Here is a 57,353-nt window from a genome sequence, read left to right as displayed (position 1 = left end):
GCTGAGGCTCTTTTCTTCTCTTCTTCACTGCGGAGTGTACAGCATCCTTTGCGCGTCTGAAAAAGACGCGCGAAGCTGCAATTTGCCAAGCCGGCCGCAGCATTATATGCGTGAGGCTGTGCCGCCTTCGATGATCCCGGGGGCCGGCGTTCCGCTCTTTCGGGTGTAAAATGGCGCGTGCCTTTCTTTTCGTTCTGGATTCCTTCGGCGTCGGCGGTGCGCCGGATGCGGCGGCCTATGGAGACGTGGGCGCCGATACACTCGGCCATATCGCCGAATTCTGCGCAGCCGGAGCCGGAGACCGCGCCGGATTGCGCAGCGGGCCGCTTTCCCTGCCGCATATGTCGGAACTCGGGCTGATGCAAATCGCACGGTCCGCCTCCGGCCAGTTTCCGGCCGGCATGCCCATCCCGGAGAAAGTCTACGGTATTTACGGCGCCGCCACCGAAATCTCCCGCGGCAAGGATACACCGTCGGGCCATTGGGAGATCGCCGGAACACCTGTCAGTTTCGATTGGGGATATTTTCCGACGGAGGGCGATGCCTTTCCGGCGGAGCTTATCGAAGCATTGTGCAGAGAGGCCGGCTTACCCGGCATCCTCGGCAACTGCCATGCCTCGGGAACGGAGATCATCGCCCGGCTCGGCGAAGAACATATCCGCACCGGCAAACCGATCTGCTATACCTCCTCGGATTCGGTCTTCCAGGTCGCCGCGCATGAAGTGCATTTCGGCCTCGATCGCCTGCTCGCATTCTGCCGCACGGCGCGCGCTCTTCTCGATCCCTATAATATCGGCCGCGTCATCGCCCGGCCCTTTATCGGCCAATCGGCTTCGACCTTCCAGCGCACGGGAAACCGGCGCGATTTTTCCGTGCTGCCGCCGGAGCCGACGCTGCTCGACCGGCTCGTCGAACATGGCCGGCATGTGCATGCTGTGGGAAAGATCGGCGATATCTTCGCGCATCAAGGCGTTTCCAGGGTCATCAAGGCGAATGGCAACGAGGCGCTGATGGATGCGACGCTTTCGGCGATCGACGAGGCGGAGGACGGCGATCTCGTCTTCACCAATTTCGTCGATTTCGACATGATTTACGGCCATCGCCGCGACGTGCCGGGTTATGCCGCCGCCCTGGAAGCCTTCGATGCGCGCCTGCCCGAGGTCCACAAGAAGCTGAAGCCCGGCGATCTGGTCGTGCTCACCGCCGACCATGGCTGTGATCCCACTTGGCGCGGCACGGACCACACGCGCGAACGCGTGCCGGTCATTGCCTATGGCCCCGGCATCAGGTCGCGTTCGATCGGCGTGCGCCGCACCTATGCCGATATCGGCGAGAGCATCGCGCGGCATCTCGGCATTCCGGCCGGACCGCACGGAAGGAGTTTTCTGTGACATCGCATTTGAAGAAGGTCGAACTGCACTGCCATCTGGAAGGTGCGGCACCGCCTGCCCTGACCGAGGCGCAGGCGCTGAAATACGGCATCGATATCAGCGCTCAGCTTCGCGACGGCGCCTATGTCTGGCATGATTTCGCAAGTTTTCTCGAATGCTACGACAAGATTTCGGAGGTCTATAAGACCGAGGAGGACTATGCGCTTCTGACCGAAACCTATCTCGACGAACTCGCCGGCATCAATACGATCTACAGCGAGCTCATCGTCTCGCCTGACCACGGCAAGCGCATCGGCCTCGGCGCCGATGCCTATATATCAGGTGTCTGCGAAGGCATCCGGCGCGCCAAGGAAAAAAGCGGTATCGAGGCCCGGCTGATCGTCACCGGCGAACGGCATTTCGGCCCGGAAAGCGTGATCGGCGCGGCCGAATATGCTGTTAAGGCCGGCAACCCTTTGATCACCGGCTTCAACCTTGCCGGCGAGGAGCGCATGGGGCGGGTGGCCGATTATGCCCGCGCCTTCGATATTGCCCGCGATGCCGGGCTCGGCATTACCATCCATGCCGGCGAAGTCTGCGGCGCCTTCAGCGTCACCGACGCGCTCGATGCGGTGCGCCCTTCGCGCATCGGCCATGGCGTGCGGGCCATCGAGGATCTCGATCTGGTAAAGCGGCTTGCCGACCTCGGCACCGTGCTCGAGGTTTGCCCGGGCTCCAATATCGCGCTTGGGGTCTTTCCCGATTTCGCTTCCCATCCGCTGCGCCGGTTGAAAGAGGCCGGCGTGCGGGTGACGATCAGTTCGGACGATCCGCCCTTCTTCCATACCTCGCTCAAGCGGGAATACGAACTTGCCGCCGCGACTTTCGGTTTCAGCGATGCGCAAATCGATACCATGACGCGCACGGCGATCGAGGCCGCCTTCGTTGATGAGGACACGCGAAAGGCTCTACTTGCGCGGCTCTGAGGCCAGAGCCTGGGGATGATCGGCGCAAATTTGCCGCCACTCTTGCAGTCGGGCCGATTTCCGTGAAAGAAACATTCGATAGAAAGAATGAAAGGCTTCCCCATGGACGGCGTCACTGTCATCGATCATCCGCTTGTTCAGCACAAGCTCACCATCATGCGGCGCAAGGAGACATCGACGGGAAGTTTCCGGCGGCTGCTGCGCGAAATCTCGACGCTGCTCTGTTATGAGGTGACCCGCGATCTCGAATTGACGATGTCAACGATCGAGACGCCGCTTCAGACCATGGAGTCGCCGATCCTCGAAGGCAAGAAGCTGGTCTTCGCCTCGATCTTGCGCGCCGGCAACGGGCTGCTCGAAGGCATGCTCGATCTCGTACCGTCCGCCCGCGTCTCGCATATCGGCGTCTACCGTGACCACGAAACACTGCAGCCGGTCGAATATTACTTCAAGGCGCCGGAGGATGTGGCCGAGCGCCTGATCATCGTCGTCGATCCGATGCTTGCAACCGGCAACTCCTCGATCGCGGCGATCGACAAGCTCAAGGAACGCGGCGCCCATAATATCCGCTTCCTCTGCCTGCTTGCCGCCCCCGAAGGCATCCGCAACTTCCGCGCGGCACATCCCGATGTCCCGGTTTTTACCGCGTCGATCGATAGCCATCTCAATGAGAAGGGCTACATCATGCCAGGCCTCGGCGATGCCGGCGACCGCATGTACGGCACCAAATAGTTTCAGCTTTCTTTTACCAAATCGAAAGACTTTAAGGCCCGGAGGTTCAATCCGGGCCTTTTTGCTGGCGATATTAGCAACTTATCAGCACTTGAGGCTTAGCAAACTGGAAGGATGAGGCCTCGCATGAAGCGAGGTTTATACAGGAAGGATTTCTGTTTCATGCTCGTGCGTACCGTCATATTCGCCAGCATCGCCGCGGTGCTGGCCACACAGGTGCCTTCCTTCTTCGGAAGCGCCAGCCAGCAACCTGCTGACGCTCTCTCCGCCAATTATGTTTCGACTGACAGCGACAAGCCCGCGTTAACAGCGCCGGTCTCCGGCAGCAATACGATCCGCCTGCAGGCGGACGCGCAGGGCCACTATACCGGCAGCTTCAAGATCAACGGCAAACCGGTGCAGGGCCTGATCGATACCGGCGCCACCTATGTCGCACTGAACGAGACGCTTGCCCGTCGGCTCGGCTACACGGCCAACCAGCTCGATTTCCGCTATGGGGTGAATACCGCAAACGGCCAGACGAAGGCCGCGCATGTGATGCTCGACCGCGTGGAAATCGGCGGTATTCGGGTGCGGGATGTCGAAGCTTTCGTCCTGAGAGATGAAGCGCTAACGACGACGTTGGTCGGCATGAGCTTCCTCCAGAAGCTCGCCTCCTATTCCGTCGCCGACGGCTCGCTCAGCCTCAAGCAGTAATCACGTCAGACAAGGCCGGCAATGACCGGTGTCAGCTGCGGCTTATCCTCAGCGATCAGATAGTGCGCGGCGAGCGCCGCGACTGCCCGCTCTGCCGCAGCTTCATCGGCGGCATGAACGAGGGCGATCGGATCGCCTGCATTGACCCGGGAGCCGAGCGGCAGGAGTTCGGAGAAGCCGACGCGATGGTCGATGCGGTCGGCGGGATGACGTCTTCCGCCGCCGAGATCGATGACGCTGACGCCAATGCCGCGCGCATCGCAGGCGGCAAGCCAGCCGGACCGAGGGGCCGGGACAGGTTTTTCCACAGGCGCTTTGGCCAGATATTTGTCGGGGTTTTCAAGAAGGTCGGCCGGTCCCCCGAGCATCGACACCATACGCGCGAAGACCTCGGCCGCCTTTCCCGATGACAGGGCCTGACGCGCCAGCCTCTCGCCTTCGTCAGACGAGGCGGCAATGCCCGATTTCACCAGCATCTCGGCGGCGAAGGCAAGAACGACGGTATCGAGCCGCGTGTCCTCTTTCCGGCCTGCCAGGAATTTCAGGCAGTTGCGCATCTCGACGGCATTGCCGGCGCTATCGGCGAGCGGCTCATTCATGTCGGTGATCAGGGCGGAGGTCTTCACGCCCGCGCCATTGGCCACTTCGACCAAAGAACGCGCCAGGATCTCCGCCTGGCGGCGGTCGGCCATGAAGGCGCCGTTGCCCACCTTGACGTCGAGCACCAGCGTCTGAAGACCGGCCGCAAGTTTCTTCGAGAGGATCGATGCGGTAATGAGAGGGATGGAATCGACGGTGGCGGTTACATCCCGCACGGCATAGAGCCTGCCGTCGGCGGGCGCCAAGGCTCCGGTCTGGCCGATGATGGCGCATCCCGCCTCCTTCACCACTTTGCGGAAGAGGTGCGCATCCGGGGTGATCGTATAGCCCGGAATGGATTCGAGCTTGTCCAGCGTGCCGCCGGTATGGCCGAGGCCGCGCCCTGAAATCATCGGAACGGCAAGGCCGCAGGCGGCGGCGATCGGCGCCAGCATCAGCGAAACATTGTCGCCGACGCCTCCGGTCGAATGTTTGTCGGCGATCGGGCGGTCGATATCGGCCCATTCCAGCCTGTCGCCGGAGTCAGCCATCGCCAGTGTCAAGGCCACTGTCTCAGCTCGCGACATGCCCCTGTACCAGACGGCCATGGCGAATGCGCCGATCTGGCCTTCCGACAGTCGACCTGCAGCCAGCGCCTCGATGAAGGACGCGATATCGGCGGCGGCGAGTTCCTCGCCGTCGCGCTTGCGCCGGATGATCTCCTGAGGGATCATTTCAATAGCTCGAGGCCGCAGCCGGTGCCGACTGCGCTCCACTCAGGACCGCCAGAATATCGTCGAGCAGACCCGAGGCGCCGAAGCGGAAGGTCGAGGGCATCGCCCAGTCCGGCGCCATGATGGTTTCAGCAAGGCTCAGATAAAGGGCGGCATCGGCCACCGAGCCGATGCCGCCGGCCGGTTTGAAGCCGACCCTGCGGCCGCTCTCGCGGATCGCGCGGATCATGATGTCGGCAGCTTCGAGCGTCGCGTTGACAGCGACCTTGCCGGTGGAAGTCTTGATGAAATCCGCGCCGGCTTCGATGGCGAGCTCGGAGGCTCGACGGATCAACGCCGCATCCTTCAATTCACCCGTCTCGATGATGACCTTCAGAAGGACTGGGCCACACTCGGCACGCACCGCCTTGACCATGTCGGTTACCGCCTTCTCATCGCCGGCAAGCAGCTTGCGATAAGGAATAACCAGATCGATGTCGTCGGCGCCATCGGCGATCGCCTCGCGCGTTTCGGCGGCCACATCGGCCACCTCCATATCGCCGGAGGGGAAGTTGACGACGGTCGCGATGCGTACGGCATGGCCGATGCCGAGAATATTGCGGGCATGGGCGACGAAGCGCGGCCAGATGCAGATCGCGGCACTGTAGCCGTAGGGCGTCTGCGCGCGGGCGCAGAGCGTATCGATCTGCGCCTCGGTGCAATCGTCCTTCAAATTGGTGAGATCGAGAAGGGAAAGGGCAACGGCCGCCGTTTCCCGGATGGAATGGCTATTCATTTTCATTTCCTCTAGAGCATGATGCCGAAAAGTGTGAGCGGTTTTCCGACGACATCATGCTCTAACTATATAATTGAGAACAGGATTCAGATTTTAGGCCGACCCGGCCTAAAATCATCCTGTTCCAGCAGCAATCATGTCTTTCAATACGGCGGCAAGACGGGCGCCGCCAATGGGCGCCATGTCCTTGGTTTCCTCATGGCTGAGCTCATTGCCGGTCATGCCTGCCCCATAGTTGGTGATAACGGAAGCGGCTGCAACCCTCAGACCCAGCATTCTTGCAATGATGACCTCGGGCACCGTCGACATGCCGACGGCATCGGCACCGAGGATGCGCGCCATGCGGATTTCGGCCGGCGTTTCGAAGCTTGGACCGGAAAACCACATATAGACGCCTTGCGCCAGCTCGATCTTGAGCTTTGCCGCCGCCCTGTGCATCGCCGCGGCAAGGCCCGCATCATAGGCATTGGTCATGCCGACGAAGCGATGTTCGCTTTCCTCGCCGATCAGCGGGTTCATGCCGGAATAGTTGATATGATCGGTGATCTGCATCACCGAACCGGGCGGCATGTCGTCGCGCAGCGATCCGGCGGAATTGGTCAGGATCAGCGCCTCGACGCCGAGCGCCTTCAAGACCTCGATCGGCAGGCGCATGGCGCTGGCAACGCCCTTCTCGTAATAATGCACCCGGCCGGAGAGCATCACCACGGGCACACCGCCGAGACGGCCGGCAACGACTTCGCCGGCATGGCCGGAGACGGCGCTGACGGGAAAGCCCGGCAGATCCTTGTAGGGAACACGAACGGCGCTCTCCAGCTCTCCGACGAGCGAGCCGAGACCGGAGCCGAGCACGATGCCGTGACGCGGCTTGATGCCGCCGAGCAACGCGGCGAGCAGGCTGACCGTCGCCTTCATCCGAGGTCCGTCTCGAAGCTGAAGGGAAGAAGCTCTTCCATCGTCATGGTCTTCTTCACGCCCGCCTCGTCGCAGAGGTAGATCTTCGTGTCCTTGGAGGCGAATTCGGAGATCTTCTGGCGGCAGCCGCCGCAGGGCGGGCAGAGCGGCAGTTTCTCCGCAATGACAGCCATTTCGACAATCTTCTTCGCCCCGCCCATGATCATGGCGCTAATCGCAGTCGGCTCGGCGCACCATCCTTGCGGAAAGGAGAGGTTCTCGATGTTGGCGCCGGTATAGACCTTGCCGTCTTCGGCGCGGATCGCCGCGCCGACCGGGAATTTCGAATAGGGCGCATGGGCGAAGGCCATGGCGCCGCGGGCGGCTTCGAACAGATCGTGGGACATGGTCAACGCTCCTTCGTATAGGGCACGCCACCGGCCTTCGGCGGGATCGCGACGCCGATGAAGCCGGCAAGCAGGACGCAGGTCAGGATATAGGGCAGCGCCTGAAAGACCTGTACCGGCACTTCGCCGATCAGCGGCACTTGCTTGCCTTGCATGAAATTGGCCAACGCATCGAGGAAGCCGAACAGCAGGCAGGCGAACATCACAGGCACCGGCTTCCACTTGGCAAAGACGAGGGCGGCGAGCGCGATATAGCCTTTGCCGGCCGACATGTCCTTGATGAAGGCGGCGGACTGGGCGATCGCCAGATAAGTGCCGGAAAAGCCGCAGAGGATACCGGCGCACATGACGGCGCGGTAGCGCAGCCAGGCGACCGAGATGCCGGCGGTATCGACCGCGCCCGGATTTTCGCCGACGGCGCGCATCCTAAGGCCGAAGCGCGTGCGGTACAGCACCCACCACGAGAAGGGCACGGCAAGAAAGGCGAGATAGGTGAGGATATTGTTGCCGGATATGACGTTGGCATAGATCGGGCCGATGATCGGTATGTCGTGGGCGGCATCGGCGCCGGGCAGGATGATCGGCGCGAAACGTGCCTCCGGCGATAGCTGCGGCGTGCGCCCACCCTGGCCGAACCATGCCTGGCCGAGCACGATGGTGATGCCGGCGATGAAGAAGTTGATCGCCACACCGGAGACGATCTGGTTGCCGCGGTTGGTGATCGAGGCGAAGCCATGCACCAGGCTCAGCGCCACCGAGCAGACGATTCCGGCGCCGAGCCCAAGCCAAGCAGAATCGGTGAGATAAGCAATGCAGGCTGCGGCAAAGGCTGAGCCCAGCATCTTGCCCTCAAGGCCAATATCGAAGATACCGGCGCGTTCCGAAAACAGACCGGCGAGGGCGGTGAAGATCAGCGGGATCGACAGGCGGATCGTGGAGGCCAGAATGCTGATGAAGATTTCATAATAATCCATCGCCCGCTCCTTAAGCTCGTTTGAACTGTTGATAGAGGCGCACAATCGCCGGCCGGAACATGTATTCGAGCGCGCCGGCAAACAGGATCACCAGACCCTGAATGACGAGGATCATTTCACGGGTGATATTAGGCATTTCGAAAGAGATCCAGTCGCCACCCTGATAAAGGATGCCGAAGAGAATTGCCGCGAAGATGATGCCAAGCGGATGATTGCGGCCCATCAGCGAGACGGCGATACCGACGAAGCCCGCGCCGCTGACAAACCCCACCTGCAGGCGGGCGGAGGCACCCATGACAGGATTCAGCGCCATCATGCCGGCGAGCGCTCCAGAAAGCATCATGGCGATCATTACGATCCGTACGTACGGAATACCGGCATAGGAAGCGGCGGTCGGGCTGACGCCCAGCGTGCGCATCTCGAAGCCGAGCTTGGTGCGCCAGATAAGAAGCCAGACGACATAGCACATAACCAGCGCAATGATGAAAGAGACGTTCAGCGGAGCAGCACCCAGCTTTGTCCCGAATATCTCCATCAGCCATGTCAGCTTCGGCAACTGCCCGCCCTCGAGGAATGTCCGGGTTTCCGGTGCCATTTTGCCAGGCACGATCAGTACGTGGACGAGCAGGTAATTCATCAGCGAGGCGATGATGTAGTTGAACATGATCGTCGTGATGACGATATGGCTGCCGCGCTTCGCCTGAAGCCATGCCGGAATGAAGGCGGCAATTGCGCCGAAGAGCGCAGCGCCGACCACTGCAACTGGCATCGTCACATACCATGGCACGTATTTATCGAGTGAGAGCGCTATCAAAGCGCAGCCGAGGCCGCCAACATAAGCCTGGCCTTCAGAGCCGATGTTGAAGAGACCGGCATGAATTGCCACCGCGACGGAAAGGCCGGTGAAGATGAAGCTCGTCGCGTAGAACAGCGTCAAGCCGATGAATTCGCCATTACCGAGCGAACCCTCGATGAGCAGCGACAATGCATCCAGCGGGCTTTCGCCGATCAGCCAGACGACGAAGCCCGATATCAGGAAAGCGACGACAAGGTTCAAAAGCGGGATCAGGCCGTAGTTGATCCAGTTTGGCAGCGGAACGGAAGCAGTGCTCATAAAGGCCTCACGCGGCAATGCCGGCCATCATCAGGCCGAGGGTCTGTTCACCGGCATCGGGCGTCTTCTCGCCGACGACATGGCCGGCGAACATGACAAGGATACGGTCTGAAAGGGCACGGATCTCATCGAGTTCGACGGAGACGAGCAGGATTGCCTTGCCCGCGTCGCGCATTTCGATGATCCGGCGGTGGATGAATTCGATGGCGCCGATATCGACGCCGCGGGTCGGCTGACCGATGATCAACATCTTCGGATCGCGTTCGATCTCGCGGGCGACGACGATCTTCTGCTGGTTGCCGCCGGAGAAATTCGCGGTCTTCAGCCGCGGATTCGGCGGGCGGATGTCGTATTTCTCGATCTTTTCCATCGCATCCTTGCGGATCGCCTCGAGATCGAGCAGCGGGCCGCGGCTGTATCCCGGACGACGATGATAGCCGAGCACGGAATTTTCATATTCCTCGAATTTCAGGACCAGGCCCATGTGATGGCGGTCTTCGGGAATATGGGCGAGACCGAGTTCGCGCAGCCAGGCGGGATCGGCCTTGTCGATCGTCTGACCGTCGAGAAGGATTTCGCCGGAAACCGGCTTACGGATACCGGCAATCGCCTCTAGCAACTCGGACTGACCATTGCCGGCAACACCGGCAATGCCGACGATCTCGCCGGCGCGCACGTCGAAGGAGACGTTGTCGACCATTGTGACGCCGCGATTGTCTTTGACGGTCAGGTTGCGGACGGAGAGCACGGCGGCACCCGGGTTTGCCTCGCCTTTCTGCACGCGCAGCAGAACGCGGCGGCCGACCATCAGCTCGGCAAGTTCCTCCACCGTCGTTTCCGCCGTCTTGCGGGTGGCGACCATCTCTCCGCGGCGCATGACAGAGACCGTATCGGTGATCGCCATGATCTCGCGCAGCTTGTGGGTGATGAGGATGATCGTCTTGCCCTGGTCGCGCAGCACCTTGAGAATGCGGAAAAGATGATCGGCCTCTGCCGGCGTCAACACGCCGGTGGGTTCGTCGAGGATCAGGATCTCGGCGCCGCGATACATGGCCTTGAGGATTTCGACACGCTGCTGCAGGCCGACCGGAAGCTCTTCGATGAGCGTATCGGGATCGACCTCGAGGCCATATTCCGTTTCCAGTCGTTTGAGCTCGGCGCGGGCCGATGCGACGCCTCTTGCCAGCAGCATGCCGCCTTCGGCGCCGAGCATGATGTTCTCGAGCACCGTGAAATTATCGACCAGCATGAAATGCTGGTGCACCATCCCGATGCCGGCGGCGATCGCCGCCTGGCTGTCACGGATGGCGACCGGACTGCCGTTCACGCGGATCTCGCCGCTATCGGCATGGTAAAAACCGTAGATGATCGACATCAACGTCGATTTGCCGGCGCCGTTTTCGCCGATGATGCCGTGGATCGTCCCCTTGGCAACGGTGAGATTGATGTCCTTGTTGGCATGGACGGCACCGAATTTCTTATCGATGCCGACAAGCTCGATAGCGGGCTTATCTGTCACTGCAGGCTCCAAATAAGAAAAGGGCGTATGGCGAAAATCCCCTCCGCCATACGCCCGATCTCAATCGTCGATCACTTTCGGGCGCGGATCACTTCGGGCAAGCGTTGTCCGAGGTGTAATCGTGAACCTTGATGGTTCCTGCGATGATATCGGCCTTGGCCTTGTCGACAGCGGCCTGCATTTCCGGCGTGATCAGCGACTTGTTGTTGTCGTCGATCGCAGCGCCAACGCCATCTTCCTTGACGCCGAGCGCCTGGACGCCGCTGGTGAACTTGTCGTTCTTGGTGTCGGTGTAGGCGTTATAGACGGCGAGATCGACACGCTTGACCATCGAGGTCAGGACCGAGCCCGGGTGCAGATGGTTCTGGTTGGAGTCGACGCCGATCGAGAGCTTCTTGTTGTCGGCCGCCGTCTGCAGAACGCCGAGGCCGGTGGCACCGGCTGCCGCGTAAATGACGTCGGCGCCCTGGTCGATCTGGTTCTTGGTGAGCTCGCCGCCGCGAACCGGGTCGTTCCAGGCAGCACCGGTGGTGCCGGTCATGTTCTGGAAGACTTCGACATTGGCCTTGGCAGCGCGCGCGCCCTGCTCGTAGCCGCATTCGAACTTGCGGATCAGCGGAATGTCCATGCCGCCGACGAAGCCGACCTTGCCGGTCTTGGAGGCCATGCCGGCGAGAACGCCGACGAGGTAGGAGCCCTCTTCTTCCTTGTAGACGACGGAGCGGACGTTCGGCTTGTCGACGACGGAGTCGACGATGATGAACTTGGTATCAGGGAATTCGGCTGCGACCTTCTCGATGGCCGAGGTCCAGGCGAAGGAAACGGCAACCACCGGATTGAAACCACGGCTTGCGAAGTTGCGGATGGCCTGTTCGCCCTGGGTGTCGCCGGTGGGCTCGAAATCGCGATAGGCGATGCCGGTCTCGGCCTTGAATTTCTCCGCACCGTTATAGGCCGCTTCGTTGAACGACTTATCGAACTTCCCGCCAGTGCCGTAAACCAGCGCCGGCTTGACATCGGCAGCAAGCGCTGTCGTCGACATGGCAGCCACGGCGAGGAGAGTGAGAAGGGATTTTTTCATTGTGCAGCCCTGTTGTTGCTATTTGTTAGGGGTCCTCCCGCAAGCCCTTTTCGGACATGTCTGCGGAACCACCGACCTCCCCCCGGAGGCCTGGCTGGGCGCATCCTTGCATGGCTCACGGAAAAATTCACCAGAAATTTTTCGACTGGTAAAGATTTGCAGCGATTGCCGAAAATCGTCTCTGCGGGGCTGATTTTTGGACATTCCTTCCGCCAGAATGCGGATTTTCTAGCCAATCCGGCAGCAAATATCGAGATCGCAGAGGCCCGACAATCAATAGAATCTCCCGCCGGATCGTGCCGATACAACTCCCTCTTATGCGGTGAAGCGACCGGCCACCGGCGGCTTCTTATAGCCGATCATCCAGAGAAGCAGCGCGATCACCAGGAAAACAGCAAAGGCCGGCTGGAGCATCAGCCACTGGAAGATGAAGGCGTAGAAGCGAGGATGGACATAATAGGAAAGGGAGGACTGCAGCGAGATCAATGTCGCCGGGCTCACATCCTGCCAGGCATCAGAGATCGGCGTCATCACCACGGCGGAGGCCGCAACCGACTGTATTGAATCGATGGTCCCGGCAATAACGGCCGCCGCAAGCGCGACAAGACTCGCCAGACGCAACAGGAAACGCATCAATTCCTCCGACGCTTCGATATGCCGGACAATTCCGGCGAACCCGCGCCATTCTCCACCTTGAGAATTACATAATCATGGATGCAGTGAAGCACAATGGGATGGGCCGAGCGGAGTTTTATCGGAAGAAGTCAAAAAACTGTTAGATTTGGGTTGATCGGCAAAAATTCATCGGTATATATCGCGCCGTTCCGACGATTTGCTCCTATCCGGGCGCGAACGCCAAAAAAAGGACAGGTGGCCGAGTGGTTTAAGGCGCACGCCTGGAACGCGTGTGTACGTGAAAGCGTACCGTGGGTTCGAATCCCACCCTGTCCGCCATTTCAGTTGATTCTCGCCACAGCGAGATAACAACGCAAACCCCGCCGATTTGCCGCACGGTTGCGGTCACACCAAATTCCGCGCTGCCACTATTTAGCAGTGGCAAGCAGATATAAGCTTGCCTGCATGTCCCGTTCCGAACGCCTCTTCGACCTTCTTCAGGCGCTGCGCCGCCACCGCCGGCCGGTGAGCGGCAAGTTGCTGGCCGACGAAATCGGCGTCAGCATCCGCACGCTCTATCGGGATATCGCCAGTCTTCAAGCGCAGGGCGCGACCATCGAGGGCGAACCGGGCGTCGGCTATATCCTGAAGCCGGGTTTCCTTCTGCCGCCGCTGATGTTTCCGCCAGAGGAGATCGAAGCACTCGTGCTGGGCTCCCGATGGGTTGCGGATCGGGCAGACGATCGCTTGAGCGATGCGGCGCGAAGCGCTCTGGCACGGATCGCTGCCGTGCTGCCATCCGAACTGCGCGACGAACTGGACGCTTCGGCCCTCTTGATCGGACCGGGTGTCAAAATCCCCGTCGACGCGTTCGATCCGGCGCTCTTGCGCAAGGCGATCCGCACCGAACGAAAACTGTCCCTGTGCTATCGCGATGGAACAGGCACAGGATCGGAGCGCGTGGTCTGGCCCTTCGCACTCGCCTTCTTCGATCAGGTACGCGTGCTTCTCGGCTGGTGCGAACTGCGCCAGGACTTTCGCTCTTTCCGCACGGACCGGATCGCCGACGTGCAGGTGCTCGACACGCGCTATCCCAAGCGTCGACAGGCCTTGCTCAAACAGTGGCGGGACATGCAGGGAATTTCCCGCGGAAACGCATGATACTGCCAGAAACTGGCAGTGTCTCGTCATAGGGTCATACCTGTCCAACAAATGACAGGAGCCTCTCATGACCGATACCAACAACATTCTTCTCTATGTGACGAACCCCGCCACCAGCGCGCAATTTTATGCAGGGCTTTTCGGGAGCGAGCCGGTAGAGGTGAGCCCGACCTTCGTTCTGTTCGTTCTTCCATCCGGTCTCGCCTTGGGGCTGTGGGGCAAGACCGGCGTGGAGCCTGCCCCCACGACCTCCGGCGGCGGCTGCGAGATCGGCTTCAAGGTGAAGGGCCGCAATGCCGTCGATGCCACGCATGCGGAATGGCAAGCGAAGGGGGCCGCCATCGCCCTGCCGCCGACCGAACTCGACTTCGGCCGGAGCTTCGTCGCGGTCGACCCCGATGGACATCGTCTGCGTGTCTACGCGCTGACCGAGGAGATGTGAGCATGGCGGACGCCTGGATCGCCGTTGCCTCGGCGGAGCATGTCCGGATCGGTCGCCGAGCGGGCTTTATGCAAGTTTGTCACGGAAAGGCTGCACCACTCAGGCGGATCAGGCCGGGCGACCGGGTGATTTATTATTCACCGACCGTGACCTTTGGCGGCAAGGACCGTCTGCAAGCCTTCACCGCGATCGGCGTGGCGCGCGATAGATCACCCTACCAGGTGGAAATGGAAACGGGGTTCAAGCCTTGGCGGCGGGAGGTCGATTGGCAGCCCGCCGAGGAAACTCCGATCCGGCCTTTGCTGGAGCGGCTCTCGTTTACCCAGTCTGGCACCAATTGGGGGTATCAACTCCGCTTCGGCCTGTTCGGCATCGACGACAGGGATGCTGACGTGATTGCAGAGACGATGATGTAAACGGGGACAGCGTCCCGATGTCGTCAATCGGCTTGAGGCCCTCCCTCCCGTGGAGGGCCAAGGTCATGGCGACGCCTGCCAACGCACCGCAAGATTCCTGAATTTTTACCATGCCGCTTCACCGCGTCTTTGCACGTTTGGGTTTAGGTTCTGCCCAACGAAAAAAACAGAGGTAAAACAGGTGGAAGAACTTTCGGTAAAGTCGAGGATCATCAAATCCGTCTATTTCAGCCAGGAAGACGGGCGGCTCAGGATTTGTTTCAAGAACGGCGAGGAACGTCTGTTCGATGGCGTCCCCTCCTCGGAGGCGCTTGCAATGACGGCAGCACCGTCTCCGGGCCATTACTATCTCGACCGGATCAGAACGCGGTTTCGCAGATTGGCTGCATAATTCCGAGGGGATGCCCGCCAGCCTTCGGGTCGTGTTGGATTGAGACGAGGCCGGTGGATATTAATCCTCGGCTAACTCTTCCGCTCATCACAGTTGGATCGACCCCGGCGGAAAGCGGCAATTTGTCGATGCTGCCGGTTTTCAGAAGATTCGGCCAGCCGGGAGGCTCGGGGGCGGACCCCAGCCAGGAAGCCGAGCCTCCCCGTTACGCTGCTTTCGTTGATAGCGATTGAACGGCCGCAGGCCGATTGCGGCGGTATCATCCCTCAAGTAGCGAATTGGGGCTAATCCTGTGAAAAACCGGAACAGTCACATCCGGACTCGACAATGCTTAATTAGCATGATTGCATAAACCCATGGAACGGAGGCCGGGGTGATGATGTTCGAGAATCTGCTTGAGATGCAGGAGCGTGGCGTGCGGGACCGTGCGCGTGGCCGCAGTCTGGCCGACAATCCGATGTCGAAGGCGGATGTCCTGCCGATCACCGATTTCCAGGAATGGTACTCGATGTTTGACGCCTGGCGCTTCGGCTGGTCGATCGAGGACGCAATGGCTGGGCATGCCGATGCGCCGCGGGATGGCGCCGCCTTGCCCCGGACTTACACCAGAACGGTCTGATCGACCCTGTCTTCGGCGCCGAAGAATTTCAGATAGCGTTCGACCTCTGCCGGCTCTCCGGTTGCCTTCTGCGGGTTGTCGGAGAGTTTTACCGCCGGTCGGCCGTTGGCGTCGCTGACCTTGCAGACGACGGAGATCGGGTTGAGGCCCGATATTTCGGTCGGCGCGCAGCCGGCAAAATCGTTCGTCAGGTTCGTGCCCCAGCCGAAGCTCATGCGCACGCGGCCTTCGAAATGCCGATAGGTGTCGATGATGGCCTCGACATCGAGGCCGTCGGAAAAGATCAACAGCTTCTGGCGCGGATCGCGGCCCATCTTCTTCCACCAATCGATGATCTTCTCGCCGCCTTCGATCGGCGGGGCGCTGTCCGGGCGAAAGCCGGTCCAGTCGGCGACCCATTCGGGCGCGTCGCGCAGAAAGGCCGCGGTACCGAAGGCATCCGGCAGGACGATCAGAAGATTGCCGCCATAGAGCTTGTTCCAGTCGCGCAGGATCTTGTAGGGCGCGTTGCGCAACTGCTCGTCGGTTTCAGCAAGGGCTGCGGCCACCATCGGCAGTTCGTGGGCATTGGTGCCGACGGCCTCGAGATCGGAATCCATCGCCAGCAATACATTGCTGGTGCCGGTAAAGGCCGGGCCGATGCCTTCCTTGAGCGCCTCGACGCACCAACGCTGCCAGAGGAAGCTATGACGGCGGCGGGTACCGAAATCGGAGATGCGCAAGCCCGGCAATTCCTTCAGCCGCTCGACCTTCGACCACATCTTCGCCTTGGCCCGGGCATAAAGGACGTCGAGGGTGAAGGGTCCAAGAGCCTTCATCGCCGAGCGCGAACGCAACTCATTGACGATGGCAAGCGCGGGGATCTCCCACATGGTGGTTTCTTTCCAGGACCCATGGAAATCCAGGACATATTGCCCGTCCTTCTTCGACAGCTCGTATTCGGGGAGCTGGAAATTGGAAAGCCAGGCCAGGAATTCCGGCTCGAAGATCTGCGCGCGACCATAGAAACTGTTACCCGCAAGCCAGATCATCTCCTTCTTCGAGAGCCTCAGGGTCCGGGCATGGTCGAGCTGCTCGCGCAATTCGCCTTCGTCGATCTCCTCGGCCAGGCGAACGCGCTTTGTGCGGTTGATGAGCGTGAAGGAAGCGTTCACGTCGGGATAGAGCTTCCAGATCATTTGCAGCATCAGGAGCTTATAGAAGTCGGTATCGATCAGGCTGCGGATGATCGGGTCGAGTTTCCAAGCGTGATTGTAGACTCGTCTCGCGATATCAGTCTTGGCCATGATTCCTGCCCCCGTCCACTCCGGTCAGGCGCTGCCAAGTTCTCAGGGGCTACTAAGCTCCGGCCGGGCGCACGAAACCGGCTCGTGCGCCTTCTTATCGAAAAATCGGCAGAGAAAGTCCAGACAAAACAATAAACATCCCGCCGCTCAACGGCGGCGGGATGCGAGAGGTCATCTGTCGACCGTTATTGAGGCGGCGCGGCAGGTTGAGCTGGCGTCGCGGGTGCGACATTCGGAGCGGCCGGCGTCGTGTTCTGCGTTTCCGTGGGAACTGCATTGCCGTCTTGCGCGGTGGGTGCAGGGGCCGGAGCAGGCTGCTGCGACTGGAGCTGCTGGCCGGGCTGTTGCGGCGCCACCTCGTTTGCCTCGCGCTTGCCCCAGATCTCGACGGGTATCCAGACCACGAAAGCCAGCACCAGAGCGGCAAGCAGCACCAGGAGGATGCGATACCCCGCCCGCCCCTGTCTGGCCTTCACCGGTGAGATCTGTTCTTCCTTATGAAGCTTGCCATCGGACTTTTCCCAGCGTGTTTCCGTCTGATGCGCCATCATCGTCTCCTTCCGCTGTCCTGGCGGCCGATCCGACCGCAAAAACTCCGCAGAGGAAACGGGCGGCCGCCGGGAAGGTTCCGGGCAGGCTCAATAGCCGACGGCGCGGTCGACCACGAATTGCAGCGGCTCGCCGCGCTCGAAACGGGCAATCTGCGCCTCGACGTGACGGAACAGTGCATTTTCTTCCGAGACAGCCGCATCGTGCGGCGTGATGAAGACGTTCTGCAGTTCCCACAAAGGATTATCCGCTGCAAGTGGCTCCGCTTCGAAAACATCGAGGGAAGCGCCGCCGAGGGTGCCGTCACGGATCGCGGAAACGATATCGGCCTCGACCTGGCTCTTGCCGCGGCCGGCATTGATGAAGACCGGTCGCCCGAGCGCGCCATTGTGGCGGAGCTTTTTGAATAGCCTGCTATCATAAAAACCCGTCGTCTCCGGCGTCAGAGGCAGCAGGCCGATAAGGATATCGGTTCTTGCCAGGAAGCTGTCGAGTTCGCTCGCATCGAAGGTTTCGACGCCGTCGATCTCTTTGCGGGTGCGCGACCAGCCGATGACGTTGAAACCCATCACTTTCAGCTTGGCGACCGCATCCTGACCGAGAATGCCGAGGCCCATGACGCCGACTGTGACCTCCGCCGCCTCCGGTGCATCGAGCTTTGCCCATTGGCGCTGCCGCTGGCTGTTATCATGGGCGTATTGCGCGCGCAGATGCATTAAGCATTGCATGACCACCCATTCGCTCATGCGGGTCGTCAGGCTGCGATCGACGAAGCGGACGATCGGGATCTCGGGCAGGCCGGCCATGCCGATGATATGGTCGACGCCGGCGCCGCCGGAAAAGATCGCCTTAAGGTTCGGCGCCCGCTGGAAGAGATCGGCATCCGGTTTCCAGAGAAGCGCATATTCGGCATCACCAAGATCACGCGCCCGGTTTGCGGGATCGGCGAGATTGATGCTGCCGCGATCGGCAAAGGCCGTCTTCAGCACGCGGGCGACGCCTTCGGGATTGAACTTGATATCGACGAGAATGGGAGGACGTGCGGACATGATCTTCTTTATTGCTGCACGGCGGGCGTCGGCACCGCCTCGATGTTGAACGCGGCGGCCATGAGCGCCCTGGTGTAATCGTGCTTCGGCGCGCGGAAGATATCCGCCGACGGTCCCTGCTCGACCACCTTGCCGAAACGCATGACGATGACGTCATTGGCGAGCGCCTTCACCACCTTCAGGTCGTGGCTGATGAAGAGATAGGCGAGATCGTGCTTCTTCTGCAAATCGCGCAGCAGATCGACCACCTGGGCCTGCACGCTCATGTCGAGCGCGGAGGTCGGCTCGTCGAGCATGACGAAGCGCGGCTTCAGCACCATGGCGCGGGCAATGGCGATGCGCTGGCGCTGGCCGCCGGAGAATTCATGCGGATAGCGCCAGCGGGTCAGGGGATCGAGGCCCACCTCCTCCAGCGCCCAGCAGACGCGCTGGTCGCGTTCCTCGGCGCTCAGGGAGCGCTCATGCACCTTCAGCCCTTCGGCGATGATATCGCCGACCGACATGCGGGGGCTGAGCGAGCCGTAGGGATCCTGGAAGACGATTTGCAGTTGGTTGCGCAGCGGCCGCATCTCGCTGAACGAATAGCCGGCTATATCCCTGCCGACAAAGGCGATGCGACCTTGCGAGGAGATCAGCCGGGTGAGCGCCAGGCCGAGCGTGGTCTTGCCGGAACCGGATTCGCCGACAACGCCGAGCGTCTGCCCGGCGCGCAACGAAAGATCGATGCCGTCGACCGCCTTCACGTGATCGACGACGCGCCGCATCAGCCCCGCCTTGATCGGGAACCAGACGCGGATATCCGACCCCTCCATCACGATCGGTTTCGCCGGATCGGCAAGCGGCGGCTCGCCGCGCGGTTCGGAGGCGAGAAGGTGCCGGGTATATTCGTGCTTCGGGTTGGCGAAGACGTCCTCGACGGTTCCGGTTTCGACGATCTTGCCCTTGGTCATGACACAGACGCGATCGGCGAATTTGCGCACGATGCCGAGATCATGGGTGATGAACAGCAGCGACATGCCGTGCGCGGCCTTCAATTGCCGGAGCAATTCAAGGATCTGCGCCTGTACGGTGACATCGAGTGCTGTCGTCGGCTCGTCGGCGATCAGCAATTCCGGTCGGTTGGCGAGCGCCATGGCGATCATGACGCGCTGGCGCTGGCCACCGGAGAGTTCGTGCGGATAGGCTTTCAGCCGCTTCTCGGGCTCGCGGATGCCGACCTGGTTCAACAATTCCAACACGCGCTGGCGCGCCGGCTGGCCGGTCAGCCCCTGGTGCAGGGCCAGGATCTCGGCGATCTGCTTCTCGATCGAGTGAAGCGGATTGAGGGAGGTCATCGGCTCCTGGAAGATCATGGTGATGTCGTTGCCGCGCACTTCCCGCAGCGCCCGCTCGGACGCCTTCAGAAGGTCCTTGCCCTTGAACAGGATCTCGCCGGAGGGGTGGCTTGCAGAGGGATAAGGCAAAAGCCGCAGGATTGAGTTGGCCGAAACCGACTTGCCGGAGCCGGATTCACCGACCAGCGCCACCACCTCGCCCTTGGCAATATCGAAGGAGATGCGATCGACGGCGAGCGAGGTCTCGCCGCCCTGGTGAAAGGCAACCGAGAGATCGCGGACGGAGAGGAGCGGTTCTGTCATGTCACTCATTGAAACGTCTTCCTCGGATCGAAGGCATCGCGCACGGCTTCGCCCACGAAAATCAGCAGGGACAGCATGATCGACATGGCGAAGAAGGCCGTCAGCCCCAGCCAGGGCGCCTGCAGGTTGGTCTTGCCCTGGGCGATCATCTCGCCGAGCGAAGGGGAACCTGGCGGCATGCCGAAGCCGAGGAAATCGAGCGAGGTCAGCGTCGTGATCGAGCCGGACAGGATGAAGGGCAGAAAGGTCAGCGTCGCGACCATGGCGTTCGGCAGCAGGTGGCGCCACATGATGGTGCGGTTGTTGACCCCGAGCGCGCGGGCGGCGCGGACATATTCGAAATTGCGGGCGCGCAGGAATTCGGCGCGCACGATGCCGACGAAGCCGACCCAGGAAAAGAGCAGCATGATGCCGAGCAGCACGAAGAAGCCGGGCGGCAGAATGGCGGCGATGATGAGCAGGATATAAAGCACCGGCATCGACGACCAGATCTCGATGAAGCGCTGCAGCAGCAGGTCGGTCCAGCCGCCGAAATAGCCCTGAACGGCGCCCGCCGTCACTCCGATGATCGCCGAGCAGATGGTCAGCGCCAGGCCGAAAAGCACGGATATGCGGAAGCCATAGATGACGCGCGCCAGCACGTCGCGGGCCTGATCATCGGTGCCGAGCCAGTTGAGATTGCCGAGGGTGCAGCCGGGATCGTTCACCCCTTGCGGATAACCGGAGCAGCGCTCCTCCTTCGTCATCAGCCAGAAGGGGGCAGTGGGTGCTGAATGCGGAATGTTGGAATTGACCGAGCGGTAGGAATAACGGATCGGCGGCCAGATCATCCAGCCATTGGCATTGATCTCGTCCGATATCACCGAGGAACGGTAGTCGGTTTCGGCGAGGAAGCCACCGAACTTCTCTTCCGGATAATCGATCAGCACCGGAAACAGGATCTCGCCCTTGTAGGAGGCGACGATCGGCCGGTCGTTGGCAATAAATTCGGCAAACAGGCTGAGGACGAAGAGCAGCAGGAACAGCCACAGCGACCAGTAACCGCGGCCATTCGCCCGGAAATTCTGCCAGCGGCGGATGTTGGTCGGCGAGAGCAGGCCCTTACGCGGCGGCTTGACGGGAGTCGTGAGAGCAGGCTTTGCGGCGGCGTCCATCAGACATCCCTCCGCTCGAAATCGATGCGCGGATCGATCCAGGTATAGATCAGGTCGGATACCAGGCTGACAAAGAGACCGAGCAGCGAGAAGATGTAGAGCGTGGCGAAAACGATCGGGTAATCCCGGTTGACGACCGAGAGATAGCCGAGGCGGCCGAGGCCATCCAGCGAGAAGATGTTCTCGATCAACAGCGACCCGGTGAAGAAAGCGGAAATGAAGGCGCCGGGGAAACCGGCGATGATGATCAGCATGGCGTTGCGGAAGACATGGCCGTAGAGCACCTGCCGCTCATTCAGGCCCTTGGCGCGGGCTGTGACCACATATTGCTTCTTGATCTCCTCGATGAAGGAGTTCTTGGTGAGCAGTGTCGTGGTGGCGAAGGCTGCAAGAGAAAGCGAAATCAGCGGCAAGGTCAGGTGCCAGAAATAATCGAGCGGCTTCTGCCACCAGGCCAGCTGGTCGAAATTGTCGGAGATGAGACCGCGCAACGGAAACCAGTCGTAGAAGGAGCCGCCGGCGAAAAGTACGATCAGCAGGATGCCGAAGAGGAAGCTCGGCACGGCGTAACCGACGACGATGACGCCCGAGGTCCAGACGTCGAAGGTCGATCCGTCCTTGACCGCCTTGCGGATGCCGAGCGGAATGGAGATGGCGTAGGAGAAAATCAGGATCCAGATGCCGAGCGAGATCGATACCGGCAGCTTTTCCTTGATGAGATCGAGCACCGAGGTGTTGCGGAAGAAGCTTTCGCCGAAATCAAAGCGGCTATAATTCCACATCATCTCGCCAAAACGCGTCAGCGGCGGCTTGTCGAAGCCAAACTGCTTTTCGAGCTTGGCGATCAGCTCCGGATCGAGCCCCTGGGCGCCGCGATATTTGGAGCCTTCGTCACTGCCACCACCCCCTAAGAGGTCGCCGCCGCCGGACAGGCGCTGGTCGGCGCTATCGGCCTGGCCGGTCAATTGGGCGATCACCTGCTCGACGGGGCCGCCGGGCGCGAATTGAATGACGATGAAGGAAATCGCCATGATGCCGACGATGGTCGGAATCATCAGAAGCAGGCGGCGAATGACATAAGCGCCCATCAGCCTTCAGCCTCCGGAAATGTTCTTCTTGTCTGCCTGCCGTCCAGTCCAATGCCGCTCAATCCGCCAGCCTTCCCTTGCCGGCCCTGCCGGCTTGTCGTGATTCGCTCGTGCCATTTGGAGCCCAGGCCCCCTGCAATGCAAGCCCGCTCATTTTGCCGAGGTGGACCACCATGCTTCGGGGAAGCCCAGGCTATAGGCCGGAAACTCCGCCGGATGCGTGATCGTGTTCCAATAGGCAATGTTGTAAGTATCGCGGTAGAACAGCGGAATGACGTAGTGGTTTGCGAGCAATACCCGATCCATCGCCTTGATCGCTGCAACCTGTTCATCTCGGTTAGGCGCGAAGATGATCATGCGAATGAGCTCGTCAACGGCTGGGTTGGCAATACCGGCATAGTTCCGTGAACCCTGCTGGTTGACCGAACCGGACCCCCAATAATCAGCTTGTTCGTTGCCCGGATTCATGGTTTCCGCCCAGACATTCCAGATCATATCGTAGTCGAAGCTGCGTTCGCGGTTGACGCTTTGCGAGGCATCGACTGTCCGCACGCGCGCATCGATGCCGATTTTCTTGAGATTATTGGCATAGGGCACCGCCCAGCGCTCCAGTATGGGGCTCGACAGCAGGATCTCGAAACTCATCGGCTGGCCGGTCTTGGTATTGACCATGCGATTGCCCTTGAGGTCCCAGCCGGCTTCCTTCAACAGGGCAATCGCCTTGCGGAGGTTGTCGCGGCTTTTTTGCGGGTCGCCGCCGACAGGATTGGTATAGGGCGTCGTGAAGACTTCGGGCGGAACTTTGTCCTTCATGCCCTGCAGTATTTCCAGCTCACGCCCCTGCGGCAGGCCGGAAGAAGCGAGCTCAGTGTTCCAGAAGTAGCTGTCGATGCGCTTGTAGCTGTTGAAGGCAACCGTGCGATTCAATTCCTCGAAGTCCAAACCGTAGTTCAGTGCCTCGCGGACCCGCTCGTCCTTAAAGAGGTCGCGCCGCATATTGGGCACGAGAGCCTGCATGATACCGGTGGCGCGCAACGGATTTGTAACTTCTTCCTTCTTGATGCGTCCTTCCTTCACCGCAGGGAAATCATATCCCGTCGCCCAGCGGGCGGCCGTTGTCTCCTGCCAGTAGTCACTATTACCGGCGCGAAAGGCTTCGAACTCAACGTCCCTGTCGCCGAAATAGGTGTAGGTGACATTGCGAAAATTGTTCTGGCCGACATTCAAGTTGAGGTTCTTGCCCCAATAATCGTCCCGCAGTTCATAACGGATCGTCGCGCCGGGCGCGAAGGATGCAATCTTATACGGTCCCGACCCCATCACGGGCTCAAGCGTCGTCTTCGAGATATCGCGGGGCTTACCGTCTGGTCCCTGCCCCTCCCACCAATGTTTCGGCACGACCACCAATTGACCGAGAATATTCGGAAGCTCGCGGTTATTCTTCTCGTCGAAGGTGAAGGTGACGTCACGATCGCCGGTCTTTTCGGCCTTCACTACATGGCGATAATAGTTCGCGTTGAGCGGATTGAGTTCCTTGGCCTTATCCAGACTGAAGATGACATCCTCAGGCGTTACCGGTTGACCATCCGCCCATTTCGCTTCCTGGCGCAGTCGAAAGGTCGCGCTTGAGACGTCATCCGGATAGGACAGCCCTTCAGCAAGCAGGCCGTAAGAGACAAGGAGCTCGTCATCGGCCGGCTTCATCAATGTATCGTAGACGAGCGCCAAGCCCGCCGCCGCCTGGCCTTTGGCAAGCAGCGGGTTGAAGGTATCGAAGGCGCCGCTGGCGGAGAGGCGCAGATCTCCGCCCTTTGGGGCATCAGGATTGACATAGTCGAAATGAGCGAAACCCGGCTTGTACTTCATCTCGCTGATGACCGAGCTTCCGATCTGAAACGGCTTCTCCTCAGCCAGTGCCGTCAGCGGCACCAAAGCACCCGCAAGCGACAGAAACAGACATATTTTCGACCATACAACCGGCATTCACACTTTCCCCTGATTTTTGATGGATTCGACAATACGAGAAATACTGGCGAAAAACAGGAGAGAGTAGGGTTTTTGCCAGGCTCGCAAAGTTTTGACCGTCGGCTTATGCCCAGATGTTGCCAATGCTTGAGCCGCTAGGCGATCCGTCACCGGCTGCCCCAATGCCCGCCGGCCAAATCATCGATTCACCAAAATCGCTTTTCACGATAGATTCGAACGCAAATCACTTCGGCAGCGGTTCAAGGAAATAGCATGGCTTTCGGCTTCGCTCAGGCTTTCAGGACATTCGGCAAACTGACGCTCGCGGGCGCAATCGGCGCGAGCCTCGCCGCCGGCGACGTCGGCGCCGAGCAGAAGACGCCGAGCCCGGGCAGCGCCAAGGGGCAGTTCGGCGCCGTCAGCCTGCCGACGCAGGGATCGGCGCAGCCGATCGGTTTTTACGCAAAGGGCTGCATGACCGGCGCGGTGGCGCTGCCGACCGATGGGCCGACCTGGGAGGCGATGCGGCTTTCGCGCAATCGCCGCTGGGGCAATCCGGCGATGATCGCGCTGCTCGAACGTCTTTCGAAGGACGGGGCCAAATATGCCGGCTGGCCTGGCATTCTCGTCGGCGACATCGCGCAGCCGCGCGGCGGGCCGATGTTCAATGGTCACGCCTCGCATCAGATCGGCCTCGACGCCGACGTCTGGTTCACGCCGATGCCCGCGCGCCGCATGACGGCTGAGGAGCGTGAGGATCTGCCCTTCACCACCATGTTGCAGAAGGACAAATTCCTGACCGTCGATCCCAAGGTCTGGACGCAATCGCGGGCACGGCTGTTGATGCTGGCGGCAAGTTATCCCGAGGTGGAGCGCATTTTCGTCAATCCGGCGATCAAGAAGAAGATGTGCGACACCTGGACGGGCGACCGCACCAATCTCGGCAAGCTCCGGCCGGAATACGGTCATGACTCGCACTTTCACATCCGCATCAAGTGCCCGCCGGGTGCCGCGGGATGCACGCCGCAGGCCCCGGTTGCCGCCGGCGACGGTTGCGACAAGTCACTCGCCTGGTGGTTCACGCCGGCGCCCTGGGCACCGCCGAAACCGCCCAAACCCGGCGCCAAGCCGCCGAAGCCGCCGCGGGAGATGATGGTCTCCGACCTGCCGAAGGCCTGCGCCGCCGTGCTCGATGCCGCTCCCGTCGCCTCGATGCAGGCCGCCACCTATGGCGGGGCTTCCGCCGCAAGCGCGTTCACCGCCGCTCCGGCCGCGGAGCCTGCCGCCGATGCCGAGGGGGCGCTGCCCAATCTCGGCCCGGTTCCGAACGACAAGCCGGCGATACAGTGACCGAGGCCTCGGATTGCGCTGTCTTTCAAATCGCAAATTCTTGGTATAGAAGCGGTCAAATCGATTGAATTGTTGGGGCGGAGATTGGGTTCATGGCCAGCGGCAAATGCCTTGCATTGATTGCGCATGACCAGAAAAAAGACGATATGGCGGAATTCGCCCGCGCCAACAGGGACATTCTCTCCCGCTGGAAGATCGTCGCCACCGGCACAACAGGCGGGCGCGTGCTCGACGCCGCCCCCGATCTCGACGTCACCAGGCTGAAAAGCGGGCCGCTCGGCGGCGACCAGCAGATCGGTGCGCTGATCTCGACCGGCGAGGTCGACGCCCTGATTTTCTTCGTCGACCCGCTGACCCCGATGCCGCATGATGTCGACGTGAAGGCGCTGATGCGGCTGGCGATCGTTTACGACATTCCGATGGCGCTCAACCACGCGACCGCTATAAAGCTCCTTCCCACACTCGAAGCCTGATCAGCACGGAACCGGCCATGCCAAAACCCAACCACAGCTCCGCTCCGCTGCCCTTCCCGATCCTGATCGGCGATATCGGCGGCACCAATGCCCGCTTTTCCATCCTGTCCGATGCCTATGCCGAGCCGAAGCAGTTTCCGAACGTGCGCACGGCGGATTTCGAAACGATCGACGAAGCGATCCAAAAGGGCGTGCTCGACAAAACAGCGGTGCAGCCGCGCTCGGCGATCCTTGCCGTCGCCGGTCCGATCAACGACGACGAGATCCCGCTCACCAATTGCGATTGGGTGGTGCGGCCGAAGACGATGATCGAAGGCCTGGGCATCGAGGACGTGCTCGTCGTCAATGATTTCGAGGCGCAGGCGCTGGCGATCGCCGCCCTTTCGGATGAAAACCGCGAACGCATCGGCAACGCCACCGGCGACATGATCGCTTCCCGCGTCGTGCTCGGACCCGGCACCGGCCTCGGAGTGGGCGGGCTCGTGCATGCCCAGCACAGCTGGATTCCGGTTCCCGGCGAAGGCGGCCATATCGATCTCGGGCCGCGCAGCAAGCGCGACTATGACATCTTCCCGCATATCGAGACGATCGAAGGCCGCGTCTCGGCCGAGCAGATCCTCTGCGGTCGCGGCCTCGTCAACCTTTACCATGCCATCTGCGTCGTCGACGGCATCCAGCCGACGATGAAGGATCCGGCCGACATCACCTCGCATGCGCTTGCCGGCAGCGACAAGGCGGCCGTCGAAACCGTCTCGCTGTTTGCCACCTATCTCGGCCGTGTTGCCGGCGACATGGCGATGGTGTTCATGGCGCGCGGCGGCGTCTATCTCTCCGGCGGCATCTCGCAGAAGATCATTCCGGCGCTGAAGAAGCCGGAATTCCGTTTGGCCTTCGAGGACAAGGCGCCGCATACCGCACTGCTTCGCACCATCCCGACCTACGTCGTGACGCATCCGTTGGCAGCCCTTGCAGGGCTTTCCTCTTATGCGCGCATGCCGGGGAATTTCGGCGTATCGACGGAAGGTCGGCGCTGGCGGCGCTAAGCCTAGCCAAACCGGCCCCAACTCTTTATAGAGCCCGCAAAAGCGCGCGTCGCCCTTGCGGCGCGCTTGGTCCGAGACAGGAAACTCTATTTTTGGAAGCCGCGGAAAGCAAAAAGCAGAGCGTCAGCAGCGACACCGTAACCGGCATCCTGAAGCGCATCATCGCTGAAAACGGCCGCGATCATCTCTGGGGCTATGTCTTCGCGATCGTCTGCCTCGTGATAGTGGCGCTTTCGACGGCGTTCACGGCCTGGATCATGCGGTCGATCATCGACGAGGCTTTCGCCAACCGGCGTGCCGACGTCGTCTGGATCATCTGTCTTTCGATCTTCATCGCCTTCGTGCTGCGCGGTTTTGCAGGCTACGGTCAAGCAGTGGCGCTTTCCCGGGTCGGCAACGACATCGTCGCCCGATATCAGCGCCGCCTCTATGCGCATCTCATGACGCTTTCCGTCGGCTTCTTCAACGAGGCGCGCTCGGCCCAGATCGCCGCGCAGGTGAGCCAGAACGTCAGCGGCATCCGCGACGTGCTCAACCTGACGATCACCTCGACGGTGCGCGATCTCCTGACCTTCATTTCACTGCTCGGCGTGATGATCCTTCAGGATCCGCTGCTCAGCCTTGCCGTATTCATCATGGCCCCACCGCTGCTCTATGCGCTACGTTACGTTTCCAAGCGGCTGCGCTCGGCAACCCGCGAGGCCGTGCATCTGAACAGCCACGTGCTCGGCGCCATGCAGGAGACGATCCAGGGCATTGCCATCGTGAAAGCCTTCACGATGGAAGAGGAGCTTGAGCGCAAGGTCAACAGGCTCATCAAGGCGGCCGAAAGCCGCGCGAACCGGATTGCCCGGCTTTCCGAACGGACTTCTCCGCTGACGGAGAGTTTCGCGGGCTTTGCCGTCGCCAGCGTGCTCGCTTATGCCGCCTACCGTTCGATCTATTACAATGTGCCGCCGGGCGCCTTCTTCTCCTTCGTCACCGCGCTGCTGCTTGCCTATGATCCGGCCCGCCGCCTTGCCCGCCTGCAGGTGCAGATGGAGCGCGCCGTCGTCAATGCCCGGATGATCTACGAACTGCTCGACATGGAGCCCCGCCAGCGCGACCTGCCGGATGCTCAGCCGCTGACGGTGACGCAGGCGCGGATCGAATTCCGCAACGTTTCCTTCGGCTACGGCAATGAGAGCGTCTTGAGCGGTGTCAACTTCGTCGCCGAGGGCGGGGCGACTACGGCGCTGGTCGGCCCCTCGGGTGCGGGCAAATCCACGGTCATCAGCCTCATTCCGCGCTTCTACGATCCGCGCGAAGGCGAAATCCTGATCGACGGGCAGGATATCGCCCACATCACCAAGAAGTCGCTGCGCCAGCAGCTCGCCTATGTCTCGCAGCAGCCCTATTTGTTCGAAGGCACGATCCGCGACAATATCCGCTACGGCCGGCCGGAGGCGACCGATGCCGAAGTGGAAGAGGCGGCCCGGCTTGCCTATGCGCATGATTTCATCTCAGCGCAGCCGCAGGGTTACGAGACACCAGTCGGCGAAAACGGCGTGACACTTTCGGGTGGTCAGCGCCAGCGGCTGTCGATCGCGCGCGCCTTGGTGCGCAACGCGCCGATCCTGCTGCTCGACGAGGCGACCTCCGCCCTCGACACCGAATCCGAAGCCGCCGTGCAGAAGGCGCTCGACGAGGCGATGACCGGACGCACGGTCGTCGTCATCGCCCACCGGCTTTCAACAGTGGTGCGTGCCGACAAGATCGTCGTCATGCAGCAGGGCCGGGTCGTCGAGGAAGGCAATCACGAGACGCTTGCGAAGGTGAGCGACGGTCTTTACGCTCGCCTCAACAATCTGCAGAGGCACTCGGCCTCCGATTCAAACTGACCGGATACAAGAGACCGACATGAGCGATGCTGCGATGAAACTGGTGGTGGTCGGCGCAGCAGGGCGCATGGGGCAGACGCTGATCCGGCTCATCCATTCCATCGAGGGCGCAACGCTGCATGCCGCGGTCGAACGCGCCGGCTCGCCCTTTATCGGCAAGGATGCCGGCGAGATCGCAGGGCTTGGCCCGACCGGGATCGTTATCGGCGACGATCCGCTGCAGGCTTTCCTGCATGCCGAAGGCGTGCTCGACTTCACCTCGCCTGCCGCAACGGCGGAATTCTCGGGCCTTGCGGCGCAGGCCCGCATCGTCCATGTCATCGGCACGACCGGCTGCTCGGCCGACGACGACGCCAGGATCGCCGCGGCAGCCCGCCATGCCCGCATTGTCAAGTCGGGCAATATGAGCCTCGGCGTCAATCTGCTCAGCGTGCTGACCCAGCAGGCAGCGCGGGCGCTTGAGCCGTCCGACTGGGATATCGAGATCCTTGAAATGCACCACAAACATAAAGTGGATGCGCCTTCCGGCACAGCGCTTCTCCTCGGCGAGGCCGCGGCCAAAGGGCGCGGCATCGATCTTGCCACGAAATCGGTGCGGGTGCGCGACGGCCATACCGGCGCCCGCGAAGCCGGCACGATCGGCTTTGCGACGCTGCGCGGCGGCTCCGTCATCGGCGAACATTCCGTGCTTTTCGCCGGCGAAGGCGAAATCGTCACCCTGTCGCATAGTGCTGCCGACCGCTCGATCTTCGCGCGCGGCGCCATCAAGGCAGCGCTTTGGGCACGCGACAAGAAGCCGGGTCTCTATTCCATGCTCGACGTGCTCGGGCTTTCTTCCCAATAAGGATATTACGGAGGCATATTCATGAGCGGTACCCTCGTCCTCGTTCGCCACGGCCAAAGCGACTGGAACCTGAAGAATCTCTTCACCGGCTGGAAGGATCCCGATCTGACGGAACTCGGCATCCAGGAAGCCAATGCTGGCGGCGCCGCACTTGCCGACTACGGGATCAAATTCGACGTCGCCTATACCTCGGCGCTCGTGCGCGCCCAGCACACGCTGAAGCTCATCCTCGACAAGGTCGGCCAACCGAACCTCGAGACGATCCGCGACCAGGCGCTGAACGAGCGCGACTACGGCGATCTCTCCGGCCTCAACAAGGACGATGCGCGCGCCAAATGGGGCGAGGAACAGGTGCATGTCTGGCGCCGTTCCTATGACGTCCCGCCTCCGGGTGGTGAAAGCCTGCGCGACACCGGCGCCCGCGTCTGGCCCTACTATCTCACCGAGATCCTGCCGCGCGTGCTGCGCGGCGAGAAGGTGCTGGTTGCCGCACACGGCAATTCGCTGCGCTCGCTGGTCATGGTGCTCGACAAGCTGAGCAAAGAAGGCGTGCTCGCCCTCAACCTCGCGACCGGCGTTCCCATGGTCTACAAGCTGAACGCGGATTCCACCGTGGCGTCCAAGGAAGTGCTCGGCGACATGTCCGGCGCCCACTGAGTTCGGTGAGGCGTGCCGCCGAACCGGTCGGCACGCCATGCCCCAATTCTCGGCTTTAATTCTCGATGGTGAATTGCACGCGGTCGGCAGCAAACCGGCTGATCGAATATTGCACCGGTACGCCGTCGAGATCGGTGTTCATCGCCTTGGCGATCAGCAGGATCGCACCCGGGGTGAGTTCCAGATCGGCCAGGTCGGCCGTGTTTGCATGGGCGGCCGTCACCTCGGTTGTCGCTCTGACATAATCCGACAGGCCGAGTTCGGCGAAAGCCTTGGTGATCGATTCGTGTTTGCGGTAGGCCTCGCCGATCCCAATGAAGCGTTCGGCAGGAAACCAGCTCGTCGCCTTTGAAACCGGCCGCTTGTCGGCATGGCGCAATGTCTCCAGCCGGATCACCGGCTCCCCTTGGCTCAAGCCCAGCCAGCGGGCGACTTCAGCGGTCGCCTCCTCTGTCGCCTCATCGAGCAGAAGGCTGCGCATCTCGCGTGCCTGATCGCCGATGCCGGCGGTAAAGCGTGTGCGCCGGGTGATCGGGAAATTCAGCCTTTCCTTGCGCTCGATCAGCGTGCCGCGACCTTGTACCGCACGCACGATCCCGTCCTGCGCCAGTGCCGCCAAAGCACTGCGCACCGTATGCCGGTTGACGCCGAATTGCAGCGCCAGAACCGTTTCCGGCGGCACCATTCCCGTTTCGTCATAGGCGCCGGAACTGATCGCCTCACGAATACGATCGGCGATCTGGCGCCAGAGCGCCACGCCGGTTTGTCTTTGTACTTGCTTCAGTCCCGCCATGCGGCCCCCTGCCTGCCATTCCGCACCCCCGATGTCACACGCTTGTCACGACATCGATTTAAGGCTAGATATAGCTTGTATGGTTGTCTATATCAATAGACATTTTGGGGAAAGCGGCGATGATATCAGCGGACAGGAATGACGCTGCGTCACAGACGGCATCCGGGCGCAAACGCGCCGCCGATCTGCTGGCGCGGGCGGAACGGAGCGAACTCCAGGCGGCCTGGGATGCGCTGCCGGAAAAGCCTGCGGCACATCCGGTGCGTGGGCCGGAGACCGGGCTGGTGATGGTGCGCGGCCGCATCGGCGGCGGCGGAGCTCCCTTCAATCTCGGTGAAGTGACGGTGACGCGCGCCACGGTGCGGCTCGAGTCCGGCTCCATCGGCCATGCCCAGGCGCTCGGGACGGATCGTGAGAAGGCGCGGCTTGCGGCGATCTTCGACGCGCTCTGGCAGGAAGAGGCGACGAAGGATTTCGTCGAACAGGCGCTGCTTTCGCCAATCGCCGAACGCGTCGCAGCCGGCGATCGCCGCAAGGCGGACGAGACGGCAGCGACCCGGGTCGATTTCTTCACCATGGTGCGGGGAGACGATTGATGGGTCTCAGGACAGAAGCCCTGACCGGCGGCTTTGCGGAGCCGGTCTTCCATGCCCAGAGCGTCTTCAAGATGTTGATGGACGGCATGGCCCGCCCCGGTACGATCGAGACAGTCCAGCCCGATGTCGCGCCGCCGGCGCCGCTCGGCATCGCCGCGGGCGCTATCGCGCTGACGCTTTGCGACCACGACACACCCGTCTGGCTTGCCCCCGGGCTGGCGAAATCCGCAGTGGCGGAGTGGCTGAGCTTCCACACCGGCGCCCCGTCGACGGCTGAAAAGGGCGAGGCCCGCTTTGCCTTCGTCGAGGCCGGCACCGCGCTTTGCTCTTTCGGCCTGTTTGCGCCAGGCACACAGGAATATCCCGACCGTTCGACGACCGTTGTCATCGAGCTCGCCGAACTCGAGGGCGGCCGCAGGCTGGCGCTGATGGGTCCCGGCATCCAGAGCGTGACAGAGATCGCCCCCATCGGCCTGCCAGAAACTTTCCTCAGGCTCTGGACCGAGAACCGCGCGCTGTTTCCGCGCGGCATCGACATCGTGCTGACATCAGGCAAGCGTTTCCTCTGCCTGCCGCGCACCACCAAGATCACAGCAACGGAGATCTGAGCGCATGTATGTTGCCGTCAAAGGTGGCGAGGCCGCCATCGCCAATGCCCACCGCCTGCTTGCCGACCGCCGCCGCGGCGACCGTTCGCTGCCGGCAATCGGTATCGAACAGATCGTCGCGCAGCTGGCACTTGCCGTCGACCGCGTCATGGCCGAGGCCTCGCTTTTCGACCGTACGCTCGCAGCGCTTGCCGTGCGTCAATCACGCGGCGATATGATCGAGGCGATCTTCCTACTGCGCGCCTACCGCACGACGCTGCCGCGTTTCGGCTACTCGAAACCGCTCGACACGGCTGATATGACAATCGAGCGCCGCATCTCGGCGACCTACAAGGATCTGCCCGGCGGCCAGCTTCTCGGACCCACTTTCGACTATACTCACCGATTGCTCGATCCCTCGCTGCTTTCCGACGAGGCGATCGAGGAGCCCGTGCTGCGTCCAGCCGAAACCGGCCGTGTCATGCGCGTCTCCGAGATCCTCGGCGAGGAAGGCCTGATCGAGGCCGATGGCGATATGCCCGAAGATCACGAGATCGGCGATCTGACCCGCGAGCCGATGGAATTCCCGATGACGCGCGACCTGCGCCTGCAGGCGCTTGCTCGTGGCGACGAGGGCTTCCTGCTGGCGCTCGGCTATTCCACCCAGCGCGGCTATGGCCGCAACCACCCCTTCACCGGTGAAATCCGCATCGGCGAGGTCGAGGTGGAATTCGACGTGCCGGAACTCGGTTTTGCCGTCTCGCTCGGCGCGGTCCAGATCACCGAATGCCAGATGGTCAACCAGTTCAAGGGTTCGGCCAAGGCGCCGCCGCAATTCACCCGCGGCTACGGTCTCGTCTTCGGCCAGAGCGAGCGCAAGGCGATGGCGATGTCGCTTGTTGATCGCGCACTGCGGGCCGAAGAGCTCGGCGAGGACATCACCGCGCCGGCGCAGGACGAGGAATTCGTCATTTCCCATTCCGACAACGTCCAGGCGACGGGTTTCGTCGAGCACCTGAAGCTCCCGCATTATGTGGATTTCCAGGCCGAACTCGATCTCGTCCGCCGTATGCGCCGCGAATTCGAAGCCGCCCGCAACGGCGGCGAAGACATGAAGGAGGCCGCCGAATGACCGATCTCGCCAGCTACAACTTCGCCTATCTCGACGAACAGACCAAGCGCATGATCCGCCGCGCCATCCTGAAGGCGATCGCCATCCCCGGCTACCAGGTGCCCTTTGCCTCGCGCGAAATGCCGATGCCCTACGGCTGGGGCACCGGCGGCGTGCAGGTGACAGCTTCGATCATCGGGCCGGAAGATGTGCTGAAGGTCATTGACCAGGGCGCCGACGACACGACCAATGCCGTTTCCATCCGCGCCTTCTTCCAGAAAGTGGCCAAGGTCGCGGTGACGACACATACCAAGGAGGCGACGATCATCCAGACGCGCCACCGCATTCCGGAAGAGAAGCTCGGTCCAGGCCAGGTGCTCGTCTATCAGGTGCCGATCCCCGAGCCGCTGCGCTTCCTCGAGCCGCGAGAGACCGAGACGCGCAAGATGCATGCGCTCGAAGAATACGGCCTCATGCATGTGAAACTCTACGAGGATATCGCCCGCAACGGCCGCATCGCCACGACCTATGCCTATCCGGTCAAGGTTCATGGCCGCTACGTCATGGATCCCTCGCCGACGCCGAAATTCGACAATCCGAAGATGCACAAGTCGGAAGCACTGCAGCTCTTCGGCGCCGGCCGCGAAAAGCGCATCTATGCCGTGCCGCCCTATACCGACGTCGTCAGCCTGGATTTTGAAGACCATCCCTTCGAAATCCAGCGTTTTGGCAAGCCCTGCGCCCTTTGCGGCGCGGAGGACGTCTACCTCGATGAGGTCATTCTCGACGACAAGGGCGGGCGCATGTTCGTCTGCTCCGACACCGATCATTGCGAAGATCGCCGCGCGCAAGGGCACGCCGGCGAGATGCTGGCCCGGGAGGCTGCAGAATGAGCGATATACCGCTTCTCAAAGTCAACGACCTCTCGAAGTTCTACGGCAACCGCATCGGCTGCAGGAACGTCTCCTTCGAACTCTGGCCCGGTGAAGTACTCGCCATCGTCGGCGAATCCGGTTCCGGCAAGACGACGCTGCTGAACTGCATCTCCACCCGGCTGATGCCGACCACCGGCAGCGTCGAGTACCACATGCGCGATAGCAGCTACCGCGACCTCTATCACATGAACGAGGCTGAGCGGCGCTTCCTGATGCGCACCGACTGGGGCTTCGTGCACCAGAATCCGGCCGACGGCCTGCGGATGGCTGTCTCGGCCGGCGCCAATGTCGGCGAACGGCTGATGGCGATCGGAAACCGGCACTACGGCAAGATCCGCGCCTCGGCGATCGATTGGCTCGAGCGCGTCGAGATCGACGCCGACCGCATCGACGACCAGCCGCGCGCCTTTTCCGGCGGTATGCGCCAGCGCCTGCAGATCGCCCGCAACCTCGTCACCGGCCCGCGCCTCGTCTTCATGGACGAACCCACAGGCGGCCTCGACGTCTCGGTGCAGGCGCGCCTGCTCGATCTCGTACGCGGCCTCGTCAACGATCTTGGCCTCTCGGCCATCATCGTCACCCACGACCTCGCCGTCGCCCGCCTGCTGTCGCACCGGATGATGGTGATGAAGGACGGCTACGTCATTGAACAGGGGCTCACCGATCGCGTGCTCGACGATCCCAGAGAGCCTTATACGCAGTTGCTCGTCTCCTCGATCCTGCAGGTCTGAGGTCCGAAACCAAGGAAGAAGAAATCATGGCAACGCCCCTCGTCGTTTCCGAAGTCTCGAAGAGCTTCACCATGCACCTGCGCGACGGCATCAAGCTGCCTGTTGTCTCCGATGTCGCCTTTTCGGTCGCATCAGGCGAATGCGTCGTGCTTGGCGGCCCCTCGGGCATCGGCAAGAGCTCGCTGCTCAAGATGATCTACGGCAATTATGCCGTCGATACCGGCCAGATCCTCATCCGCCACGACGGGCGCATTGTCGATCTTGCCTCGGCAGATCCGCGCACAGTGCTCAACGTCCGCCGCAATACTCTCGGCTATGTCAGCCAGTTCCTGCGCACCGTGCCGCGCGTGGCGGCGATCGACGTGGTGGCCGAACCTCTTGTGGCGCGCGGCGAGGATGCCGGCACGGCGCGGGAAACGGCGGCCGGCCTGCTTGCCAAGCTCAATCTGCCGGAGGCGCTCTGGCAGCTTCCGCCCGCCACCTTCTCCGGCGGCGAGCAGCAACGTGTCAACATCGCGCGGGGCTTCATCACCGATCACATGATCCTGCTTCTCGATGAACCAACAGCCTCGCTCGACGCCAGGAACCGCGCCGTCGTCGTCGATATGATCGAGGAAAAGAAGAAGGCGGGCGTCGCCCTTCTCGGCATCTTCCACGATGAGGAGGTGCGCGAAGCCGTCGCCGACCGCATCCTCGACGTCCAGCAATTCTCGCCTGGAAAGATCGCCGCATGAGCCGCAAGCTGGGCATTGAGCCTGATGTCCACGAGACGGCATCCGTCAGCGATTCCACCTTCGGGCGTTACACGGAAGTCTCGGAACGCTGCCGGATTAGCGAAGCCAGTTTCGGCGACTATTCCTACATCATGCAGGATGGCTCCGTCTGGTGTGCGACGATCGGCAAGTTCGTCAATATCGCCGCCGCCGTGCGCATCAACGCCACCAGCCATCCGACCTGGCGCGCGACGCTGCATCACTTCACCTATCGCGCCGCCGATTACTGGCCGGATGCCGACATGGAGACGGACTTCTTCGAATGGCGGCGCGCAAACCGTGTGATGATCGGCAACGACGTCTGGATCGGCCACGGGGCGACCATCCTGCCCGGCGTCACCGTCGGCAACGGCGCGGTCATCGGAGCCGGCGCCGTCGTATCGAAGGACGTTGCGCCCTACACGATCGTCGGCGGTGTGCCGGCTAAATTGATCCGCGAGCGCTTTCCGAAAGAGATCGGCGAGCGCATGGACAGGCTTGCCTGGTGGGATTGGGAGCATGACCGCTTGCGCCTGGCTTTGCAGGATTTCCGCAACCTGAGCGCGGAAGATTTCCTGGTCCGATACGACAGTTAAACCTGCGATATAGGCCCGGAGAATTGTGACACCACTTACACAAATATGACATTGGAGGTTCATGAAGCGGGACTAATGCGATGCTGACCACGGCCTGGAATGCAAGGAAAGAGCATGATGTTCGAGCTGAAGGATGTCACACGTCGTTTCGGAAAAAAGCTCGCCGTCGATTCCGTTACGCTCGACATTCCTCAGGGCCAGATGGTCGGCATCATTGGTCGCTCCGGCGCCGGCAAGTCGACGCTGCTGCGCATGATCAACCGCCTTCAGGAGCCCTCCTCCGGCTCCATTCATTTCTCCGGCGTCGAAGTCTCCGGACTTCGCGGTCGGGCGCTACGTAACTGGCAGCGCGACTGCGCGATGATCTTCCAGCAGTTCAACCTGGTGCCGCGCCTCGACGTTCTCACCAATGTCATGCTCGGCCGCCTCAATCACCGCTCGACGCTTCTGAGCCTGCTCAGCATTTTCACCCGCGAGGAGCGTGTGCACGCCATCGCAGCGCTTGAACGCCTCGGCATCGAGCAGACGGCGCTGCAGCCGGCCGGCACACTTTCCGGCGGCCAGCAGCAACGCGTGGCGATTGCCCGGGCGCTGATGCAGAACCCGAAGATGGTGCTCGCCGACGAGCCGATCGCCTCGCTCGACCCGCTGAACGCCAAGATCGTCATGGATGCGCTGCGCGATATCAACGAACGCGAGGGCATCACCGTCATCACCAACCTCCATACGCTCGATACCGCTCGTAATTATTGCGAGCGCATCGTCGGCATGGCCGGCGGCCGTGTGGTCTTCGATGGCAAGCCTTCGGAGCTGACGGCCGAAGCGGTGAAGGAAATCTACGAGACGGACAAGGATGGCGCCGGCATCGACGAAACGATGACCTCGACGTCAATCAACATCGCCCCCGAGCGTGCAGAAAATCAAACCGCCGGCATCCAACCGCTGGCGCTGGCCGGCCTCTGAGCGAGGCGGCCGCGATCGAGCGCCCGCGTCAAGGGCACACTTCTTCGTAACGGAAAGCCGGGGATACCGGTCAATAGGAGAGAACTCATGTTGAAGAAAGCACTCTTTGCGGCAACGGCGCTCTTCGCGCTCGCCGGCGCCGCCAATGCTGCAGACCTCAAGGAATTCCGCATCGGCATCCTCGGCGGCGAAAACGAAACCGACCGCCTGCGCAACTATGCCTGCCTTGCCGACCACCTGAAGCAGGAATTCGGCTTCGAGAAGGTTTCGCTCTTCCCGGCCGCCGACTATGACGGCGTCATCCAGGGCCTGCTCGGCGGCACGCTCGACTTCGCCGAACTCGGCGCTTCCGGCTATGCGGCCGTCTACATCAAGGATCCGAAGGCAGTCACGCCGATCCTGACGACGCAGCAGAAGGACGGCTCGACGGGTTACCACTCGATCGGCCTCGCTCTGAAGTCCTCCGGCATCAAGACCATCCTGGACGCCAAGGGCAAGAAGCTCGGCTACGCCGATCCGGACTCGACCTCGGGCTACCTCGTTCCGCTGACGCAGATCCCGAAGGACACGGGCATGCCGAACGACAAGTTCTTCGCTTCCACGCAGTTCAACGGCGGCCATGAGAACAACCTGCTTGCCGCTTATGACGGCAAGGTCGACGTTGCCGTCGACGATAGCTCGGGCATCGGCGATTTCAAGGACGGCTACACCTCCGGTACCTTCCGCAAGGAAGTCGACAAGGGCGCCGTCGACCCGAACAAGCTCGTTGAAGTCTGGCGTTCGCCGCTGATCCCGAACGGCCCGCTCGTCGTTCGCAACGCTCTCGGCCAGGACTGGCAGACGAAGCTCGCAGCCTTCTTCACGGCTCTGCCGGAAAAGGATCACAAGTGCTTCGCGGCGATCGAAGGTGGCGACTATAAGGGCTACTCGCCCGTCAAGCACGACTTCTACAACACTGTCGTCGAAGTCCGTAAGGCTGCCATCGGCGGCTGATTGGCCTTTTGAATGCGGGGCGGCCGGAAACGGCCGCCCTTTATCTTGCGACCGGGCGGGGCGTCCATGACTATTGCCGATACACAGCCGCACATGCACAGCACGCAGGAGATCGGAACCGCCTGGGATCGGATGATCGCCAAGCGCCGCTTCTACACCGTGCTTGGCCTGGTTATCCTCATTGCAGCTTTCGCAAGTTCCGTCCGCTTCGCCGACGAGAGCAACGCCGGGCATTTCTTCGAGCGCCTGCCGCATCTCTTCGATTTCTTGAGCTGGCTCATTCCCAAGGATTGGAACGACGTCTGGCGCGCGCTGTTCGACATAGCGAGCGTGAACGACAAGGGCGGCGAGGAATTCAATTTCGACAAGGGCCGTGTCTACGTCTGGGGCGCCTTCTACATTCCCGAATACTTCGAGCTGATGATCGTCACGATCAACGTGGCGCTGATCTCGACGATCATCGCCTTCGTCTTTGCGGTTCCGTTGAGCTTCTTTGCCGCCCGCAACCTGACGAGTTCATGGCCGCTGCGCGTCTTCACCAAGCGCCTGATGGAATTCCTGCGCGCCTTCCCCGAGATCGTCATCGCCGGGCTATTTTCGGCGATCCTGTCGATCGGGCCGGTCGCGGCCATCATCGCCATTACCCTGCATACGATCGGGGCGCTCGGCAAACTCTTCTACGAGGTGGCCGAGAATATCGACATGAAGCCGCATGAGGGCATGAAAGCCGTCGGCGCCAACTGGTGGGAGCGCGTGCGTTTTGCCGCCCTGCCGCAGGTGCTGCCGAATTTCACGTCCTACGCGCTGCTGCGCCTGGAGATCAACGTGCGTGCCTCGACCATTATCGGCGCCGTCGGCGGCGGCGGCATCGGCGAGGAACTGAAGCTTTCGATCTCGCGCGGCTTCGGCGCCAAGACGATGGCGCTCGTTCTCCTGCTCTTCGTGACGATCGTCGCCGTCGACCAGTTCTCCGCATGGCTGCGCCGCCGCCTGGTCGGCGAGCAGGCTTTCCTTCTGCAACATTGAGGCTGCCATGACGGTCATCGACGCAAACCGCATGAATGAGATCGAAGCACGCTATCCGGAATATTTCCACCGGTCGTTCCGCCAGCGTTTCGGCGGGCTGATGATCGTGATCGCGACGCTGCTCTATAGCCTTTACGCCGTCTGGTTCTTCGACCTGCCCAAGCTCTTCGCCGAAGCCCATTGGGAGCGTGTCGGCATCTATCTCAGCCAATGGGTGAGCTACGACGTCCAACCGGATTTTCGCATCCAGGACGACGGCTCGATCGAGGTGCGCTATCCCCGCTTCTCGCCGCTTGGCGATAATCCGCACCCGGACTGGGTGGTCAACAATCCCGACGGCAGCATCACCGTTTCCATCAGCGGTACTGGCCGCGTCGTCACCGTCTCGAAGAGCGAGACGATCGTCACCGCGCATGGCGTGAGCGTCCCCGTCGACGTTTCGAGCGGTGCGCCGAAAGTCGTGGGAGAGGTGCCGAGCTGGATGACGGTTTATGACGACAACGTGCTGGCCGATCTCGGCTTTGCCGGCGACGTCAGCATTTCCGTCGACCGCGTGAAGATCCGCAAGCGTTTCATCGGCTGGGCGAACTTCATCTTCGACACGCAATCGTCCTTCTTCGACAAGCCGGCCGGCGAAGTCCTTAGCCTCATCATTTCCGGCCCGCGCATCAAGCCCGACCAGTCCAACCTGTCGCTCGCCTTCGACGACATCTGGAACAACAGCGAATGGCAGCACGGCGACGTCTGGACCAAACTTTTCCAGACGATCGTCATGGCGTTTCTCGGAACGCTGCTCGGCTCGCTCGCCGCCTTCCCGCTCGCCTTCATGGCAGCACGCAACATCACGCCGAACCGGTTCCTGAACCAGGTTCTGAAGCGCTTCTTCGATTTCCTGCGCTCGGTCGACATGCTGATCTGGGCGCTGTTCCTGACGCGCGCCTTCGGTCCCGGTCCGCTTGCCGGCAGCGGCGCGATCTTCCTGACCGAGACGGGCACGCTCGGCAAGCTCTATTCCGAAGGGCTTGAAAATATCGACAACAAGCCGCGGGAAGGCATCAAATCGACTGGCGCGCAGACTGTGCTCGTCCATCGTTACGGCATTATGCCGCAGATCGTTCCCGTCATCGTCAGCCAGACGCTCTACCAATGGGAATCGAACGTGCGCGGCGCGACCATCATTGGTGCCGTCGGTGCCGGCGGCATCGGCCTCAAGCTCTGGGAGGCGATGCGCACCAATGCCAATTGGGAAAACGTCGCTTACATGGTCATTCTGATCCTGATCGTCGTCTTCCTTTTCGACGCCGCCTCGAATGCGTTGCGCCATCGGCTGATGGGTACAAAAGCGCACTGATCTGCTGGCCAAAAGGCGATGGCGGCGCTGCCGTCATCATCATTCTGTCACGGAAATCTTTTAGCCGGGAACCTGCTTGCGGTTCGCCGCCAAATCACTGCACATTGCGCTCCCCGTTTCGACGATCCCCAGGATAAAAGCCTTGCGCTACGCTCTCTATTTTTCGCCGCCGAAGGATGATCCCCTGACCGGCGCGGCCTCGCTCTGGCTCGGTCGCGATGCCTTCAGCGGCGAAACCTATCCGGCGCCGGAGCATGAGACGCTCAGCGCGGCAGAGCAGTTCGAACTGACTGCCGACCCCCGCCGCTACGGTTTTCACGCCACGATCAAGGCGCCGTTCTCGCTTGCAACGTCCGTCACCGAGAAAGATCTCATGACCGTTGCCGAAGATTTTGCCGCCCGCACGTCGGCCTTCGAGATTCCGGAGCTCGTGCTCGGCCAGCTCGGTCGTTTTTTTGCCCTCGTTCCCGGTTCTCTTCATCAACCTCTTCAGGATTTCGCCGCGAAGGTGGTAAAGTCCTTCGAGCCGTTCCGCGCCGCACTTTCCGAAGCCGATATCGCGCGGCGCAACCCGGAGAAGCTCAGCGACGGCCAGCGCGCCAATCTGCAGCGCTGGGGTTATCCTTACGTCATGGAGGATTTCGGCTTTCACATGACGCTGAGCGGCCAGGTGCCCGCAGAGCGTGCCGAAGTCATAAGGGCGATCCTGACCGAGCGTTTTGCCGATTTCACCAGTCGGCCGCTTTCGATTTCCGGCCTTGCCGTCTTCATCGAGGAGGCGCACGGGGCCCCGTTCAAAGTTCATTCCTGGCTGCCGCTTGCCGGTGCCAAAAGCTGAAAGACCTGACGACATGAGCAAAGAGACCGTGTTTTCCAACGCCCGCATCGTTCTTGAGGATGACATCCTCTCAGGATCGATCCTCATTCGCGACGGCAAGATTGCCGACATCTCCGAAGGAAACTCGGTAGCCGGCGAAGATTTCGAAGGGGACTACATCATTCCCGGGCTCGTGGAACTGCATACGGACCATCTCGAAGGCCACTACCAGCCGCGTCCCGGCATCCGCTGGAACAAGACTGCCGCAGTGCAGGCGCATGACGCCCAGATCGTCACCTCTGGCATCACCACGGTCTTCGACTGCCTGCGCATGGGTGCCGACGAGGACGGCGGCTTCGAACATGGCGAGATGCGCGAGATGGCCGACGCCATCCAGTCGGCGGAGAAGGAAGGCAGGCTGCGCGCCGAGCACCTGCTTCACCTGCGCTGCGAGGTCTCGGCGGACAACGTGCTCGAACATTTCTCCGATTTCGAAAACGACCGGCACGTGCGGCTCGTCTCGCTGATGGATCATGCGCCCGGCCAGCGGCAGTTCCAGACGATGGACCAGTACATTTTCTACTACCAGAAGAAGCGCGGCTTGAGCGACGAGGTCTTCGCACGCTTCGTCGCCAAGCGTCAGGCAGAATCGGCGCGCAACTCGACGCCGCATCGCAACGCCATCGCCAAGGTCTGCGCCGAGCGCGGCATCACGGTGGCAAGCCATGACGACGCGACGCTGTCGCATGTCGACGAAGCGATCGACAATGGCGTGCGGCTCGCGGAGTTCCCGACCAGCTTCGACGCCGCCCGGGCATCGCACGAGCACGGCATGAGCGTACTGATGGGCGCACCGAACATCGTGCGCGGCAAGTCCCATTCCGGCAATATCGCCGCCCGCGATCTCGCCGAAATGGGTGTTCTCGACGTACTCTCCTCCGACTACGTGCCGCTCAGCCTGCTGCATGCGCCTTTCATCCTTGCCGATGAAGTGGAGAGCATCACGCTCCCGAAGGCGATCGCCATGGTGACGTCGACGCCCGCCCGCACCGTCAGTCTCGATGATCGCGGCCGGATCGCGACCGGGCTGCGCGCCGACCTCGTCCGCGTTCACCGCTCGCATGGCGTGCCGGTCACACGCTCCGTCTGGCGCCAAGGACGCCGTGTCGCATGACGCCGCACGAACCCCATGCCGCAGCCGGAGCCGAGCGCGGCATCATGGTCGTCGTTGTCGGGCCGAGCGGCGCCGGCAAGGACACGCTGATGAACCTCGCCGCCCGGCGCTTTGCCGGCCGCGAAAACGTTCATTTCACCCGCCGCGTGATCACCCGTCACCGTGACGCCGGCGGCGAAGACCATCTTTCCGTCTCCCTCGAAGGGTTTGCCGCCATGGAGCAGTCGGGCTCCTTCGCCGTCTGGTGGGAAGCGCACGGTCTGAAATACGGCATTCCGGCCGAGGTCTCGGTGGCGCTGTCGAGAGGCCATGTCGTCGTCGCCAACGGCTCGCGCTCAGCGCTGCACCGTTTCCAGGCCGCCTTCCCGCGGCTCAAGGTCATCAACGTCACCGCCAGCCCCGAAGTGCTCGCCGGCCGGCTGGAGGCGCGCGGCCGCGAGACGCATGAGGATATCATGGCGAGACTCGCCCGCGGACCGCTAACGGTGCGCGGCGACTACGACGTAACGGATCTCGACAATAGCGGCTCGCTCGAAGAGGCCGAGCAGAAGATGATCAAGATCCTGGACGGGCTGCTGGCCGAGGTCCACTGACCACGATCGAGAGGCAGGGCATGCGCGCCATCAAAGTTGTCGACTACGACCCTTCCTGGCCGCTGCTCTTTGCCGACATCAGCGCCGAGATCTCCGCCCTGCTGGGCAACCTCGTATTTTCCATCGATCATATCGGCAGCACGTCCGTGCCCGGCCTGACGGCCAAACCGAAGATCGATCTCGATGTCGTCACGATATCCGACGAGGTTCTGCCGACGGCGCTCGAAGCGGTGCGCGCGACGGATTTCGTCTTTCACGGCGATACTGGCGAAAAACGTTGGGCCTTCACCCGGGATCAGGAAGGTCATGGGTTCAAGCTCTATCTCTGTGGTCCCGACAATCACGCCCATCGGGAACGCATCCTGTTTCGCGACTATCTCAGGAATCATCCGGAGAGAGCCCGGGCCTATGCCGATCTGAAACGCAGCCTGGCTGCGACGGCAAACGGCGATTGGGATTTCTATACTGGCGGAAAATCAGCCTTCGTCAGCGAAACGGTACGATTGGCAGCGTTGAGCATATAAGGCCGGAGTGCTTCGCGCACTCCGACCCGTTGTCGATCAGTCGCCGTCGCCCCGTCCCGAGACGATCTCGCGCTTGCCGACGTGATTGGCCGGGCCGACGAGGCCTTCCTTTTCCATGCGCTCCACCAAGGAGGCGGCTCTGTTGTAGCCGATGCCGAGGCGGCGCTGGATGTAGGAGGTGGAGCATTTCTTGTCGCGCATGACGACCTTGACCGCCTGCTCGTAGAGCTCGTTGCCATCTTCCGAGGCCATGGCGCTCTTGTCGAAGACGGCGCCGGCTTCTTCCTCTTCCGTCTCTTCCTCCTCGTCGGCGGTGACGGTATCGAGATATTCGGGGCGGCCCTGGGTCTTCAGATGGGCAACGACCTTTTCGACCTCGACATCCGAGACGAAAGGACCGTGGACGCGGGAAATCCGCCCGCCGCCCTGCATGTGCAGCATGTCGCCCTGGCCGAGCAACTGCTCGGCGCCTTGTTCACCGAGGATCGTGCGGCTGTCGATCTTCGAGGTCACTTGGAAAGAGATGCGGGTCGGGAAGTTCGCCTTGATCGTGCCGGTGATGACGTCGACCGACGGACGCTGTGTCGCCATGATCAGATGGATGCCGGCGGCACGCGCCATCTGCGCCAAACGCTGGATCGCGCCTTCGATTTCCTTGCCGGCGACCATCATCAGGTCGGCCATCTCGTCGACGATGACGACAATATAGGGCATCGGCGCAAGATCCAGCTCCTGCTGCTCCTCGATCGGTGCGCCGGTCTGCCGGTCGAAGCCGACCTGCACCATGATATGGATGGTCTCGCCCTTTTCACGGGCCTGAGAGACGCGACCGTTGTAACCGTCGATATTGCGCACGCCGAGGCGCGACATCTTGCGATAACGCTCCTCCATTTCGCGCACCGCCCATTTCAGTGCCATGACGGCTTTCTTGGGATCGGTGACGACGGGTGTCAGCAGGTGCGGAATGCCGTCATAGACAGACAGTTCCAGCATCTTGGGATCGACCATGATGAGACGGCACTGTTCCGGCGTCATCCGGTAGAGCAGCGACAAGATCATCGTGTTGATGGCGACCGATTTGCCCGAGCCGGTGGTGCCGGCGACGAGCAGATGCGGCATCTTGGCAAGCTCGGCGATGACGGGCTCGCCGCCGATCGTCTTGCCGAGGCCGAGCGCCAGCTTGTAACCGCTCTTTTCGAAATCGTCGCTTTCGATCATCTCGCGGAAATAGACTGTTTCACGCGTGACATTCGGCAATTCGATGCCGATGACGTTGCGCCCGGGCACCACGGCAACGCGGGCCGAAAGCGCCGACATCGAGCGGGCGATATCGTCGGCGAGGCCGATGACGCGCGACGATTTCACGCCCGGGGCCGGCTCGAATTCATAGAGGGTGACGACAGGGCCGGGGCGGACATGGATGATCTCGCCCTTGATGCCGAAATCTTCGAGCACGCTTTCCAGGAGTCCGGCATTCTGCTCCAAGGTTTCCTGCGACATGATCTCGCCGAGGCGTTCCGGCGGCTCCTGCAGCAAGGCGCGTGGCGGGAACTCATAGCCTGACGCGTCGATCCTTTCGGGTCTCACAGCCAGGCGCGGCGACGGAAGAACGGCGGCAACAGGCGGCGTGCGCTGCGGCGCTTGTGCTGCCTGAGGCGCTGATATGACCTGAGGGGCGGGCGCTGCCTGAGGTGCCGGCACAATTGGTGCCTCGACAGCAATGCGCCTGGGCTTGTCCAGGGATACCGCTGCCGGAGGGCGCGCGGCGACCTTTGCCGAGACCGCCGGCGGCGGAGCCGGGCGGGAGGCGGCGGGGGCGGCAGCCGGGCGGCCGGGGCGCCATTCCATGATGCGGAACAGCGAGGTGATCGATTCGGGTGTGGTCTCGGTCTTCGGGAACGAGATGAGGGTTGGCGCGCGAACCGGCTCAGCCTCTTCGAAGGCCATGACTTCCCAGAAGGCGAAGTCCGAAATCGACGACAGTTCGGAAGCGGCACGCAGGCTCGGTGCATCGGCACGATCGGAAAGCGGTGGCTGCTGTGGCTCGATCATATGGACAGGGGCTGCGGAAATCTCGTCCGGCTCCGGCAGGTAGATATCGAACGGCACGTCGACGGTGACCGGCTCAATCCGTATCGCCTGCTGTGCAATCTGCGAATCATCGCGAACCGGCTCGTTCGGCGCGCGGCGCTTGCTGATCAGCGTTTCCGGCGTGCGGGTGAAACGAACGTTCGGCGCCAGGGAAAAATTGCTCTGCCAGATTGGCGCGGCCGGCTTTTCGCCCGCAATTTCCTCCGGAAGTTCCGTTTCAAGCCCGGAGGAAAAGTCCCCGGCATCCGTCAAATTGGTTCTGGGAAAACGCATGCGTCCGCTACTCACTCATGCTTGGCTAATTACGACCCTACCGGGATAGAAAAGGAAGGTTAATAAGTTCCTTCCTGCCGTATCGTTCCGATACGGGTCGCAGAGGTTAATCGCTGCCATTTCAATGATTTGCGTGAGGCAGAAAAATCTTTGTGCTTTTTAGGGGACGCGGCTAGTGCGCCTCGTCCCAATTGGTGGCAGCACGCGCGTCGACCCTCAGCGGCACGCGCATTTCGAGCGCCGGCATGGTGGCGTTTTCCATGACCGAGACGATGATTGGCATCGCCTTTTCGACATCCTCGTCCTCGACTTCGAAGATGAGTTCGTCGTGCACCTGCAAGAGCATGCGGACGCGCTCGGCAAGGCCGGCTTCGGCGAGCGCCGGCTCCATTTTGATCATCGCCCGGCGGATGACATCGGCCGCCGAGCCCTGGATCGGCGCGTTGATTGCCGCACGTTCGTTGAAGGCGCGCACGGATGGATTGGAGGAACGGATTTCCGGATAGTTGATTCGCCGCCCGAAGATCGTCTCGACATAACCCTTGTCGCGCGCCATCGCCTTGCGGCTTTCCATATAGTCGCGAATGCCAGGGAAGCGCTCGAAATATTTCTTGATGTAGTCGCTCGCCTCCGATCGTTCGATCGAAAGCTGATTGGCAAGCCCGAAGGCCGAGATGCCGTAGATGATACCGAAATTGATCGCCTTGGCGCGGCGCCGCACTTCACTCGGCATGCCTTCGACAGGCACGCCGAACATTTCCGACGCTGTCATGGCGTGAATGTCGACGCCTTCCTCGAAGGCTCTGGTGAGCTGCGGGATCTCGGCCACATGGGCAAGCACGCGCAGTTCGATCTGGCTGTAGTCCGCCGAGATCAGCTTGTGGCCTTGTCTCGAGATGAAGGCGGTGCGGATTTTGCGGCCTTCGGCAGTGCGCACCGGAATGTTCTGCAGGTTCGGCTCGGAGGACGAGAGACGCCCCGTCGTCGTCGATGCCAGCGAATAGGAGGTGTGGACCCGCTTGGTCTCCGGGTGGACATAACCTGGAAGCGCGTCGGTATAGGTGGATTTCAGCTTGGTGACTTGGCGCCAGTCAACGATCTTGCGCGGCAGCTCGAAGCCGGCGGCAGCCAGATCCTCGAGCACCTGGGCGGAGGTAGACCATTGCCCGGTCTTGGTCTTGTTGCCACCGGCAAGGCCCATCTTGCCGAACAGGATGTCGCCGAGCTGCTTCGGCGAGCCGATATTGAAACGCTCGCCGGCCAGCGCGTAGATCTCGTCTTCCAGCCTCGCAGCACCTTGCGCGAGCTCGCCGGAGAGGCGCGACAGGATCTGCCGGTCAACGGTAATGCCGCGCGCTTCCATGCGCGCCAACACAGGCAATAGCGGCCGCTCCAGCCGTTCATAGACGCTGGTCAGCCCAGCTGCCGCCAGCCGCGGCTTCAGCACCAGCCACAGGCGCAGCGTCACCTCGGCATCTTCGGCGGCATAATGGGTGGCGCGGTCGATATCGACCAGATCGAAGGTGACGTTCGCCTTGCCGCTGCCCGCCACGTCCTTGTAGGGAATGGGTGTATGGCCGAGGAATTTTTCCGAGAGCGGATCCATGCCATGCGCGCCGGTGCCGGCGTCGAGCACGTAGGAGATCAGCATCGTGTCGTCGAAGCTCTTCGTCTCGACGCCGTAGCGTTTCATCAGCAGGTAATCGTATTTCAGGTTCTGGGCGACCTTGAGAACCGATTCGTCCTCCAGCAACGCCTTCAGCCGCGGCAGGGCGTCGCGCATGGGGATCTGGTTGTCGGCCAGGCCGCCGCCGAGCAGATCGCCGACGCCGTTCTTATGGACAAGCGGCACATAGGCGGCGCGGATCTTCGTGCCGGTGGGATCGGCGATATTGTCGGCGATCGCCATGGAGAAGCCGACAAGCTCGGCCTGCATCGCATCCAGCGATGTGGTCTCTGTATCGAAAGCGACGAGGCCGGTATCGCGCGCATCGGCGATCCAGCGGTCGAGTGTGGCCAGATCGCGGATCGTGACATAGGCCGAATGATCAAACGGCAGGCTCGCAAAGGCCTCGGCCCGCGCCTTGGCAAGATCGGCGGCCGCAAAGGCGCCTTCGACGGCGGCCTTCGCTTTTGCGCGCGGCGGTACAGGCACGGCGTCGCCAGAAACGTCGGGAATGCCGCCGGCAACCGGCTCCGGCTGCGCTGCATCGAGATCGGGGCCGCGAGCAGTCTCCCCCCATTCGATGCGGACGACCGCCGGTTCGATGGCACTCGCATCGCAATCGCAGGCTTCGGCAACACGGCGCGTCAGCGTCGTGAATTCCATCGTCTTGAGGAAGCCGATCAGCTTCGGGCCGTTCTGCGGCTCAAGCACCAGCGCGTCGAGATCGAGATCGAGCGGCACATCGAGACGCAGCCTCACGAGATCGCGCGAAAGCCTGGCCATGTCGATATTGGCGAGGATCGTCTCGCGGCGCTTGACCTGCTTGATCTCGGTGGCGCGTTCGAGCAGCGTATCGAGATCGCCGTATTCCTCGAGCAGTTGGGCGGCGGTTTTCGGGCCGATGCCGGGAATGCCGGGAACGTTGTCGACGGAATCGCCGGTCATCGCCTGCAGGTCGATCATCTTTTCTGGCGGCACGCCCCATTTCTCGATGACATCGGGAATGCCGATCTGCTTGTCCTTCATGCTGTCATACATGTGGACATTTGATGTGACGAGCTGCATCAGATCCTTGTCGGAGGAGACGATGGTGACATCGGCGCCAGTCGCTTCAGCCTGGCGGGCATAGGTCGCGATGATGTCGTCGGCCTCGAAACCTTCGGTCTCGATGCAGGGCAGATTGAAGGCGCGGGTCGCCTCTCTTATAAGGCCGAATTGCGGGATCAGCTCTTCCGGCGGAGCGGAGCGGTTCGCCTTGTAGGCGTCATAGAGATCCTTGCGAAATGTCTTGGCGGAATAGTCGAAGATGACGGCCAGATGGGTCGGTGTTACGCCGACATCCGTATTGCGCGCATCCCTCAAGAGCTTCCACAGCATGTTGCAGAAACCGGACACGGCGCCGATCGGCAGGCCATCTGTCTTGCGGGTCAGCGGCGGCAATGCATGAAACGCCCGGAAGATGAATCCGGAACCATCGACTAGGAAGAGGTGATCGCCTTTTTTCATGCGTGCATGGATAGCGCGGGCACGGGACGAGGTCCATATAAAGTTCGGAGCGCGCAAAGGATTATGGCGTTCGAGCGCTGCAGCCCCGCGCGTCTATTCAGACGCTGCAGAACTTTGAACACCTGCGTGATTTTTGCAGCAGAGATTCCGGCGCTCACCAAACTGTTACCGATTTGTAACGTGCCTTCTCCCTTGAAAAACCACATTCGCAGCCACACATCGATGTCACCGGCGCTTGATCGCGCCGCGGGTCTGATTACCGGCTTGTCCCCCGCCGCGTCAGGCTTGGACAAAGGCCTTATCCCCCTCTCCGGGCCTTTGTCCCCATTTTAAGGTCGCCATGGCCAACCTCCAGGCCATGGCGACTTTGTTTTCTCGCGACACTGGAAATTAAATGGCAGCCCGCATGTTTTGGAGCATCGCGCGCGATTTGCTGCATTGTCTCCGTCAAGCTTTTGAGCCAACTTGCGATCATGGGATTTAACCGCATGGATTCGGGAGCCTACCTTGCCAGCCAGTTGGCGAAGGGTTTTGCCCGCTCGCTGCACCAGCGCGCGGTCGGGCTCGGTTTTTCTCCCGGCCAGTTCCCCATTCTGCTGGAACTCTGGGCCGAGGACGGACTGACTCAGAAACAGCTTCTCGAGCGGGTCGATATCGAGCAGGCGACCATGGCCAATACGCTTTCGCGCATGGTCCGCGACGGGCTGATCGAACGCCGGCCGCATCCATCGGACAAACGAGCGCAACTGATCTTCCTGACACCGAAGGCCCGCGCCATGGAGGCCGAGGCGATCGAGACCGCACGCGAGGCCGACCTGGCGCTGTTCAAGGGTTTTCGGGTTTTCGAACGCGAACTGACGCTTGAATATATCCGCCGGCTTCTGGAAAACGCCAAGGCGCTCTGACTACTGCATAATTCAAAGTGTTACAGCGTCCCTTGCGCGTCTGAAAAGACGCACGGCGCTGTAAGATCACTCGCGGGCATGGTGCGCGCGTCGCAGCGGCAGCACGCCGGTTTCGAACTGTTCGGACAGAATGTTTTCGCAGGCGGCGAGCTTGACGCTCGGCTCGATATCCGGCTTGCCGAGCAAAAGACCCTGCACTTGCGTGCAGCCTTCCTCGACGACGATCCGGCGCTGCGTCTCGGTTTCCACGCCCTCCGTCACGACGGGCATGCCGAGGCTATGACCAAGGCCGATGATGGCGCGCACGATCGAGCGCGCCGCCGCATCATGTTCCAGCACGCCGGTGAAACTGCGGTCGACCTTGATCTTGTCGAAGGGGAATGACCGCAGGTTGGAAAGCGATGAGAAACCGGTGCCGAAGTCATCCATGACGATGTGCGCGCCGATCCTGTGCAGCCGCAGCAGCGTCGTCATCACCCGGTCGCGATCGCGGATGAGGGCCGCCTCGGTGATCTCGAGTTCCAGCCGGCTAGGCGCAAGCCCGGTCTCAGTGAGGATCGCTTCGATCCGCTCGCAGAGGTTCGGCAGCATGAATTGCACCGGCGAAAGATTGACGGCGATCCTCAACGGCAGCGGCCAGCGCACGGCCTCCATGCAGGCCTGCCGCAACACCCATTCGCCGAGTTGGACGATCGAACCGCTTTCCTCGGCGATCGGGATGAAGATATCGGGCTCGGTCAAGCCGTGGCCTGGCCGGTTCCAGCGCATCAAGGCCTCGTAGCCGCCGATCTCGCCGCTCCGCGCATCGAGGATCGGCTGATAGCTGACATGGATCTGGTTGCGGATGATCGCATGGCGCAGTTCGCTTTCGATCTGGCGACGGTTCCGCGCCGCTTCGTCCATTTCCGCATCGAAGAAACAGACCTTGCCGCGACCATCGTGTTTGACGCGGTAGAGTGCTGTATCGGCATTGTTGCAAAGTTCTTCAGCCGTACGCCCATCCGCGGGATAGAGTGCGATGCCGACGCTGACGCCGACGGCTGTGGGGTCACGCGCCGTGTCCATTTCGGCGGCGAATTCATCGAGGATATCAGCCGCAAGCTTTTGCGCCGCCGCTGGCTGCTGTCCGGCGGGCTGGATGATGGCGAATTCATCGCCGCCGAGGCGGGCAATCGTATCGCTTTCATCGGCCACGCGGCGCAGGATCGAAGCGACCTTGCCGAGAATGCGGTCGCCTTCGGCATGACCGAAAATATCGTTGACGGCCTTGAAGCGATCGAGGTCGAGATAGAAGAGCGCGACCTCACTGTTCTTTCGCTCGGCCATCTGCAGCGCCTGACGGATGCGGGTGTCGAACAGCGACCTGTTCGGCAGATCGGTGAGCACGTCGTGGTGGGCGAGATGCTCGATCATCTCCTGGGCCTGCCTGCGTTCGGTGAGATCGCGCACGGCAAGCACATCGCAATTGCGCCCGCGATAGACGATCCTGCTCGTCGTCACTTCGACAGCAATCTCCCTGCCGCTTCTGCTGGTCAGCAACGTCTCGCCGGGCCGTGTTCCCTGAACGGTCGCGAGGACAGCCGAAGGCGACTTGCCGGCGAGATCGGCAAGCTTCCAGCCGGAGAGGCCCTGGAACCGCTCATTGGCATCGATGACCAGGCCTTCGCGCAGGATCAGCAATCCTTCCTGCGAGGCATTGGCAAGTCCTCGCAGGTCCGTGAGGCGGCTTTCGACAAAGACGACGGCAAGCGCCATCAGGATCAGGGCCGTTGCCGCCACGACGACGATTGCGGCGAGCACCTTCGTGTCCAGCACCGTGGCCGGAATCTCCTTGCCGGGATCCGGCACGAGCGTGATGCTGGCCATCGAGATGAAATGAAGGGTGCAGATGGCGAGGACGAAAACGATTGACGAAGCGAACAGCCGTCTCATTCCCTTGAGATGGGAGAAGGCATAGAAGGCCGCGCTCGACAGCAGCGCTCCGGCAAGCACCGCAGTCAGTGTCATGAGGGGATCGTAGCGAATTATCGCCTGCGTCTCGATCGCCTGCATGCCGGTCAGATGCATGGAGGCGATGCCGAGCGCCATCAGGACGCCACCCCAGATATGCGAAAACCTGTCGCCGCTTTGCGCTGCGATCAAGATCGCCACTGCGGAGCCCGCGACCGACAGGAGAAAGGAAAGCAAGGTCAGGCCCAGCCCGTAGCTGATCGGCATGCCGCCGTCATAGGCGAGCATCGCGACGAAATGCGTTGCCCATACTCCGGTGCCGAAGGCGAAGGCGGAAGCGCCGATCCAGAGCTTTCGCCGTCCGGCGTCGCATTCCTGCGTACGCGAGAGCAGCAGCATCGCCGCCAAGGCGCCGATCAGGCAGACAGCGCCCGCCACTATTACCAGCCGCCAGTCATGATTGTCCCGAATACATGCAATGACCGAAAACATCTGCCCCTCCCACAGCTGAATTCGGTCAGGCTATTTAGGTTGTGCTAAATAACTGTAAATTGAATTAGATTTCTCTTCTATATTATCCAACAAATCTTCCTGATATTGATCCGCGCCCCGCTGCTCTTTCGCGCCGCCGATTTTTTGTTTTTCCGCCTCGCCTGCCTTTCTGGTTTGGTCTATCGTCCGGCCGAATTTCAAAAGGAGTCGAAAATGACCGATATCAATCAGGTGCTTGCGCGCGCGGACCAGAACCTTCCATCGAGTCTCGACAAACTATTCGAACTTCTGCGCATCCGGTCCATTTCCACAGATCCCGCCTATAAGGCCGAATGCCGAAAGGCTGCGGAATGGCTCGTCGCCTATCTAGAAGGGCTCGGCTTTACGGCCTCGGTGCGCGACACACCCGGTCATCCGATGGTGGTCGCTCACCACGCGGGTGCTTCGGCCGATGCGCCGCACGTCCTCTTCTACGGCCATTACGACGTTCAGCCGGTCGATCCGATCGAACTCTGGGAAAACGATCCGTTCGAGCCGGCGATCAAGGATGTCGGCGAAGGCCGCAAGATCCTGACCGGCCGTGGCACGTCCGACGACAAGGGCCAGCTGATGACCTTCGTCGAGGCCTGCCGCGCCTACAAGGAGATCAACGGTGCACTTCCCTGCCGCATCACCATCCTCTTCGAAGGCGAGGAGGAATCCGGTTCGCCGTCACTGAAGCCTTTCCTCGAGGCCAATGCCGCCGAACTCAAGGCCGACTATGCGCTCGTCTGCGATACCGGCATGTGGGATCGGGACACGCCGGCGATCGCCGCAGCGCTGCGCGGCCTGGTCGGCGAGGAGGTGGTCGTGACGGCTGCCGACCGAGACCTGCATTCCGGTCTTTTCGGCGGCGCGGCAGCAAACCCGATCCATATTCTCGTCGAGGCGCTTGCCGGCCTGCACGACGAGACCGGCCGCATCACGCTCGACGGCTTCTACGACGGTGTCGAGGAAACGCCCGACAATATCAAGGCGTCATGGGAGACGCTGGGGAAGACCGCGGAGAGCTTCCTCGGCGAAGTCGGCCTTTCCGTTCCATCCGGGGAAAAGGGCCGCTCGGTGCTGGAGCTCACCTGGGCGCGGCCGACCGCCGAAATCAACGGCATCTGGGGCGGGTATACCGGCGAAGGCTTCAAGACGGTGATCGCCGCCAAGGCTTCGGCGAAGGTTTCGTTCCGTCTTGTCGGCACGCAGGACCCGGCCGCCATCCGCGCGGCCTTCCGCAGCTATGTCAGCTCGAAGATTCCGGCCGACTGCTCGGTCGAGTTCCATCCGCATGGCGGCTCGCCGGCAATCCATCTTTCCTATGATTCACCTGTCCTCACCAGGGCGAAGACCGCGCTTTCCGACGAGTGGCCGAAACCCGCCATCGTCATCGGGATGGGCGGCTCGATCCCGATCGTCGGGGATTTCCAGAAGATGCTCGGCATGGAATCGCTGCTCGTCGGCTTCGGCCTCAGCGACGACCGTATCCATTCGCCGAACGAGAAATACGAGCTCGTCTCCTACCACAAGGGCATCCGCTCCTGGGTGCGTATCCTTCAGGCGCTCGCTGCCTGAGCAGGGAGGGCGTGCCCTGCCATGCAGGCGCGCCAGCCGACATCGGATATAACAAAAGGCCGGTTCGACCCGGCCTTTCGTCATCCGCTCGCCTCAGTGCCAGTTCATCCGTGGTCAAGGAGAAAGCGGGTATTAGCGGCCAGACTGGGCTCGAAAGGTTAACAAGCCATTAACCCTGCCACAGATGGGCTTCAGGCATGGCCTGATTTTCCCCGTTCAAGCTGCGTTCATCGCCGCCGGCATATAAGCCATTGAAAGACAATGTGAATAATAGCGCCCGATGAGTACGGGCGATCGTCTGATCTTTCGTTTTAGATGGCTTGTGCCAGGCAGATGCCGCCAGGCGCACTGCCGAAAACGCCGACAAGGAGTGAGAAAAGCGTGAAAAATCTGTTTGCCAAAATCGCCGCGGCCGGTCTGTTCATGCTGGCTCCGGTCGTCGCGCAGGCGGCCGAGGGCTATTCGACGGCGAACGTCAATATGCGTGCGGGTCCGAGCACCCGATATCCCGCCGTTGCCGTCATACCCGCCGGTTCGTCCGTCGAAATCCGCGGATGCCTTTCCGACCTCAACTGGTGCGACGTCGAATTCTACGGCGGCCGCGGCTGGGTTTCGGGCCAATATGTGCAGGCTCTCTACCAGCAGCGCCGCGTCTATGTCGGTCCGCAATATTACCGTCCGCTCGGCATTCCGATGATCCGCTTCAGCGTCGACAATTACTGGGACCGTTACTACCGCAACCGCGATTTCTATCGCGAGCGTGATCGCTGGAGCCGCGGCCCGGACTATTATTACCGTGACCGTGACAATCGAGATCGTGATCGTGATCGAGACCCGGATCGCAATCGGGACAACCGGGATCGAGACCGTGACTGGCGCGACCGTAATGGTGACCGGGATTGGCGCGGTGATAACCGAAGGGGCGATTGGAGAGACGGTGATCGCAGATCCGACGGTAGAGATCGGTCTTTTGATTGCCGCCCCGACGACCCCTCCTGCAACGAGTGAAACATGACCGGGACGGCGATTATGCCGTCCCTTTTGCTCATTTCAATATTTGCCGGGGCAACGAAAAAGCCCGGCGCTCCCGCTTTGGGATGCACCGGGCCGGATGTCGATCGGCGCGTGTTGAGGGGAGACGGCCGATCATTCGCGGGACGTGAGGGGTTGTCCCGCTTGTCCATAAACAAACGCGAGGCCTATTGGTTCCACCTCCCAGACAGAAGATGTGCGGCGCGGCCGCATCATGATGCTCTTGTCATGGGAATTCCGGCCAGATCTGGCGCCGAATTCGTCTCGGCCAGTGGCAATATAGACGGGATCGGCCCGTGAGTATTAAAGCGCGATCTCCGTCACTTTCGGTCCTTTAACACCCCGTTAAATCGCCGCAATTAAGTTCAAGCGGATGATCGCGTCGCTTACTGCATAATTCCTTGAGATCGGGATCGATTTAAGGACCAAATTATGCGGCACTTCAAAGTGCTACAGCGCCGTTGTGCGAAGTCGGGCTTCGCGATCGAACATGGGATGCGACCAGTCCGCGATGGCAGGCAGAGGCAGATCAGGCGACAGAATCGAACCGTCCTTCAGCGGCCGCCCGGCACGCGACGATGACGAATTCTCGCTCGATGCCGACGATCGCGTCGTTGGAAGCAGATCGGCGCGGCGTGGCAGTGCCAAGCCCCCGCCGCAGCGGCCCGCCCCCCGGCGGCGGCGCGAGGCGCGGGAACGTGAAAGCGGCGGCCTTTTCGGCTTCCTGCGTCGCGTGATTTACTGGTGCGTCGTGCTTTTCATCTGGGCCGGCATCGGCGTGGCCGGGCTTGTGCTCTACTACGGCTCGCGCATGCCGAGCGCCAGCACGTGGGCGATCCCGGAACGGCCGCCGAACGTCAAGATCACTGCCGTCGACGGCAGCGTCATCGCCAATCGCGGCGCCACCGGCGGCGAGGCGCTGTCGCTCGAAAACATGTCGCCCTATATTCCGGAAGCCGTCATTGCCATCGAGGACCGGCGTTTCTATTCGCATTTCGGCGTCGACCCGCTTGGCCTCGGCCGGGCAATCGTGACCAACTTCACGGCTGGCCACATGGTTCAGGGTGGCTCGACGCTGACGCAGCAGCTTGCCAAGAACCTTTTCCTCTCCCCCGAGAGGACGCTGGAACGCAAGGTGCAGGAGGTGCTGCTCGCGCTCTGGCTCGAGCAGAAATACACCAAGGACCAGATCCTTGCGATGTATCTCAACCGCGTGTTCTTCGGGTCGAACGCCTATGGCGTCGAGGCGGCGTCCCGCCGCTACTTCAACAAATCGGCGCGTGACGTGAACCTCGGCGAGGCCGCGGTGCTGGCCGGCCTGCTCAAGGCGCCGTCGCGGCTTTCGCCGGCGCGCGACGCGGACGCGGCGAATGCGCGCGCCCAGCTCGTGCTCGCGGCGATGCGCGAGCAGGGTTTCATCACCGATTCCGAGGTCAAGACCGCGATGTCGCAGACCCCGGCTTCGGCCAAAAGCTATTGGTCGGGCGCCGGCCACTACGTCGCCGACATGGTGATGGACGAACTGCCGGGCCTCATCGGCGACGTCAAGGAAGACGTTATCGTCGATACCACAATCGACAAGTCGCTGGAAAAGAAAGCCGAGCAATCGCTGGTCGACGTGCTCGACAAGGAAGGCGGCAAGCTCGACGCCTCGCAGGCGGCTCTCGTCTCGATCGACGGCACCGGCGCGATCCGCGCGCTCGTCGGCGGCAGGGATTATGCGGCGAGCCAGTTCAACCGCGCCGTCAAGGCGAAGCGGCAGCCGGGTTCCTCGTTCAAGCCCTTCGTCTATGCCGCGGCCCTGGAAAAAGGGC

Annotated in this window: 55 protein-coding genes and 1 tRNA gene (2 of these 56 only partly in view); 36 read left to right on the top strand and 20 right to left on the bottom strand. The window is 61.6% G+C overall.

Annotated features, from left to right (window positions below; genetic code table 11):
• The 5 genes from EFQ99_RS00580 to EFQ99_RS00560 form a co-directional block, all read left to right on the top strand.
• A protein-coding gene (locus tag EFQ99_RS00580; RefSeq protein WP_126918729.1) for a TadE/TadG family type IV pilus assembly protein crosses the window boundary here: on the top strand, positions 1–5 show its 3' end. The gene continues 577 nt to the left of window position 1, outside the view; the window shows 5 of its 582 coding nt (coding positions 578–582); its start codon lies off the left edge, out of view; it ends in the stop codon at positions 3–5.
• Between the two features lie 165 nt (positions 6–170).
• Positions 171–1,391 carry a phosphopentomutase gene (locus EFQ99_RS00575; protein ID WP_126918728.1) on the top strand — a complete coding sequence of 407 codons (1,221 nt, stop codon included), beginning with the start codon at positions 171–173 and terminating at the stop codon, positions 1,389–1,391.
• A complete protein-coding gene (locus EFQ99_RS00570) occupies positions 1,388–2,356 on the top strand; it encodes an adenosine deaminase (RefSeq protein WP_126918727.1) in 969 nt (322 codons plus the stop codon). The genes EFQ99_RS00575 and EFQ99_RS00570 overlap by 4 nt, the downstream gene beginning before the upstream one ends.
• Positions 2,357–2,458: 102 nt before the next feature.
• Positions 2,459–3,088, top strand: a complete 630-nt coding sequence (gene upp / locus EFQ99_RS00565; protein ID WP_126919559.1) for a uracil phosphoribosyltransferase — start codon at positions 2,459–2,461, stop codon at positions 3,086–3,088.
• Between the two features lie 126 nt (positions 3,089–3,214).
• Positions 3,215–3,784, top strand: a complete 570-nt coding sequence (locus tag EFQ99_RS00560; RefSeq protein WP_126918726.1) for a TIGR02281 family clan AA aspartic protease — start codon at positions 3,215–3,217, stop codon at positions 3,782–3,784.
• 5 nt (positions 3,785–3,789) lie between these two features.
• Here EFQ99_RS00560 and deoA read toward each other — a convergent pair whose 3' ends face one another.
• From deoA to EFQ99_RS00515, 9 genes are all read right to left on the bottom strand, one after another.
• A complete protein-coding gene (gene deoA / locus EFQ99_RS00555) occupies positions 3,790–5,097 on the bottom strand; it encodes a thymidine phosphorylase (protein ID WP_126918725.1) in 1,308 nt (435 codons plus the stop codon).
• A gap of 1 nt (position 5,098) precedes the next feature.
• Complete coding sequence (gene deoC, locus EFQ99_RS00550; RefSeq protein WP_126918724.1) at positions 5,099–5,872, bottom strand: deoxyribose-phosphate aldolase; 774 nt, start codon at positions 5,870–5,872, stop codon at positions 5,099–5,101.
• Positions 5,873–5,986: 114 nt separating this feature from the next.
• Entirely contained in the window at positions 5,987–6,787 is an 801-nt protein-coding gene (locus tag EFQ99_RS00545) for a purine-nucleoside phosphorylase (protein ID WP_126918723.1), read from the bottom strand.
• Positions 6,784–7,173: a cytidine deaminase gene (locus tag EFQ99_RS00540; RefSeq protein WP_126918722.1), complete on the bottom strand. Its 390-nt coding sequence runs from the start codon at positions 7,171–7,173 to the stop codon at positions 6,784–6,786. Before EFQ99_RS00540 ends, EFQ99_RS00545 begins: the two co-directional genes overlap by 4 nt.
• Positions 7,174–7,175: 2 nt before the next feature.
• The gene (locus EFQ99_RS00535) at positions 7,176–8,147 is read right to left on the bottom strand and encodes an ABC transporter permease (RefSeq protein ID WP_126918721.1); all 972 of its coding nucleotides are present in this window, start codon (positions 8,145–8,147) and stop codon (positions 7,176–7,178) included.
• A 10-nt stretch (positions 8,148–8,157) separates the two neighbouring features.
• Positions 8,158–9,261: an ABC transporter permease gene (locus tag EFQ99_RS00530; protein ID WP_126918720.1), complete on the bottom strand. Its 1,104-nt coding sequence runs from the start codon at positions 9,259–9,261 to the stop codon at positions 8,158–8,160.
• Between the two features lie 7 nt (positions 9,262–9,268).
• Complete coding sequence (locus EFQ99_RS00525) at positions 9,269–10,780, bottom strand: ABC transporter ATP-binding protein (protein ID WP_126918719.1); 1,512 nt, start codon at positions 10,778–10,780, stop codon at positions 9,269–9,271.
• Positions 10,781–10,868: 88 nt separating this feature from the next.
• Positions 10,869–11,861 carry a BMP family lipoprotein gene (locus EFQ99_RS00520; RefSeq protein ID WP_126918718.1) on the bottom strand — a complete coding sequence of 331 codons (993 nt, stop codon included), beginning with the start codon at positions 11,859–11,861 and terminating at the stop codon, positions 10,869–10,871.
• Positions 11,862–12,176: 315 nt separating this feature from the next.
• Entirely contained in the window at positions 12,177–12,494 is a 318-nt protein-coding gene (locus EFQ99_RS00515; protein WP_126918717.1) for a hypothetical protein, read from the bottom strand.
• Positions 12,495–12,725: 231 nt separating this feature from the next.
• Between EFQ99_RS00515 and EFQ99_RS00510 the strand changes: the two genes are divergently transcribed.
• From EFQ99_RS00510 to EFQ99_RS00485, 6 genes are all read left to right on the top strand, one after another.
• Positions 12,726–12,815: transfer RNA gene (locus tag EFQ99_RS00510), tRNA-Ser, on the top strand.
• A 126-nt stretch (positions 12,816–12,941) separates the two neighbouring features.
• The gene (locus tag EFQ99_RS00505; protein WP_126918716.1) at positions 12,942–13,637 is read left to right on the top strand and encodes a helix-turn-helix transcriptional regulator; all 696 of its coding nucleotides are present in this window, start codon (positions 12,942–12,944) and stop codon (positions 13,635–13,637) included.
• A gap of 67 nt (positions 13,638–13,704) precedes the next feature.
• Positions 13,705–14,079, top strand: a complete 375-nt coding sequence (locus EFQ99_RS00500; RefSeq protein WP_126918715.1) for a VOC family protein — start codon at positions 13,705–13,707, stop codon at positions 14,077–14,079.
• 2 nt (positions 14,080–14,081) lie between these two features.
• Positions 14,082–14,495 carry an EVE domain-containing protein gene (locus EFQ99_RS00495; protein WP_126918714.1) on the top strand — a complete coding sequence of 138 codons (414 nt, stop codon included), beginning with the start codon at positions 14,082–14,084 and terminating at the stop codon, positions 14,493–14,495.
• Between the two features lie 181 nt (positions 14,496–14,676).
• Positions 14,677–14,886, top strand: coding sequence for a KTSC domain-containing protein (locus EFQ99_RS00490; RefSeq protein ID WP_126918713.1), 210 nt, complete (start codon positions 14,677–14,679; stop codon positions 14,884–14,886).
• 379 nt (positions 14,887–15,265) lie between these two features.
• Positions 15,266–15,505 carry a CrpP-related protein gene (locus EFQ99_RS00485; protein WP_126919558.1) on the top strand — a complete coding sequence of 80 codons (240 nt, stop codon included), beginning with the start codon at positions 15,266–15,268 and terminating at the stop codon, positions 15,503–15,505.
• Here EFQ99_RS00485 and pncB read toward each other — a convergent pair.
• From pncB to EFQ99_RS00450, 7 genes are all read right to left on the bottom strand, one after another.
• Entirely contained in the window at positions 15,487–16,791 is a 1,305-nt protein-coding gene (pncB, locus tag EFQ99_RS00480) for a nicotinate phosphoribosyltransferase (protein WP_126918712.1), read from the bottom strand. The genes EFQ99_RS00485 and pncB overlap by 19 nt on opposite strands.
• Before the next feature lie 185 nt (positions 16,792–16,976).
• On the bottom strand, positions 16,977–17,342 hold the full coding sequence (locus tag EFQ99_RS00475; protein WP_208722703.1) for a hypothetical protein: 366 nt from the start codon (positions 17,340–17,342) through the stop codon (positions 16,977–16,979).
• An 87-nt stretch (positions 17,343–17,429) separates the two neighbouring features.
• Positions 17,430–18,389 (bottom strand): 2-hydroxyacid dehydrogenase, encoded by a 960-nt coding sequence (locus tag EFQ99_RS00470; RefSeq protein ID WP_126918710.1) that lies wholly within the window; start codon positions 18,387–18,389, stop codon positions 17,430–17,432.
• Between the two features lie 8 nt (positions 18,390–18,397).
• Positions 18,398–20,035, bottom strand: a complete 1,638-nt coding sequence (locus tag EFQ99_RS00465) for an ABC transporter ATP-binding protein (protein WP_126918709.1) — start codon at positions 20,033–20,035, stop codon at positions 18,398–18,400.
• Positions 20,032–21,180, bottom strand: a complete 1,149-nt coding sequence (locus EFQ99_RS00460; protein ID WP_126918708.1) for an ABC transporter permease — start codon at positions 21,178–21,180, stop codon at positions 20,032–20,034. The genes EFQ99_RS00465 and EFQ99_RS00460 overlap by 4 nt, the downstream gene beginning before the upstream one ends.
• Positions 21,180–22,268, bottom strand: a complete 1,089-nt coding sequence (locus EFQ99_RS00455; protein WP_126918707.1) for a microcin C ABC transporter permease YejB — start codon at positions 22,266–22,268, stop codon at positions 21,180–21,182. Before EFQ99_RS00455 ends, EFQ99_RS00460 begins: the two co-directional genes overlap by 1 nt.
• Positions 22,269–22,418: 150 nt before the next feature.
• The gene (locus EFQ99_RS00450) at positions 22,419–24,251 is read right to left on the bottom strand and encodes an extracellular solute-binding protein (protein ID WP_126918706.1); all 1,833 of its coding nucleotides are present in this window, start codon (positions 24,249–24,251) and stop codon (positions 22,419–22,421) included.
• A 255-nt stretch (positions 24,252–24,506) separates the two neighbouring features.
• Between EFQ99_RS00450 and mepA the strand changes: the two genes are divergently transcribed.
• From mepA to EFQ99_RS00420, 6 genes are all read left to right on the top strand, one after another.
• Entirely contained in the window at positions 24,507–25,583 is a 1,077-nt protein-coding gene (gene mepA, locus EFQ99_RS00445) for a penicillin-insensitive murein endopeptidase (RefSeq protein WP_126918705.1), read from the top strand.
• Between the two features lie 92 nt (positions 25,584–25,675).
• On the top strand, positions 25,676–26,056 hold the full coding sequence (locus EFQ99_RS00440; RefSeq protein WP_126918704.1) for a methylglyoxal synthase: 381 nt from the start codon (positions 25,676–25,678) through the stop codon (positions 26,054–26,056).
• 17 nt (positions 26,057–26,073) lie between these two features.
• Positions 26,074–27,099: a glucokinase gene (locus EFQ99_RS00435; RefSeq protein WP_126918703.1), complete on the top strand. Its 1,026-nt coding sequence runs from the start codon at positions 26,074–26,076 to the stop codon at positions 27,097–27,099.
• A gap of 92 nt (positions 27,100–27,191) precedes the next feature.
• Positions 27,192–28,979: an ABC transporter ATP-binding protein gene (locus EFQ99_RS00430; RefSeq protein ID WP_126918702.1), complete on the top strand. Its 1,788-nt coding sequence runs from the start codon at positions 27,192–27,194 to the stop codon at positions 28,977–28,979.
• Between the two features lie 19 nt (positions 28,980–28,998).
• Complete coding sequence (gene dapB, locus EFQ99_RS00425; protein ID WP_126918701.1) at positions 28,999–29,823, top strand: 4-hydroxy-tetrahydrodipicolinate reductase; 825 nt, start codon at positions 28,999–29,001, stop codon at positions 29,821–29,823.
• 21 nt (positions 29,824–29,844) lie between these two features.
• A complete protein-coding gene (locus tag EFQ99_RS00420; protein WP_126918700.1) occupies positions 29,845–30,480 on the top strand; it encodes a 2,3-bisphosphoglycerate-dependent phosphoglycerate mutase in 636 nt (211 codons plus the stop codon).
• Between the two features lie 55 nt (positions 30,481–30,535).
• On the opposite strand, the gene phnF is transcribed toward EFQ99_RS00420, so the two are convergent.
• Entirely contained in the window at positions 30,536–31,273 is a 738-nt protein-coding gene (gene phnF, locus EFQ99_RS00415; RefSeq protein WP_126918699.1) for a phosphonate metabolism transcriptional regulator PhnF, read from the bottom strand.
• A gap of 119 nt (positions 31,274–31,392) precedes the next feature.
• Here phnF and phnG point away from each other — a divergent pair, with 119 nt between their 5' ends.
• From phnG to EFQ99_RS00340, 15 genes are all read left to right on the top strand, one after another.
• Entirely contained in the window at positions 31,393–31,869 is a 477-nt protein-coding gene (phnG, locus tag EFQ99_RS00410) for a phosphonate C-P lyase system protein PhnG (RefSeq protein WP_126918698.1), read from the top strand.
• Positions 31,869–32,477 carry a phosphonate C-P lyase system protein PhnH gene (phnH, locus tag EFQ99_RS00405; protein WP_126918697.1) on the top strand — a complete coding sequence of 203 codons (609 nt, stop codon included), beginning with the start codon at positions 31,869–31,871 and terminating at the stop codon, positions 32,475–32,477. The genes phnG and phnH overlap by 1 nt, the downstream gene beginning before the upstream one ends.
• Before the next feature lie 4 nt (positions 32,478–32,481).
• Positions 32,482–33,588 (top strand): carbon-phosphorus lyase complex subunit, encoded by a 1,107-nt coding sequence (locus EFQ99_RS00400; protein ID WP_126918696.1) that lies wholly within the window; start codon positions 32,482–32,484, stop codon positions 33,586–33,588.
• The gene (locus tag EFQ99_RS00395) at positions 33,585–34,460 is read left to right on the top strand and encodes an alpha-D-ribose 1-methylphosphonate 5-phosphate C-P-lyase PhnJ (protein ID WP_126918695.1); all 876 of its coding nucleotides are present in this window, start codon (positions 33,585–33,587) and stop codon (positions 34,458–34,460) included. The genes EFQ99_RS00400 and EFQ99_RS00395 overlap by 4 nt, the downstream gene beginning before the upstream one ends.
• Positions 34,457–35,233 carry a phosphonate C-P lyase system protein PhnK gene (gene phnK, locus EFQ99_RS00390; RefSeq protein ID WP_126918694.1) on the top strand — a complete coding sequence of 259 codons (777 nt, stop codon included), beginning with the start codon at positions 34,457–34,459 and terminating at the stop codon, positions 35,231–35,233. Before EFQ99_RS00395 ends, phnK begins: the two co-directional genes overlap by 4 nt.
• Before the next feature lie 26 nt (positions 35,234–35,259).
• Positions 35,260–35,967, top strand: coding sequence for a phosphonate C-P lyase system protein PhnL (gene phnL / locus EFQ99_RS00385; RefSeq protein WP_126918693.1), 708 nt, complete (start codon positions 35,260–35,262; stop codon positions 35,965–35,967).
• The gene (locus EFQ99_RS00380) at positions 35,964–36,581 is read left to right on the top strand and encodes a DapH/DapD/GlmU-related protein (protein WP_126918692.1); all 618 of its coding nucleotides are present in this window, start codon (positions 35,964–35,966) and stop codon (positions 36,579–36,581) included. Before phnL ends, EFQ99_RS00380 begins: the two co-directional genes overlap by 4 nt.
• A 117-nt stretch (positions 36,582–36,698) precedes the next feature.
• Positions 36,699–37,544: a phosphonate ABC transporter ATP-binding protein gene (phnC, locus tag EFQ99_RS00375; protein ID WP_208722721.1), complete on the top strand. Its 846-nt coding sequence runs from the start codon at positions 36,699–36,701 to the stop codon at positions 37,542–37,544.
• Between the two features lie 87 nt (positions 37,545–37,631).
• Complete coding sequence (phnD, locus tag EFQ99_RS00370; RefSeq protein ID WP_126918690.1) at positions 37,632–38,537, top strand: phosphonate ABC transporter substrate-binding protein; 906 nt, start codon at positions 37,632–37,634, stop codon at positions 38,535–38,537.
• A 66-nt stretch (positions 38,538–38,603) separates the two neighbouring features.
• Entirely contained in the window at positions 38,604–39,563 is a 960-nt protein-coding gene (phnE, locus tag EFQ99_RS00365; RefSeq protein ID WP_126918689.1) for a phosphonate ABC transporter, permease protein PhnE, read from the top strand.
• A gap of 7 nt (positions 39,564–39,570) precedes the next feature.
• Positions 39,571–40,914, top strand: coding sequence for a phosphonate ABC transporter, permease protein PhnE (phnE, locus tag EFQ99_RS00360; RefSeq protein ID WP_126918688.1), 1,344 nt, complete (start codon positions 39,571–39,573; stop codon positions 40,912–40,914).
• A gap of 142 nt (positions 40,915–41,056) precedes the next feature.
• Positions 41,057–41,752 carry a DUF1045 domain-containing protein gene (locus EFQ99_RS00355; RefSeq protein ID WP_126918687.1) on the top strand — a complete coding sequence of 232 codons (696 nt, stop codon included), beginning with the start codon at positions 41,057–41,059 and terminating at the stop codon, positions 41,750–41,752.
• Between the two features lie 13 nt (positions 41,753–41,765).
• Positions 41,766–42,905 (top strand): alpha-D-ribose 1-methylphosphonate 5-triphosphate diphosphatase, encoded by a 1,140-nt coding sequence (locus EFQ99_RS00350; RefSeq protein ID WP_126918686.1) that lies wholly within the window; start codon positions 41,766–41,768, stop codon positions 42,903–42,905.
• On the top strand, positions 42,902–43,498 hold the full coding sequence (gene phnN, locus EFQ99_RS00345; protein ID WP_126918685.1) for a phosphonate metabolism protein/1,5-bisphosphokinase (PRPP-forming) PhnN: 597 nt from the start codon (positions 42,902–42,904) through the stop codon (positions 43,496–43,498). Before EFQ99_RS00350 ends, phnN begins: the two co-directional genes overlap by 4 nt.
• A 20-nt stretch (positions 43,499–43,518) precedes the next feature.
• Positions 43,519–44,022, top strand: a complete 504-nt coding sequence (locus EFQ99_RS00340) for a GrpB family protein (protein ID WP_126918684.1) — start codon at positions 43,519–43,521, stop codon at positions 44,020–44,022.
• 36 nt (positions 44,023–44,058) lie between these two features.
• On the opposite strand, the gene EFQ99_RS00335 is transcribed toward EFQ99_RS00340, so the two are convergent.
• Both EFQ99_RS00335 and polA read right to left on the bottom strand, forming a co-directional pair.
• Positions 44,059–46,386, bottom strand: a complete 2,328-nt coding sequence (locus EFQ99_RS00335) for a DNA translocase FtsK (RefSeq protein WP_126918683.1) — start codon at positions 46,384–46,386, stop codon at positions 44,059–44,061.
• A 172-nt stretch (positions 46,387–46,558) separates the two neighbouring features.
• Positions 46,559–49,558 carry a DNA polymerase I gene (gene polA / locus EFQ99_RS00330; RefSeq protein ID WP_126918682.1) on the bottom strand — a complete coding sequence of 1,000 codons (3,000 nt, stop codon included), beginning with the start codon at positions 49,556–49,558 and terminating at the stop codon, positions 46,559–46,561.
• Positions 49,559–50,046: 488 nt separating this feature from the next.
• Between polA and EFQ99_RS00320 the strand changes: the two genes are divergently transcribed.
• On the top strand, positions 50,047–50,463 hold the full coding sequence (locus EFQ99_RS00320; RefSeq protein ID WP_008525424.1) for a MarR family winged helix-turn-helix transcriptional regulator: 417 nt from the start codon (positions 50,047–50,049) through the stop codon (positions 50,461–50,463).
• Between the two features lie 66 nt (positions 50,464–50,529).
• Here EFQ99_RS00320 and EFQ99_RS00315 read toward each other — a convergent pair whose 3' ends face one another.
• A complete protein-coding gene (locus tag EFQ99_RS00315; RefSeq protein WP_126918681.1) occupies positions 50,530–52,905 on the bottom strand; it encodes a bifunctional diguanylate cyclase/phosphodiesterase in 2,376 nt (791 codons plus the stop codon).
• 213 nt (positions 52,906–53,118) lie between these two features.
• On the opposite strand from EFQ99_RS00315, the gene EFQ99_RS00310 reads away from it, so the two are divergent.
• From EFQ99_RS00310 to EFQ99_RS00300, 3 genes are all read left to right on the top strand, one after another.
• The gene (locus EFQ99_RS00310) at positions 53,119–54,507 is read left to right on the top strand and encodes a M20/M25/M40 family metallo-hydrolase (protein ID WP_126918680.1); all 1,389 of its coding nucleotides are present in this window, start codon (positions 53,119–53,121) and stop codon (positions 54,505–54,507) included.
• Between the two features lie 381 nt (positions 54,508–54,888).
• Positions 54,889–55,515, top strand: a complete 627-nt coding sequence (locus tag EFQ99_RS00305) for an SH3 domain-containing protein (RefSeq protein ID WP_126918679.1) — start codon at positions 54,889–54,891, stop codon at positions 55,513–55,515.
• Between the two features lie 535 nt (positions 55,516–56,050).
• On the top strand, positions 56,051–57,353 hold the 5' portion of the coding sequence (locus EFQ99_RS00300; RefSeq protein ID WP_126918678.1) for a transglycosylase domain-containing protein. It continues 1,022 nt past the right edge of the window; 1,303 of the gene's 2,325 nt are visible here — the first part of the coding sequence; its start codon is at positions 56,051–56,053; its stop codon lies beyond the right edge, outside the window.

Origin of the sequence: Rhizobium vallis (genome assembly GCF_003985155.1) — a bacterium.
GTDB lineage: Bacteria > Pseudomonadota > Alphaproteobacteria > Rhizobiales > Rhizobiaceae > Rhizobium > Rhizobium vallis.
The sequence above is the reverse complement of the archived record's forward strand: the minus strand, read 5'-3'. Positions and strand labels throughout refer to the sequence as shown.

Coding starts and splice junctions, on each gene's coding strand:
- EFQ99_RS00485 (WP_126919558.1), top strand. CDS start 15,266: ATGTTCGAGAATCTGCTTGAGATGCAGGAGCGTGGCGTGCGGGACCGT.
- EFQ99_RS00495 (WP_126918714.1), top strand. CDS start 14,082: ATGGCGGACGCCTGGATCGCCGTTGCCTCGGCGGAGCATGTCCGGATC.
- upp (WP_126919559.1), top strand. CDS start 2,459: ATGGACGGCGTCACTGTCATCGATCATCCGCTTGTTCAGCACAAGCTC.
- EFQ99_RS00500 (WP_126918715.1), top strand. CDS start 13,705: ATGACCGATACCAACAACATTCTTCTCTATGTGACGAACCCCGCCACC.
- phnN (WP_126918685.1), top strand. CDS start 42,902: ATGACGCCGCACGAACCCCATGCCGCAGCCGGAGCCGAGCGCGGCATC.
- EFQ99_RS00335 (WP_126918683.1), bottom strand. CDS start 46,386: ATGCGTTTTCCCAGAACCAATTTGACGGATGCCGGGGACTTTTCCTCC.
- deoC (WP_126918724.1), bottom strand. CDS start 5,872: ATGAATAGCCATTCCATCCGGGAAACGGCGGCCGTTGCCCTTTCCCTT.
- phnC (WP_208722721.1), top strand. CDS start 36,699: ATGTTCGAGCTGAAGGATGTCACACGTCGTTTCGGAAAAAAGCTCGCC.
- phnF (WP_126918699.1), bottom strand. CDS start 31,273: ATGGCGGGACTGAAGCAAGTACAAAGACAAACCGGCGTGGCGCTCTGG.
- EFQ99_RS00320 (WP_008525424.1), top strand. CDS start 50,047: ATGGATTCGGGAGCCTACCTTGCCAGCCAGTTGGCGAAGGGTTTTGCC.
- polA (WP_126918682.1), bottom strand. CDS start 49,558: ATGAAAAAAGGCGATCACCTCTTCCTAGTCGATGGTTCCGGATTCATC.
- dapB (WP_126918701.1), top strand. CDS start 28,999: ATGAGCGATGCTGCGATGAAACTGGTGGTGGTCGGCGCAGCAGGGCGC.
- phnG (WP_126918698.1), top strand. CDS start 31,393: ATGATATCAGCGGACAGGAATGACGCTGCGTCACAGACGGCATCCGGG.
- EFQ99_RS00395 (WP_126918695.1), top strand. CDS start 33,585: ATGACCGATCTCGCCAGCTACAACTTCGCCTATCTCGACGAACAGACC.
- phnH (WP_126918697.1), top strand. CDS start 31,869: ATGGGTCTCAGGACAGAAGCCCTGACCGGCGGCTTTGCGGAGCCGGTC.
- EFQ99_RS00450 (WP_126918706.1), bottom strand. CDS start 24,251: ATGCCGGTTGTATGGTCGAAAATATGTCTGTTTCTGTCGCTTGCGGGT.
- pncB (WP_126918712.1), bottom strand. CDS start 16,791: ATGGCCAAGACTGATATCGCGAGACGAGTCTACAATCACGCTTGGAAA.
- EFQ99_RS00350 (WP_126918686.1), top strand. CDS start 41,766: ATGAGCAAAGAGACCGTGTTTTCCAACGCCCGCATCGTTCTTGAGGAT.
- EFQ99_RS00535 (WP_126918721.1), bottom strand. CDS start 8,147: ATGGATTATTATGAAATCTTCATCAGCATTCTGGCCTCCACGATCCGC.
- EFQ99_RS00420 (WP_126918700.1), top strand. CDS start 29,845: ATGAGCGGTACCCTCGTCCTCGTTCGCCACGGCCAAAGCGACTGGAAC.
- phnL (WP_126918693.1), top strand. CDS start 35,260: ATGGCAACGCCCCTCGTCGTTTCCGAAGTCTCGAAGAGCTTCACCATG.
- phnE (WP_126918689.1), top strand. CDS start 38,604: ATGACTATTGCCGATACACAGCCGCACATGCACAGCACGCAGGAGATC.
- EFQ99_RS00520 (WP_126918718.1), bottom strand. CDS start 11,861: ATGAAAAAATCCCTTCTCACTCTCCTCGCCGTGGCTGCCATGTCGACG.
- EFQ99_RS00540 (WP_126918722.1), bottom strand. CDS start 7,173: ATGTCCCACGATCTGTTCGAAGCCGCCCGCGGCGCCATGGCCTTCGCC.
- EFQ99_RS00435 (WP_126918703.1), top strand. CDS start 26,074: ATGCCAAAACCCAACCACAGCTCCGCTCCGCTGCCCTTCCCGATCCTG.
- phnE (WP_126918688.1), top strand. CDS start 39,571: ATGACGGTCATCGACGCAAACCGCATGAATGAGATCGAAGCACGCTAT.
- EFQ99_RS00560 (WP_126918726.1), top strand. CDS start 3,215: ATGAAGCGAGGTTTATACAGGAAGGATTTCTGTTTCATGCTCGTGCGT.
- EFQ99_RS00475 (WP_208722703.1), bottom strand. CDS start 17,342: ATGATGGCGCATCAGACGGAAACACGCTGGGAAAAGTCCGATGGCAAG.
- EFQ99_RS00340 (WP_126918684.1), top strand. CDS start 43,519: ATGCGCGCCATCAAAGTTGTCGACTACGACCCTTCCTGGCCGCTGCTC.
- EFQ99_RS00465 (WP_126918709.1), bottom strand. CDS start 20,035: ATGAGTGACATGACAGAACCGCTCCTCTCCGTCCGCGATCTCTCGGTT.
- phnK (WP_126918694.1), top strand. CDS start 34,457: ATGAGCGATATACCGCTTCTCAAAGTCAACGACCTCTCGAAGTTCTAC.
- deoA (WP_126918725.1), bottom strand. CDS start 5,097: ATGATCCCTCAGGAGATCATCCGGCGCAAGCGCGACGGCGAGGAACTC.
- EFQ99_RS00460 (WP_126918708.1), bottom strand. CDS start 21,180: ATGGACGCCGCCGCAAAGCCTGCTCTCACGACTCCCGTCAAGCCGCCG.
- EFQ99_RS00440 (WP_126918704.1), top strand. CDS start 25,676: ATGGCCAGCGGCAAATGCCTTGCATTGATTGCGCATGACCAGAAAAAA.
- EFQ99_RS00470 (WP_126918710.1), bottom strand. CDS start 18,389: ATGTCCGCACGTCCTCCCATTCTCGTCGATATCAAGTTCAATCCCGAA.
- EFQ99_RS00505 (WP_126918716.1), top strand. CDS start 12,942: ATGTCCCGTTCCGAACGCCTCTTCGACCTTCTTCAGGCGCTGCGCCGC.
- phnD (WP_126918690.1), top strand. CDS start 37,632: ATGTTGAAGAAAGCACTCTTTGCGGCAACGGCGCTCTTCGCGCTCGCC.
- EFQ99_RS00455 (WP_126918707.1), bottom strand. CDS start 22,268: ATGGGCGCTTATGTCATTCGCCGCCTGCTTCTGATGATTCCGACCATC.
- EFQ99_RS00515 (WP_126918717.1), bottom strand. CDS start 12,494: ATGCGTTTCCTGTTGCGTCTGGCGAGTCTTGTCGCGCTTGCGGCGGCC.
- EFQ99_RS00545 (WP_126918723.1), bottom strand. CDS start 6,787: ATGAAGGCGACGGTCAGCCTGCTCGCCGCGTTGCTCGGCGGCATCAAG.
- EFQ99_RS00315 (WP_126918681.1), bottom strand. CDS start 52,905: ATGTTTTCGGTCATTGCATGTATTCGGGACAATCATGACTGGCGGCTG.
- EFQ99_RS00380 (WP_126918692.1), top strand. CDS start 35,964: ATGAGCCGCAAGCTGGGCATTGAGCCTGATGTCCACGAGACGGCATCC.
- EFQ99_RS00310 (WP_126918680.1), top strand. CDS start 53,119: ATGACCGATATCAATCAGGTGCTTGCGCGCGCGGACCAGAACCTTCCA.
- mepA (WP_126918705.1), top strand. CDS start 24,507: ATGGCTTTCGGCTTCGCTCAGGCTTTCAGGACATTCGGCAAACTGACG.
- EFQ99_RS00530 (WP_126918720.1), bottom strand. CDS start 9,261: ATGAGCACTGCTTCCGTTCCGCTGCCAAACTGGATCAACTACGGCCTG.
- EFQ99_RS00400 (WP_126918696.1), top strand. CDS start 32,482: ATGTATGTTGCCGTCAAAGGTGGCGAGGCCGCCATCGCCAATGCCCAC.
- EFQ99_RS00575 (WP_126918728.1), top strand. CDS start 171: ATGGCGCGTGCCTTTCTTTTCGTTCTGGATTCCTTCGGCGTCGGCGGT.